Here is a 54675-nt window from a genome sequence, read left to right as displayed (position 1 = left end):
CGCTTAGCGCTGGCCTGGAAGCGGCCACCGGCAACGCGGTGATCTGCCTGGACGCCGATTTGCAGCATCCTCCCGCCCTGATCGAACAAATGCTTGCCCGCTGGGCCGCCGGCGCCGAGATGGTGTATGCCGTGCGCGAAACCCGTGAAGATGAGTCGTGGTTGAAGCGTTCTGGCGCCCGTTGGTTTTACAAGCTGCTGAGCAGCGCGCGTGGCGTCGATGTGCCCGCGCATGCTGGTGATTTCCGCCTGATGGACCGCAAGGTGGTGGACGCGCTGATCGCGTTGCCCGAACGCACCCGTTTCATGAAAGGCCTGTACGCATGGGTGGGCTTCAAAGGTGAAGCACTGCCCTATACCCCCGACGAACGCATGCACGGCAATAGCCGCTTCAGCGGGATGCGATTGTTCCGCCTGGCGCTGGACGGGCTGACGGCATTCACGACGTGGCCTCTGCGTCTGGTCAGCCTGGTGGGCGTGGCCTTTGCATTGGTGGCGATGTCGTACGCGGCCTATCTGGTGGGTGACTACCTGATGTCGGGCAACCCCGTTTCCGGCTGGACGACTATCGTCACCGCGGTGTTGTTCTTTGCGGGCGTGAACCTGATCTCGCTGGGCGTGGTGGGTGAATACGTCGCCCGTATCTTTGATGAAGTGAAGGGCCGGCCGTTGTACGTCGTGCGCCGCCGTCAAGGCAAGGCGTCGAACGCGGACTCGGCTACAGGCTGAGCATGGCCGTCGGCCCCGTGTCCGTGGCGCGCTTTGAATGGACCCCGCCCGCGGGCCGATTCCTGCTTGTCGTTGGCGTGTGGCTGGCATTGCTGGCTTGGATTCGGCCGTTGACGCTGCCTGACGAAGGCCGTTACGCAGGCGTGGCGTGGGACATGCTTCGCAGCGGTTCGCACGCCGTGCCGTTGCTGGACGGCATGCCTTACTTTCACAAGCCCCCGCTCTATTACTGGCTGACAGAGCTGTCGTTCACGGTATTCGGCGCGCATCCCTGGGTGGCGCGGGTGCCGTCATGGCTGGCCGCCTGGGCGTCATCGGCGGCGCTGTACGCCTTTGTGCGCCGCTATCGCAATCACGCGGCGGCCACGCTGACCGTCCTGATCCTGTGCACGATTCCGTTCTTCTATGGCGGCGCGCAGTTTGCAAATCTGGACATGCTGGTCGCCGGCATGATCACGCTGTGCGTGCTGGCCGCGGTGGACACCATTCTGCGGCAAGAGCGCGGGCAGCCCTATCGCGCCATGTCGTTGGCCGCCGCCGCGCTGGCCGCGTTGGCGGTGTTGGCCAAGGGCTTGATCGGATTGGTGTTGCCCGGCGTCATCCTGTTGATCTGGATGGCATGGCGCCGCCGTTGGGCAGGTCTGGCAGCGGTGATGTGGCCGCCAGCGCTGTTGCTCTTCGCCATCGTGGCGGTGCCGTGGTTCGTGCTGATGCAGCTGCGCTTTCCGGGCTTCTACCATTACTTTTTCGTCTATCAGCATTTTCAGCGCTTTGCGGCAAGCGGCTTCAACAATGCGCAGGCGTTCTGGTTCTACCTGCCGGTCGTGGCGGGCTTGAGCCTGCCGTGGTCGCTGTGGGGCGGCGGCATCATGCGCAAGGTGTTTTGGCAGGACGATGCCACGCGAGACTTGCGCCGTTTGGCGTTGGTCTGGTTTGCGGTGGTGATCGCATTTTTTTCCGTGCCGCAATCCAAGCTTGTCGGCTATGTGCTGCCGGCCTTGGCGCCGCTGGCGTTTTTGCTGGCCGAAGTCATCCTGGGCGCATGGCGCGAGGAAGGCGGCGACGCCACCGCGCCGCGTCTGGTCAAACTTAGCGCGGGCGTCGCGGCTGCGATCTGCGTCGTCGCCGTCGGGGTGGCCGCCCACAATGCGCGAGGCAGCGCCGGGCCCCTGGCCACGGTAGTGCGTGAGCACGCCCGCCCGGACGATATCTTTGTCGCCCTGCATACCTATCCCTTCGACCTGGCGCTCTACGCCCAAGCGCCGCGCCCGACGTGGGTGGTGGACGACTGGCTGGATCAGGACGTGCCGGTGCGCGATAACTGGCGCAAGGAACTCTACGATGCCGCAACGTTTGATCCCGCGCTAGGCAAGGAGCTGCTGGTCAGCTCCGCGGAATTCAGCTCGCGGCTGTGCGCCGCACCGGACGGCGCGCGCTATTGGGTCTGGGGCAGCCGATCTGACGGCCCGGTTTACGCGCCATTGCGGGGGCTGGACCCAATAGCAAGCGGCGTGAAGACCGTGATGTGGCGCGTGGACATTGACGACGCGTTCAGACAGCGGGCTTGTGGCGAAACGCCCAAAGCCGGCTAGCGATGAAGGTCGCAAACGCCAGCCCGATCAGAATCAGGGCTAGCAACAGGTCGTACGGAATGGCGGTGGTATGCAGCAACAGCGCGTAGGCGGATTCATTGATGGCGAAGCCCACGGCTGAAATCAGAAAGAAACGACGGACAGCTATTGTCCAGGGTGTTTGAGAATGTCTGAAGGTAAGCCGGTAGTGTCCGGCAAAAGAAACGACGAAGGCGATCAGCCAGCCGACCAGGTTGGCGGCCAGTGGTGCAAGGCCAAGCAGTTCGACACAGCCCACGGCAACGGCCCAATGGGTGGCGGCGGCGGCGCAACCCACTGCAATGAAAAGGCTGATCTGCTGAAGAAAGGCGCGCATGGGTGCCGTGGTGAAATGGGAATGCGAGGTGCAGCGATGAGCAAACGTATCGTGGTCTGCGGTGACGATTTTGGCATGAATGCCGATATCGATGAAGGCATGATCGCGCTGGCCGGCATGGGCCGTATCAGCGCGGTAAGCGGCTTGTCGTTGGGCCCCACATTTGCGCAGAATGCGGGCCGTCTGGCGGCGCAAAATGTGGACATCGGCCTGCACGTGAATTTCTCGGAAAACCTCAGCGCCGATGCTGCGCCGATGCCGTCGCTGCGCAAGCTGATCTTCAGCGCCTATGCCGGCCGGCTTGATCCGGCGTGGATCGATGCGCAGCTGAATCTTCAGTTTGACGCCTTCGAGGCCGCATTCGGCCGCGCGCCCGATTACGTGGATGGCCACCAACACGTGCATCAATTGCCCGGCATCCGTGAACAGGTGCTGGCGCAATTGAAGCGCCGTTATGGCGACGCCATGCCGTGGTTGCGCCAGACCGCGCCGGGCGCACTTTGCGGTATCCCCCTGAAAGAATCGATCAAGGCGCGCATCATCGGCGCCTTGGGTTCAGGCGCGTTGGCCCGCCAGGCGCAACAGGATGGGTTGCGCACCAATCGCCGGCTGCTGGGCGTGTATGGATTCGAAGGCGGCAAGCGCCGTTACGCTGACCTGTTGCAGAACTGGCTGTTCAACGCGCGCGACGGGGATTTGCTGATGTGCCACCCCGCGATGGATTGCAAGGACGGCAGCCCGATGTCGCGCCAGCGCCGCGCCGAGTTCGACGTGCTGGCCAGCCCCAAGCTGGGTGAGTGGATAAGCGCCAACGGCGTGCGCATCTCGCGCTTGCCGGCCACAGCGCGTTGATATCGTGCGTTGGTACGGGGCGTTGATACGGGGCGTTGGTATGGCGCGTTGATATGGCGCGGTGATATGGCGCCTTGATACGGCGCGGTGATACGGGGGCGGGCCGTTTAATGTCTAACCGCGAGCCAGGCTTTCCAGCAGCCACGCGCCTGCGGGGCCCAACGCGCGGCGGGTGGACCACACGGCGTCTACGCGGATGTGGCGGGGCCAGCCCGGCACCGTCAGTTCGACCAATTGGTCGCGCCCGAAACGTTGGATCATCCAACGCGGCAATTCCGTCCAGCCAAATCCCAGGCTGGCCATTTCCAGCAGCATCAGATAACCCGGCGCCGACCACGTTGCGTGCGGCGGCGCGGTGTCTTTATCGTTGAGTTCAAAAGTGCTCAGACGCAATTCGCGTTCGGTTCGCAGCTCATCGGTGGTCACGCACGGGCGGCCCGCCAGCGGATGGCTGCGCCCCACGCACAACACAATTTCGGATCGCTCGGCCAGCGTCGCGTATCCCACATCCGGCGGGTAGGTGTCTTGCGCGGCCATCAGGCCCAGATGCGCGCGGCCTTGCTGCACCAGCGCCACCACGTCTTCGTATTCGGCGATCAGGCATTCGAAGCGCAGCGCGGGGTAGCGCTGGTCGATCTGGCTGAGCATGTTCTCAAACGTTTTTGACTGGAAGGTGTCCGACAGCACTACGGTCAGGCGGGGCTCCAGCCCTTCGGCCAACTGGTTGGCGCTGCGGTTGAAGCGGTCGTTGGCCGCCAGCACCTGCAACGCCTGACCCAGCAACACCTGGCCGGCTTCGGTCAATGACGGCTGGCGCTGGCTGCGGTCAAACAGCGCCACGTTCAGGTCCACTTCCAGATTGGCGATGGTTTCGCTGATGGTGGACTGGCTTTTGCCCAGCTTGCGGGCGGCGGCTGAAAACGAGCCTTCAGAGGCCACTTGGGCAAAGGCCGCCAAGGATTCAAGCGAGTGGCGCATTGGTATCGGTTTTTCCGATGGATAGTATCTTTATCGTACCGGAAATATCGACGAAAATCGCTCCCACTTTATTGAAACGACCTCGGTGGGTCATGACGCAAGCCAAGAAAACCCTGAAAGAACGCTTTTTCCACGCATTTTTGTTTGAAATTCTCGCCATCGGTCTGTGCGCGCCTGCCGCAGCCTGGGCCATGGGCAAATCCCTGTTTGAAATGGGCGTCCTCACGGCCGTCATCGCCTGGATCGCGCTCGTCTGGAACATGATCTACAACGCCGGCTTCGACCGCGTTGAAAACCGGTTCGGCTTCAAGCGCACGATGCGCGTGCGCGTCGTTCACGCCTTCGGCTTTGAACTTGGCCTGATCCTGATTGTGATTCCGCTGGCGGCGTGGTGGCTCAGCATCAGCCTGTGGGAAGCCTTTGTGCTGGACATTGCGCTGGTGCTGTTCTATCTGCCCTACGCCTTCCTGTACAACCTGGCCTACGACCGTTCGCGCCCTCGCGTGATGGCGTGGCTGAAGCGGGGCCGCGCGGACGCCGTTGCGCCTGCGGCTGCCACCCTTGGCACGCCAGAGGTCGCACCGGCCGCTACGCGTCAATCACCTTGCGCGTAAACATCTCCAGGTAGTCCATTAACGAATCCGCGCCCTTGATGGCCGCGGATTCGTTGCCTGTGGCGATGCCCTGCGCCATCAGCATGTGGCGGCGGGCGCCTTCGGCGATATCGCCCTCGTGCTGGTAGGCGTACCAAAAGCGCCGGCACTGAATGATCAACGGTTCCACCGCGTTCACGGCGGACACATTGCGGCTGGCTTCATGGCAGACGTAGTCGAGCAGCTGGTCGGCATGCATGTAGTCGTCCAGGTTGCCGCCTTCGGAAGCCCGGATCATCTGCGCCGCGCAATCCACGATCTGGGTGCGTTGCGCGGGCGTGGCGCGGCGGGCGGCGCTGGCGGCAATCAACTGCTCCAGCGCGCGGCGGGTCTGGATCAAGTCCATGTGGTCCGCCAGCTGGATCATCGATACGCGCAGGCCGCGCCGGGGTTCCTGGCGGATCAAGCCGGCCGCGACCATGCGCAGCAGCGCCTCCCGCAGGGGCGTGCGCCCCAGGCCGGTTTTCTCCACCAGATCCGCTTCCACGACCGCACTGCCAGGCTGCAATTGCAACGTGGCGATCATGCTTTCGATCTGGTCGTACGCGACGTCCGCGGCGCGTCGTTTGGGTTCTGCTCCTGCCATCAATTATTGTTTTCCTTCGTTTTGCGCCACTGCGTGTAGGCCAGCCATTCGCCGACGAACCCGCGTCGGAAGAACGACACGCACAACACGAATATCAGCCCGATGACGATGGTGACGACATCGCCCAGGGTGGCAAGGTAGTTCTGCAAGCTGACGACCAGCGTCGCGCCGACCACCGGGCCCCACACGGTGCCGATGCCGCCCAACAGGGTCATCAGCAGCACTTCGGTGGAGGTAGCAAGGGACACATCATTCAGCGCTACCAGTTGCAGCACCAGCGCCTTCAGCGAGCCGGCAAGACCGGCGACCGAGGCCGACAGCACAAAGGCCAGCAGCTTGCACCGATCCGTATCGTAACCTAGCGAAATCGCGCGCGGCGCGTTGTCCCGGATGGTCTTGAGCACCTGGCCGAACGGCGAATGAATCACCCGGTAGACGAACAGAAAGCCCAGCACGAAGACGCCCAGCGCGAAGTAATACATGTTGGTGTCGATGCTCAGGTCCACCAGCCCCAGGAACTTGCCGCGCGGAATGCCCTGCATGCCGTCTTCACCGCGCGTCCAGCCCACCTGCACCGCCATGAAGTACGCCACCTGCGACAGCGCCAGCGTGATCATCGCGAAATAGATGCCCGTGCGCCGGATGGCCAGCCAGCCGATGGCATAGCCAATGGCGGCCGCCATCGCCACGCCGCAGAGGATGGCGATCTCGGGCGGCAGGCCGCGCGCGCCGAACAAGATCATCATTTCGCCCGCGGCGTAGCCTGCCCAGCCGAAAAACGCCGCGTGGCCGAACGACACCAGGCCGGTGAAGCCCGTGAGCAGGTTGAAGGCCAGCGCAAACAACGCGAAGCACAGCACCTTCATGACAAACACGGGGTAGATGATCTGGGGAAAGAACGGCACCAGCAGGGCAGGCACCAGCAGCAAGGCCAGGATGCGGATGGAAAATGGAATGCGCGACACCTTATTTCTCCTTGCCGAACAGGCCCGCGGGGCGCATCAGCAGCACAACGGCCATCACGATGAACACGACAACGGTGGACGCTTCCGGGTAGAACACCTTGGTCAGCCCTTCCAAGAGGCCCAGCGCCAGGCCCGTGACGATGGCGCCCATGATGGAACCCAGTCCGCCAATCACCACCACTGCGAACACGATGTTCAACAGGTTCGACCCCATCAGCGGGTTGATCTGCATGACGGGCGCGGCCAACACGCCCGCCACGCCCGCCAGCGCCACGCCGAAGCCATAGGTCAGCGTGATCATCACCGGCACGTTCACGCCAAACGCCTGCAGCAGCTTGGGGTTTTCAGTGCCTGCGCGCAGCATCGCGCCCAGCCGGGTGCGCTCGAACAGATACCAGGTGGCGATGCATAGCGTCAGCGACGCCACCACCACGAAGCCCCGATACGCGGGCAGGAACATGAAGCCCAGATCGAAACCCCCTTGCAGGATCTCGGGCGGCTCGTACCCCACGCCGGATATGCCGTAGAAGTAGCGAAAGCCGCCTTCCATCATCAGTGCAATGCCGAAGGTCAGCAGCAGCCCGTACAGGTGGTCCAGGTGATAGAGCCGTTTGAGCAGCGTCTTTTCGATCACGACGCCCACCGCGCCCACGACCAGCGGCGCAAGAATCAGCGCCGCCCAGAAGTTGATTTGCACGCCGGGGCCAAGCAGTTGCGGCAACTGCGTGAAGCCGATCCACGCCAGGAACGCCGCCATCATGAACTGCGCACCGTGCGTGAAGTTGACGATGTTGAGCAGGCCGAAAATGATGGCCAGGCCCATGCTCAGGATGGCGTAGAAGCAGCCGTTGATCAGCCCCACCAACAGTTGGGCCAGCAGCGCGGGAAGCGAGATGTCGAACATGATGGGCTTACGACTTGTTCAGCGGGCAGGCGGCCTGGGGCTTGGGGAATACCTCGTCGCCCTTGAGCACGGATTTCACGTTGTAGTAGTCCCACGGGGCCTTGGATTCGGCGGGCGTCTTCACCTGCAACAGCAGCATGTCGTGCACCAGCGCGCCGTCGGCGCGCAGCTTTCCGTTGCGGATCACGGCGTCGTTGATGGTCATTTCGCGCAGCTTGGCCATCACGGCGGGCGCGTCGTCAGTGCCGGCCGCTTCAATCGCCTTCAGGTAGGACAGCGTGGCCGAATACACACCGGCTTGCGAGGCCGTGGGCATCTTCTTGGCTTTCTCGAAGAACTTCTTGGCCCAGGCGCGCGAGGCGTCGTCGTAGTCCCAGTAGAACGCTTCGGTCAGGTACATGCCCTGCGCTTTGGGCAGGCCCATGCTGTGCACGTCCGAGATATAGGTCAACAGCGGCGCGACGATCTGCTTCTTGTTGATGCCGAACTCGTTGGCTTGCTTCACGGCGTTGACGGTGTCGTTGCCGGCGTTGGCCAGCGCAATCACGTCCGCCTTCGAGGCCTGCGCCTTCAGCAGGAACGACGAGAAATCGTTGCCGGGGAACGGGTGGCGCGACACGCCCACCACGGTGCCGCCATTTTCCTGGATGACTTCGGTGGCGTCCTTTTCCAGCGAGTGGCCAAAGGTGTAGTCAGCGGTGATGAAGTACCAGGTCTTCTTGCCCTCCTTCACCAGTGCGCGCGCCGTGCCGGCTGCCAGCGCATAGGTGTTGGTCGTCCATTGCGCATTCAACGGCGAACATTTTTCGCCCAGGATCGCGGTGGACAAGCCCGCCGACGGCATCGTCACGCGGTTCTTCTGCTTGGCAATTTCCATCACGGCCAGCGCGGTGGACGCGGTGGGGAAGTCGGTGATCATGTCGACCTTGCCCTGGTCGAACCATTCGCGCGCCAGGTTGGCGGCGACGTCGGGCTTGTTCTGGTGGTCGGCGGCAATCACTTCAACCGGCTTGCCCAGCACCTTGTTGCCCATCTCTTCGGCGGCCAGGCGCGCGGCTATCACCGAGCCGTTGCCGGCCAGGTCGGAATACACGCCGGACAGGTCGGTCAGCACGCCGACCTTGACGACGTCGTCGCTGATCTTGGCTTGCGCGTGCGCCGCGCCCGCAGGCACCGCGCCGGTGAAGCCCAGGACGAACAACGCTGCTGCGATTCGATTCAATTTCATCTGACTACGCTCCGTGGAGGAATGGGGGACTGCGGTCGGAAGGAGTACGGCGGAAATCTCAAATACCGAGCAAGGCGTTCAGCTTGTCTTGCGATTGCTGGACCTCGGCGCGGTCTATCACGGCTACCACCTGACCGTGCTCAATGACGTAATGGCGGTCGGCCAGGTGCTGGGCGAAGCGGAAATTCTGTTCGACCAGCACGGTGGTGTAGCCGCGCTCTTTCAGTTGCCGGATCACGCGGCCCAGCGATTGCACGATGACGGGCGCCAGGCCTTCGGTGATTTCATCCAGCAACAGCAAGCGGGCGCCGGTGCGCAGGATGCGCGCCATCGCCAGCATCTGCTGTTCGCCGCCTGATAGCCGCGTGCCGGGGCTGTGCGCACGCTCTTTCAGGTTGGGGAACATCGTGTAGATCTCTTCCACCGACATGCCGCCTGGCCCCACCGAGGGCAGCAGCATGAGGTTTTCCTCCGCGGTCAGCGACGCGTAGATGCCGCGCTCTTCCGGGCAATAACCGATGCCCCGGCGCGCGATCTTGTGAGTGGGCATGCCCACCGTTTCCTGGCCTTCGACCTTGATGGAGCCGCTGCGGCGGCCGACGAGGCCAAGGATGGATTTCAATGTTGAGCTGCGGCCCGCGCCGTTGCGGCCCAGCAGCGTGACGCATTCGCCGGGCTTCACGTCCAGATCGATGCCATGCAGGATGTGCGATTCGCCATACCAGGCGTGCAGGTTGCGGATTTCAAGCATGTTGCCGGACGCGCCGGCCAGGGCTTCATTCATCGTCGGCTCCCATGTAGGCTTCACGCACCGCCGGGTTCTCGGACACGGTCGCGTAGGGGCCTTCGGCCAGGATTTCGCCTCGCTGCAAGACGGTGATGGTGTCGGAGATGTCCGCCACCACTTTCATGTTGTGTTCCACCATCAGGATGGTGCGCCCCGCCGAGACCTGCTTGATCAGATGTTTGACGCGGTCCACGTCCTCGTGGCCCATGCCCTGCGTGGGTTCGTCCAGCAGCAGCAGCTCGGGCTCCAGCGCCAGCGTGGTGGCGATTTCCAAGGTGCGCTTGCGGCCATAGGGCAGGTCACCCGCCGCCACGTCCAGATGCGTGCGCAGGCCCACCTGGTCCAGCAATTCCTCAACGCGGTGATGCAGGCTTTCCAGCGTGCTTTCGGATCGCCAGAAGCAATAGTCCACGCCCAGTTTGCGCTGCAAGGCCACACGCACGTTTTCGCGCACGGACAGCTGGGGGAACACCGCCGAAATCTGGAACGACCGCACGATGCCGCGGCGCGCGGTTTGCGCGGGGCGCTCCTGCGTGATGTCCACGCCGTCGTACAGGATTTCGCCGCGCGTCGGAATGTGGAACTTGGTCAGCAGATTGAAGAACGTCGTCTTGCCGGCGCCATTGGGGCCGATCAGCGCATGGATGGCGCCGCGCCGCACGCTCAGGTCGACGTTGTTGACCGCCACGAATCCGCGGAATTCCTTGGTCAGGCCACGTGTCTGAAGGATGATGTCGCTTTGCATGGTGTCCGATAGGCGTGCGTGGGACAGGGCCTGGCGCGCGGCGGCTAAGCCGCGCGCCAACGCGTTCGTGCTGCGGTTGGCTCAGCCGGAGCCGGCCGCTTACGTCGATTGGTATTGCTTGGGGCGCTTGGCGATGGCGGCCTGGATGATGGCGGTGCAACGCTCGCGTTCGGCGCCGACCAGCGGCAGACGCGGACGGCGCACGTGTTCGTTGCCCACACCGGCCAGCGTTTCGGCCAGCTTGATGTTCTGCACCAGCTTGGTGGAAACATCCAGGTGCAAGAGCGGCGTGAACCATTGATACAGCGCCAGCGCCTCTTGCCACTGGCCGGCTTTCATCAGGTCATACAGCGCCACGGTTTCACGCGGGAAAGCGGTGACAAGGCCTGCCAGCAGGCCGTCTGCGCCCAACGCCAGCGCTTCGAACGACAGGTCGTCCACACCGATGAACAGCTGATAGCGGGTGCCCAGCGCATTGCGCAGATCGGTCACGCGGCGGATGTCGTCGCTGCTTTCCTTGATGGCGACAAGCCACGGGCAGTCGGCCAGTTCGACCATGTGCTCGGGCTTCAGGTCCACGCGGTAAGCGACCGGGTTGTTGTAGATCATGCAGGGCTTTTGCGCCGCTTTCGCCATGGTGCGGATGCTTTGCATGGCTTCACGCGCGTCGGCCACGTAGATCAGCGATGGCATCAGCATGAAGCCGTCCACGCCCAGCTCGACCGCGCCCTTGATGAAGCGCAGCGCTTCGCGGGTGCTGGTTTCGGACACGTTGGCCAGCACGGGAATACGGCCGGCGCTGACTTCGATGGCGCAGCGCGTGACCTCAAGCTTTTCTTCCAACGTCAGGGTGCTGGCTTCGCCCAGCGAGCCGCAGGTGACAAAGCCGTGAACGCCGTTGTCGATCAGGAAGGCGAAGTGCTTGCGCATCGCTTCGAAGTCGAGGGTTTCGTCGGCATGGAACTTACTGGTAACGGCAGGAAATACGCCCTGCCAACGCACGTTACTCAACTGGCTTCTCCTGAAGATGCCGTCGCTGCCAAAGCGGCGCGGCGAGCAGGAGCAAAGTCTAATATTCGTTAAATATATTTAGTAGATATTTTTATATAGGAGTTTCCCGAGAACGGGTTTTCCCGGCGGTCAGGGTAAGCGGGGGGAGAAGGCCGCGCCAGCGTTAGCCGGACTTGCGTTTGTAGGCGCGTGAGGCGTCTTGCATGAAGGTCTTCACGGCGGCGTCGTATTGCGGCCCGCTGCGGAAAGCGCCCGAGTGCGACGCGCCTTCGATCTTCACCAGCCGCTTCAGATCTGGCGCCACGTTGCGAGCGGCAGCGAAGAGTTCGTCGCTCATGGTGTGCGGCACCACGCGGTCAGCGGTGCCGTGCATGAACAACATGGGCGTGTGCATCTGGGCCAGCTTGTCGACGGAGGCAAATGGCTGCGTCACCAACAGGCTGGCGCCCGGCACCTTGCCCCAGCGCAGGGTGCCGAGCATGGCGCCGATGCTGGTGAAGCTGGATTCCACGATCAAACCCGCGAATTCCGGCTGTTCAGGCCGGGCGGCCAGATCGATGGCGATCGCCCCGCCCAGGCTGTGGCCGTAGATGAAGCGGCGTGCCGGGTCGGGTTGCAGGCGGGCCAGCTCCTTCAGCCCGGCCATCGCGTCTTCCAGCGCACTTTCTTCCGACGGCAGGCGCGGGGTGGATGCGCCAAAGCCGCGGTAATCGATGGCCAGCACCGAATAACCCATGCGGGCCCAGCCGTCGATGCGGAAGGCGCTGCCGTTCAGGTTCCAGCGCGCGCCATGCAGGTACAGCACCGTGGGTGCATCGGCCTTGGGGCTTTGCCAGTACCAGGCGCGCACCTTATCGCCGTTGGCTAGCGCCAGGTCGTAGACCTCGGTGCCGGCGGAGGGTTCGCGCCACCAGGTTTGGGGTTCGGATTGGGGCGAAAAGATGGTCTGGCGTTGCCAGGAGTCCAGGTGCGAGCAGCCGACGACGCTGGCGGCGGTGACGACAGCTACGGCAACGAGCCGGCGGATGGGGAGACGCCGGGCGGAAAGGCTGCGGGGGGAAGGGCGGGGCAGGGCGGGCATGAAAAATATGACCCGATCGGGCCGGCTGGGTTCCGCATCAGAATACTCCGGGATGCACCTCGCGCGTCAATGCCAGCCACGCCTGCGCCGCGTGCGACAGATAGCCGCCGCGCCGCCAGACCAGCACCATTTCCCAGTCCGTGCCCGGGTCGCGCAGGGGCACGCGGCACACGCCTGCGTGCAGTTCTTCGCGAGCCGTGATGCGCGGCAGGAACGCCACGCCCAAGCCGGCCGCCACCAGCGCCACGATGAAATCGATCTGGCCGCTGCGTGCGGCGATGGTGGGCGCAAAGCCCGCACGCTGGCAGGCTTCATGGATGATGCGGTTCAGCGCAAAGCCTGATTCGAACAGGATGAACGGCGATTCACGCAGCTCATGCAGGCCGACAGATGCCGCGTGCGCGTGCGGATGGTCGGCGGGCATCAGCGCCACCAGCGGTTCGCGCGCCACCGGCTGCCAGTCCACATGATCCGGCACGGGTTTCAACGAGGCCGCCAATTCGATCTCACCCGCCATCACCATTTCTTCCAGCCGGCGGCTGCCGTGTTCCACCAGGCTGATTTCGATGTGCGGATACCGGCTGCGGAACCGCGCAAACATCGGCGCGAAAAGCGAACTGCTGCCAAGCGGCGGCAGCCCCAGCCGCAGCACACCGCGTTTCAGGCCCTTGAGTTCGTCCAGCTCGGCGTACAGATCATCGCGTTCGGCCAACATCGTCAGCGCCCGCCGGTACACAATTTCGCCCGCTTCGGTCAGCCGCAGGGGCTGTGCGTGGCGATCCAGGAGCGGCATGCCCAGCTCGTCTTCAAGCTGGCGCACCGCCTTGCTGACGGTGGGCTGCGTGGCGTAGATCACTTTGGCTGCCTGGGAAAAGCCGCCCTGGCGGACCACTTCCACCAGAGCGCGCAAGGGGCGCAGGTCCATGGCTATGCCTATCTGGAATGGGGAGTATTCATCGAATTCATTTTATCTATGGGCAGGGCGGGCGTAAAACATCAGCTTGCCGCTGGTACCTGTCTGCCCCTCCATGTCTCGCCCTCGCCCTCGTCGCCTCCTTACTCCCGTCCGCATGCTGCGCGTTGCCCTGCGCCGCAGCCGCGTGCTGCAAATTGCGCTGATCGTCGTGTTTTCTTTGCTGGGCCAGGCCGTGGCCGACGCGCTGGGTTTGCCCGTTCCGGGCGGCGTCATCGGCATGGCGCTGGTGCTGTTGCTGCTGGCCACCCGCCGGCTGCGCGTGCGCAACGTCCATCGCGGCGCGAGCTGGCTGCTGGGCGAGATGCTGCTGTTCTTTGTGCCGGCCGTGATGTCGCTGTTGGACCACCGCGAATTTCTGGGGGTGCTGGGGCTGAAGCTGCTGGCCGTCATCCTGCTTGGCACCGCCTTGGTCATGACCGGCACGGCGTTGACGATCGACCTTTGCTATCGCTGGATGAACCGCCATGCCGTTTGAATTCAACCTGGTGTTCTGGCCGCTGGCGACGGTGCTGGCCTACGTGTGCGCGCGCCTGTTTTATCGCCGCTATGCGTACTGGTGGACGTCGACGCTGGTCGTAGCGCCGGCCTTGCTGCTGGGCTTGGCGATTGCGCTGCACACCGGATACCGCGACTACATGTCTGGCTCGCATTGGCTGATGGCCATGCTGGGGCCCGTGATCGTGGCGTTTGCGCTGCCGCTGTACGAGCAGCGCGCGCTGATCCGGCGCTACTGGCCGGTGCTGGTGGCGGGCGTGGCGGTGGGTAGTTTGATTGCGGGCGTCAGCGCCTGGATGCTGGGCAGCTTGCTGGATTTGCCGCCCGGCTTGCGCCTGAGCTTATTGCCGCGTTCAGTCGCCACGCCGTTCGCGCTGGCGGTGTCGTCCCATGTGGGCGGCGTGCCCGACCTGACCGCCGTGTTCGTGATCGTGACGGGTGTGTTCGGCGCGGCCATCGGCCAGTTGATGCGGCGCTGGTTGCCGCTGCGTTCGGCGCTGGCGCGCGGCGCCTTGTTTGGCATGGGCGCACACGGCGCCGGCACAGCAAAGGCCCGCGAACTCGCGGCCGACGAGGGCGCGGTGGCGGGCCTGGTGATGGTGATGGCGGGGCTGTTCAACGTCCTGGTGACGCCTGCCGTCGTCGTGGGATTGTTGGCCGCCTGACGCTGGCGATCAATGCACCAAGTCCAGCGCCACCGGATACAACGACGCCACCAATAGCAAGGCCATGCCCACATTGAAGGCCCGAATCGCCCAGGGCTTGTGCAGCACGCGGCGCAGCGCGGTGCCGAACGTCACCCACACGCCAATGCTGGGCAGGTTGACCACGCCGCAGACAATCGTGGCGATGACCAGGTTGGCGAAGAAGCCGTTTTGCGGCGTGTAGGTGGCCACCACCCCCACCGCCATCACCCACGCTTTCGGATTGACCCATTGAAAGGCCGCCGCTTGCAGGAACGTGAACGGTTTGCCACGCGCTTCGCCATCTTCCAGGCCGCCGGAGTTGGCGATCTTCCAGGCCAGATACAGCAGGTAGGCGGCGCCGGCGTATTTCAGGATGGTGTAGAGCTGCGGCACTTGCTGGAACACCGAGCCCAGCCCGATGCCCACCAAAAAAATCATCAGCGTAAAGCCCAGGTTCACGCCCAGCAGGTGCGGCATGCTGCGGCGAAAGCCGAAGTTCAGGCCAGAGGACGCCAGCATCACATTGTTGGGTCCCGGCGTAATCGAGCTGACCAGCGCGAACAGGGCCAGCGGGCCCAGCAGCGAGGCGGAAGCCAGGGGCACGTCGGCCCAGTTGGTCGGGAACAGATTCATTTTTTTGTCCTTACGATGGCACGGCGTCCGCCGGCAATAACGGCGATCACGGCGACGGCGAACACGAAGGTTGCCGGCTGAACGGATTCGCCAAATAACAATGCGGCCGCCACGACGGTCAGGAAAGGCTGCAACAACTGCACCTGCCCCACCCGGGCGATTCCGCCCACGGCCAGGCCGCGATACCAGGCAAAAAAGCCCAGAAACATGGAGCCGAACGCCAGGTAGGCGCAGGCTGAAACGACTGCGGCGCTGGGCCAGTGGGCGTGCGCGGCCATCCAGCCGACGGGCGCCACAACGACCGGGGCACTGATCGCCAGCGCCCAGCAAATGGTGCGCGAACCGCCCAGTGTGCGTGCGGCGCGTGCGCCTTCCGCATAGCCCATCCGCCCAACACCACCGCCACCAGCAGCCAGAGATAGCCGGTGGTCAAGACGCCGTCGCCTTGCCGCAGCGCGTAGGCCGTCACCAGCGCGGCGCCGGCCACGGCCCACCCCCAGAATACGGCGGACGGCCGTTCACCGCTACGCAGCGCGGCGAACGCGGCCGTCGATAGCGGCAGCAGCCCGTTGAACACGGCGCCGTTGGCAGACGGCACGGTCTGCATGGCCAGTGACGACGCCAGCGGCCAGCCCACCACGATGCCCAGCGCAGCCAGGATCACGCCAGGCCACTCTGTGCGCGTCGGCAGCCGGCTGCGCGTGATCCACAGCAACGCCACCGCGGGCACCGCAGCCACCAACGCGCGTCCCAGGCCCACCAGCAATGGGGCCAGTTCAGCCACGGCCAGGCGCGTCATGGGCAGCGTCAGCGAAAAGACCAGCACTCCCAGAAAACCATAGCCATAGCCTTCCCATACGGACGGCGGCGTGGCCGGTGCGGTCTGGGCCGAAGGGTAAAGCGATGAGCGCGTCATGATGGCTGCGAAAGAAAGAGTCGGGGCGGAAGAATCTGCTATTGCGGGCTTGCCGTATTGCTGTCACTCTACGCATAGTTATCGGTACAGTACCGATACACTTCTACATGTCACTTTAATCACTGGCCTGGTCCATTCCCCATGACAGTTGCTCCTTCCCCTGGGTCTACTCCCGCCCCTTCCCCCGCAGCGTCCTTGCCCTGGATGCCCGTGCGCCAAGCCGACGCCTCGCTTGTCAGCCAATTGGCCGACGGCCTGGCGCGCCGCATCGACGAACAAGGGTTGCGGCCCGGCACCCGCCTGCCGTCCATTCGCAAAATGGCCGAACAGTCTGGCGTCAGCCGCTTCACGGTGGTTGAGGCGTATGACCGGCTGGTGGCCCGGGGACTGGTGCAGTCCCGCCGCGGGGCAGGCTTTTTCGTCCGCGCGCGCAGTGGTCCGCTGGCGGCGGTGGCGACGGCCCCGTCGTCCCCCTTGTCGCCCACCGCGCGCGTAGACATCGCCTGGCTGCTGCGCAGCATGTTCCGCGAAACCACCGGCCCGGGCATGCCGGGTGGTGCGGGCTTGCTGCCGGCCGATTGGCTGGACCCCGACATGGTGGCCGCTGCCGTGCGCGCCGTGGGGCGCTCGGTGCGGGCGAACCTGGTCAGCTATGGCCATCCCCAAGGCTTTGCGCCGCTGCGCCAGCAGATCGCCGCGTCCTTGCAGAACGACGGCGTGCCGGCCCACCCCGAACTGAATCTGTTGACCACCAACGGCGTCACCCACGGCCTGGACCTGATCGCCCGCCACTTGGTGAAGCCCGGCGACACGGTGTTGGTGGAAGACCCGGCGTGGTTCGTTATCTTTGGCCGGCTGGCGGCATTTGGCGCGCGCCTGATCGGCGTGCCGCGTGGGCCGGATGGCCCCGACATCGCCCTGTTGGAACAGTTGGCGGCCCAGCACAAGCCCAAGCTTTTCATCATCAACAGCGCCGTGCATAACCCCACGGGCCATACGCTGTCGGCGGGTGTCGCCTACGACATCCTGCGCATCGCCGAGCGCCACGATTTCATGGTGGTCGAAGACGACACCTATGGTGAACTGCACCCCGGCGGCGCCATGAAGCTGGCGGTGCTGGACCGGCTGAACCGCGTCATCCTGGTCAGCGGCTATTCCAAGATGCTGGCCGCGAGCCTGCGTGTGGGCTATGTGGCCGCCAACCCCGAGATCCTGCAAAAGCTGGCCGACCTGAAAATGCTGGCGGGCCTGACCTCGCCCGAACTGGGCGAACGCGTTGTCCACCGGGTGCTGATGGAAGGGCAGTACCGCCGCCATATCGAACGCGTCCGGACGCGGGTGGACGCCGCGCGGGAGCGATGCCTGAAAGGGCTGCTGAAGCTGGGCCTGACCGTGCCGCACGAGCCGAATGCGGGCATGTTCGTCTGGGCCGATTGTGGCCGCGACACCGAAGTGCTGGCGCGCGTAGCGGCCGACCAGGGGGTGCTGCTGGCCCCGGGCACCTTGTTTTCACCGTCGCAGGCGCCGTCGACGATGCTGCGCTTTTCGGTTTCCATTGCTGATGACCGCGGAATCTGGACCCAATTGGAAAAACTCTTCGCGCAAAACGGCTCCTACAATCAATAATACGCAGCTGAATATTTGAAGGAACCGCCATGTCCGCACCGATCAAACCCCTGACCGAAAACTTCGCCGTCGCGCCGCAACTGGGCCCTGACGACATGGCCGATGTGGCCGCCGCCGGCTACAAGAGCGTCATCATCAACCGCCCCGACTTCGAAGGCGGCCCCGACCAGCCCACCGCCGCCGACGTATCCAAGGCCGCCGAAGCCGCTGGCCTGAAGATTGAATACCAGCCCGTGGTGGGCAGCGCCATGACCGTTTCGGACGTGGTGCGCTTCGCCGAACTGCTGAAGACCCTGCCGGGCCCCGTGCTGGCCTATTGCCGCACCGGCACCCGCTGCACCAATTTGTTCGCCGCCGCCCAGCAATTGGGCTGACGCGGCGTTTGACGCGCATCAAGCCCGCAGGGTTCGCTTGATGTGAACCTGACGGCTTTCCAGTAGCATAAAGATTCCTCTCAAACAGGAGCAGGCAAGATGTTCAAGAAGATCCTGATTCCCACCGACGGTTCGCCGCTGTCGGCACAAGCCGCCAACGCGGGCATTTCCTTTGCACGCTCGGTTGGCGCCGAAGTCGTCGCCCTCTACGTGACGCAACCCTTTGCGGCCACGATCGGTTTTGACGGCATGGCTGCCGCCTACGCCATCACCGACGAAGACTACGAAAAGGCATCGGCCGAACAAGCCGACAAGTACCTGAAACAGATTACCGACCGCGCCGACACCGGCGGAGTCAAATCCGAAGCGCGCGCCGTGTCCAACTTCAACGTGGCCGACGGTATCGTGCAAGCCGCCGCCGATTCCGGTTGCGACCTGATCTTCATCGGCAGCCACGGCCGCAGCGGCCTGTCGCGTCTGCTGCTGGGCAGCGTCACCGCCAAGGTGCTGTCGCTGGCCACCACCGCCGTGCTGGTGTATCGCGTGAAGGAAGAAAAGAAGTAAGCGTGCGGCCGCAGGCCAACGCAACAGCCCCTCTTCGGAGGGGCTTTTTTTATGCCGCGCGCCGGGCAGGGCATACCCCGGTATGACCTGGGCAAACCAATGACGCGCAGGTTCCCTCGTCAAAGGTAGTGGCAAAGCTTGTATCTTGACGCGCGGCGCGTAATATTTACGCATCAGTGCGGGCGCAGTGACGCTTCACCCCATCACGACACGCGGCATGGCGCCCGCCGCGGCAACGCCCGGTCGGGCTTGCCGTTTTGCATAGTGGTTCCCTGCAAGGAAGAGGCCATGACCCGCAAGACGCGTATCGAGCTTTACCGCAATATTGGCATCAGCGCCCATATCGACGCGGGCAAAACGACGACCACCGAGCGCATCCTCTTCTACACCGGTATCACCCACAAAATCGGCGAAGTCCATGACGGCGCCGCCGTGATGGACTGGATGGAGCAAGAGCAGGAACGCGGCATCACCATCACGTCGGCCGCCACCACCGCCTTCTGGAAAGGCATGGCGGGCAACTACCCCGAACACCGCATCAACATCATCGACACGCCGGGCCACGTGGACTTCACCATTGAAGTCGAACGGTCCATGCGCGTGCTGGATGGCGCTGTCATGGTGTACGACGCGGTGGGCGGCGTGCAGCCGCAGTCTGAAACCGTCTGGCGGCAGGCCAACAAATACAAGGTGCCGCGTCTGGCCTTCGTGAACAAGATGGACCGTGTCGGCGCTGATTTCTTGCGCGTGCAGCGCCAGATCGCCGAACGCTTGAAGGGCGACGCCGTGCCGATCCAGTTGCCTGTCGGCGCCGAAGATCATTTCGAAGGCGTGATCGACCTGGTCAAGATGAAGGCCATTCTGTGGGACGACGCCAGCCAGGGCGTGAAGTTCACGTATGTGGACATCCCTGAAAAATTGCAGGCCGAGGCGCAGAAATGGCACGACAAGATGGTCGAGAAAGCGGCCGAAGCCAACGAGACGCTGCTTGAAAAATACCTGTCTGGCGAAACCCTGACGGAAGACGAGATCAAGCTGGGGTTGCGCACGCGCACCATCGCCAACGAGATCGTGCCCATGCTGTGCGGCAGCGCGTTCAAGAACAAGGGCGTGCAGGCGATGCTGGACGCCGTCATTGATTACATGCCGTCGCCGGTGGACGTGCCGGCCATCAACGGCCACGACGAACGTGACCGCGAAATCGAGCGCCATCCCACCGACAACGAACCGTTCTCGGCGCTGGCCTTCAAGATCATGACGGACCCGTTTGTCGGGCAACTGGTGTTCTTCCGCGTGTACTCCGGCGTGGTGAAATCCGGCGACTCGGTCTACAACCCGATCAAGGGCAAGAAGGAACGGCTGGGCCGCATCCTGCAGATGCACGCCAACGAGCGGCGCGAAATTACCGAGGTGTATGCGGGTGATATCGCGGCGGCCGTCGGCATCAAGGACGTCACCACCGGCGACACGCTATCAGACCCGGCGCACATCATCATTCTTGAACGCATGGTCTTCCCCGAACCCGTGATCTCGCAGGCGGTGGAACCCAAGACCAAGGCCGACCAGGAAAAGATGGGTATCGCCTTGAACCGGCTGGCGCAGGAAGACCCGTCATTCCGCGTGCGTACCGACGAGGAATCGGGCCAGACCATTATCTCGGGCATGGGCGAGCTGCACCTGGAAATTCTGGTTGACCGCATGAAGCGCGAGTTCAACGTCGAAGCCACGGTGGGCAAGCCGCAGGTGGCGTATCGCGAAACCATCCGCAAGGCCTGCAACGAGGTCGAAGGCAAGTTCGTCAAGCAGTCGGGCGGGCGCGGCCAGTACGGCCACGTGGTGCTCAAGCTTGAGCCGCAAGAGCCGGGCAAGGGCTACGAGTTTGTTGACGCCATCAAGGGCGGCGTGGTGCCGCGCGAGTTCATTCCGGCGGTCGACAAGGGCATCCGCGAATCGCTGAACAATGGCGTGCTGGCGGGCTATCCGGTGGTGGATATCAAGGCGACCTTGTTCTTCGGTTCGTACCATGACGTGGACTCCAACGAAAACGCCTTCAAGATGGCGGGCTCGATGGCGTTCAAGGAAGGGATGCGGCGCGCGGACCCGGTGCTGCTTGAGCCGATGATGCAGGTTGAGGTGGAAACGCCGGAAGACTTCACCGGCAACGTCATGGGCGACTTGTCGTCACGGCGCGGCATGGTGCAGGGCATGGAAGACATCGCGGGCGGGGGCGGCAAGGTGGTACGCGCCGAAGTGCCGCTGGCCGAGATGTTCGGCTATTCGACATCGCTGCGGTCGCTGACCCAAGGGCGCGCGACCTACACGATGGAGTTCAAGCACTACGCCGAAGCGCCGCGACAAGTGGCGCAGGAAGTGATCGCGGCCCAAGGCTCGGGCCGCTGATCGGGCAGTGTCAGGCGCGGGCGGCGGCGGTGGCCGCCGTCGGCGCGATGGCCTCGTTTGCACGCATGCGCGACGAGGCCAGTTTTACGCCGATCAAGATCATCACGAAGCCATACGCATGGAACAACTGCGGGGCTTCACCCAGCAAGGGCCACGCGAGCAGCGCGGCGTAAACCGGCACCAGGAACATCGACAGCCCGGCGGTTGCCGGACCCGCCTGGCTGATCAGCCGCCCGTAGACGTAGTACGCGCCCAGGCTGGGCACCACCGCCAGGAACAGCAGCACGGCCGCCAGCCGGGGATCGGTCCACGGGGGCGTCGCGCCCGCCGCTGCTTCGATGCCAGCAAACGGCGCCAGCGCCAACACACCACCCAGCATCATCACCGCCAGCCGGGCGCTGGCCGGCACGGCCGGCAAGGGCAGCCGCTTTTGCAGCACGGTGTAGAACGCCCAGCCGGTGGCGGCCAGCAGCACCCACAAGTCACCCTGGCCGAACGCCAATCGGGCCAACGCCTGCGTATCGCCGCGTGACAGCACGACCAGCACGCCGCCCAAGGCCAACGCCAAGCCGGCCGCACGCAGCGCCGACAGCGGCTTGCGCCAGATCAGCGCTTCCAGCAGGGCCACCAGGATGGGGCTGCACGAAAAGATCAGGGCGATATTGGTGGCGCTGGTGGTCTGCGCGCCGATGTATTGCGGCGCCACGGCCACGCCCATGCCCAGCACGGCCAGCGGCAGCAGGGCGGGCAAGCCGCGCCACAACGCGCGGCGATGCGTGCGCAACGCGGGGGCGGCCAAGGGCAACAGGATCAGAAAGGCCAGCAGCCAACGGCCGAAGGCAAGGAAAACAGGGGGAAGGCTGGCGTCGTGCGCCCAGCGGGCGGCGACCATATTCGAGGCGAATAGCGCCGGGGCGGTCAAAAGCATGGCGGCGCCGGATAGGCCCAGACCGGTTCTTGCGGGGACTGCTGCTGCGTGAGACATGGTTTCCAGCCGCGCGGATCGGCGCGCGGGTTGCTGCGTGGGAACTGCCGGCGCTTCTGCCGGGTTGTGCCGCAGCGAAAGCGCCGAAATCCGACGGGCGGGATAGATGCCCGTCTTGCTGGAAAGTCTACGGCCAGGGAAACAAAATAGGTTTCCTGATTCACGCCAGTTTGGTGCTTTATGGAAAATATCTATCTTGTAGAATTGATTTTTACAGAGATATTCTCTTTGCAGGTGCGCCGCCCATGTCCACTCCTCCCAAAATCGACGATACCGACCGCAAGATCCTGCGCGCGCTGCGCTCGGATGGCCGGCTGACGAACCTGAAGCTGGCGGAGCAGGTGGGCTTGTCGCCCACACCCTGTTGGAACCGCGTGAAGGCGTTGGAAGAGGCGGGGGTGATTGAGGGCTACGCGGCCCTGCTGAACCAGAAAGCGTTGGGCTTGCCGGATACGGTGATGATCGAAGTGACGCTGGAGCACCACGACGACGAGACGCTGGCGCGGTTCGGCGAAGAAATCACCCGGCTGCCCGAAGTGGTCGAAGCCTTTCTTGTCACAGGCGAATATGACTACCTGATCAAGGTGGCCGTGGCCGGCACCGAAGGCTACGAGGAATTCCTGCGCAAGCGCCTGTACAAGCTGCGCGGCGTGCGCCACAGCCGGTCTACATTTGTGCTGCGCCGCTTGAAGCACACGCCTTCGGTCGAACCGTGAGCGCGGGGGCGTTCAGCCCCCCAGAAATTCCTGGATGGCGCCGTTGAAGGCGCGCGGGTTGCCCAGGTTCATGCCGTGCGACGACCCCACGACGGTGACCCGATGCGCGTGCGGCAGCCATTGCGACAGCGCATCCAGCACGGCAGGATAGGGCGCGGGGCTGAGCGCGCCGCCGATCAACAGGGTTGGTAACTTCAGCGTGGCGATCTGTTGCGGCGTCAGGGTTTCCGGCTTTTCGTCGGCCTGGCCAAAGAGCGTGCCCACGTTGTCGCGCACCATCTCTTTGAACCACGGCACCATGCGCTGCCAGGTGTCTGGCCCCGTCACGGTGTCCACGAACAACGCCAGGCCTTCCTCGATTTCGCCTTGCCGGATCAACGCCAAGGCGCGCTGGCGAAAGCCGCCCCGCGCATCATCGCCACCGGGCAAGGGCAGGCCGGGATCGGCCAGCGTCAGGCTGCGCAGCGCATCGGGCTGGCGCAAGGCCACTTCCAGCGCCACGCGGCCGCCGCGCGAATGGCCCACCAGATGGGCGGGGCCGCCTGCGACGGTATCAATGAATTCCAACACATCGTCTGCGTGCTGATCGATGGAAAACCCATCGCCTTCGCCGTCCCAGGATTCCGGCCAGTAGCGGCGCAGGCACACCGCCAGCACGCGGAACGATTTGCCCAGCGGCGCCATCTGCGACTTCCAGTAGCGGCAGTCAGACAGGGAACCGTGCACCAGCACCATGGGCGCGCCGCTGCCGTATTCGGTGTAGGACATGGCGTAGCCGCCGATCAGGGCGGTTTGCAGGGGCAAGACGGGTTCGGAACGCATGAGGGGCAGGAAGGGGAAAGCCAGGTCCGCATTCTAGCCCGGCACGGCGTGACGCCAGTGCGCGCCGCCGCTGATAAACTCGTTCGCAGTCTTACACGGAGCCCATCACGATGTCCCCTGAGTCTCTTGCCGCCTTGCCCGAATCGGCCCAACGCGTGGCCCGCCTGTTGCTGGAAATTGGTCACGACAAACCCGTCGTGGTCCTGCCGCAAACCGGCAAGACATCGGCGGAAGCCGCGGCAGGGCTAGGGTGCGAGGTGGCGCAGATTGCGAAGTCAATCATCTTCCGGCGCGCTGCCGACAATGCGCCGGTGCTCGTCATCGCCAGCGGCGCCAACCGCGTGGACGAGGCCAAGGTCGCCGAGCAGGTCGGCGCATTGGCCAAGGCCGATGCCAAGTTCGTGCGCGACAACACGGGTTACGCGATTGGCGGCGTCTGCCCCATCGGCCATGCCGTCAAACCGGTGATGCTGTTGGACGCTGACCTGTTCAATTACGACAGCCTGTGGGCCGCGGCCGGCCATCCGCACGCCGTGTTCAATCTGACCCCGCAGCAGTTGGCTGACATGACCGGCGCGCCGGTGGTGGATGTGGCTCAGCGCGCCTGAATTCAGTACTGGAGCCCTAGCAGCTGAGTTTCTGCGACTGAGCCAGCACGCGGGTCCCAGCGCCTGTGGGGCGCCTGCTTCAGCGCGGGTGCTCGTCCAGCCCGTCGATCAGCACTTGCCGCAAGCCTCGCGAGCAGGCCTCGACCCGCGCTTGCACGCCATACACGGCCGCAAGCGATGCAGGCGTGATGACGTCCGCCGGCTTGCCTTGCGCGTGCAGCCGGCCTGCCTGAATCATCACGGCGCGGTCGGCGTGCTGTAAGGCCACGTTCAAGTCGTGCAGCACGATGACGCTGATCAGCCCGTGTTCCTGCGTTTCCTGCTTCAGCAGGCGCATCACGTGGAATTGGTAATTCAAGTCCAGGGCAGACAGGGGTTCGTCCAGCAGCAGCACGCGCGGATGGCGGATCAGCGCTTGCGCCAGCCCGACCAACTGCTTCTGTCCGCCAGACAGCGCATCCAGGTAATGCATCGCCAAGTGCGCGATGCCCAGCCGATCCAGCAGCCGCTCGATAGCGGCCATGTCCACGGGGGGCGCCAACGCGTTGTGGCTGGCATTGGCCGCGACCAGCACCGATTCAAAGACGCGCAGGTGCACGGCGGCCGGCAGGCTCTGCGGCAGATAAACCATGTGCTGGGCGCGTTCACCGACGCCCAGCCGGTTCAAGTCTTGGCCGTTCAGCAAGACGCGCCCGTGGCGGGTACGAACGAGCCCGGCCAGCGCCTTGAGCAAGGTGGATTTGCCGCTGCCGTTCGGGCCGAGCAGGGCGGTGACTTCCCCCGCCGCCAAGGCCGGAATCGATAGCGCGTGCAACACGTCCTCGCGGCCATAGCCCGCGCTTAGTTGATCGATATCCAGGGGGGCTCCGCGCGTCATGGCAGTTGCCGGCGCAGCACCACCGCCACGAAAAAGGGAATGCCGACCAACGCCGTCACGATGCCCACTGGCACGACCACATCTGGCAGCAGATTTTTCGAGACGACGGAAGCCAGTGACAAAATCAGCGCGCCCACCAGCGCGCTGCCCGGCAGATAAAAACGATGGTCTTCACCGAACAGGCGGCGCGCAATGTGCGGGGCCACCAATCCGATGAAACCAATCGTGCCGACAAAAGCCACGGCCAGCGCCGACAGCAGGCTGACGCGCGCCAGCGCCGCGACACGCACCCGGCGCACGTCCACGCCGAAACTGGCGGCGCGGTCTTCGCCCAAGCGCAGCGCGGTCAGCTTCCAGGATTGGCGCATCGCCACCGGCAGCGTCAGCACGATTGCCGTCACCATCACGCCCACGCTCGTCCAGCTGGACCGCGCCAGGCTGCCCATGGTCCAGAACACCAGGCTCTGCAACGCTTCCGCGCTGGCCAGGAACTGCACCAGCGACACCAGTGCGTTGAACGTGAACACCATGGCAATGCCGAACAGCACGACGCCCGACGTGTTCATGCCGCTCCATCGGGCGACGGTGTCCAGCAACAATGCCGCCCCGATTGCAAAGACGAAGGCGTTGCCCCCGATCAGCCAACCGCTGGGCACGCCTGGAATGCCAAATTGCAAGACGATCGCCAGCGACGCGCCCAAGGCGGCGGCCGACGACACGCCCAGCGTGTAGGGGCTGGCCAGCGGGTTGTTCAGGATGGTCTGCATTTCGGCGCCTGCCAGCCCCAAGGCCATGCCGACCAGCGCGGCCATCAAGGCGGAAGGCAGTCGGATGTCCCACACGATGACGCGGTAGGTGGCGTCGGCGGCTTCCGGGGCGCTCAACGTTCGCCACAGCTCGCGCCAAGGCAGGCCCGTTGGGCCGATGGTGAAGTCGATCAGCAGCGCCATGAAAATCGCCGCCAGCAGCAGGGCGATAAGCCCTGCGCGGCGGCGCAGGATGTGCCGGTACGCGCTGACCGCGCTAGCGGCGTGGCGCATTACTGCAGCAGTTGCAGGCGGCTCTTGGCCGTGCTTGCCGCGGGCGAGTTCGGGTAGTCGCGAACGATGCGCTGCAGCGACGCCTTGGCGCCGGCGCGGTTGTTCAGTTCGATCTGGCCGCCGGCGATGATCAGCAGGGCGTCCGGCGCGCGCGCGTTGTCGGGCGACTTCTGCACCATGGCGGTCAGCTGTTCGATGGCGCCCTTGAAGTCCTTCATGCCGTAGCGGCTGCTGCCCAGGTAGAACTGCGCGCTGGGGGCCAGCTGGCTGTTCGGGTAGAGGGCGGTAAAGGCGGCCAGCGATTCGGCGGCGTCCTTGTACTGGCCTTTGCGGAACAGGTCCATGGCGCCGTCATAGGCGGCTTGTTCTTGCGGGTCGCCGGCAGCGGTGCCCGGCGGGTTCGTGCCGCTGGGTGCGCCCGGCTTGGCGCTGGGCTGTTGGCGGGACACCAGTTCCAGCTGGTCGCGCAATTGGGCGACTTCCTGTTGCAGGGATTGAATCTGGTCGGCCAATTGCAGCTTGGCGCGCTGGCTTTGCTCGTTCTGCTGCTGAACCTGCTGACGCAAATCCAGAATGGCCTTACGAGCCTCGTCATCGGAAAAAGCGTGAGCGGGCGCCGTCAGGGCCGCAAGCACCAGGCCAGTGGCCACCATCAGAGGACGCAGAGACAGAACGTTATCGCGCATGAATATTCCCGGGTATAAAAACAAACGTCGGGACGGCCGGCTGACCGTCCCGACGCGTGGTAGGGCTCTTGGACTAAGCGAAAAGCTTAACGCAGATAGTTGATATCGGCGCGGCGGTTTTCAGCAAAGTCGGCTTCCGACGTACCCGTCGACTTCGGCTTTTCTTTACCGAAGCTGATGGTTTCGATCTGGTTGTCGCTGACGCCCAGCAGGGTCATCATGCGACGCACGGCGTCTGCACGACGCTGGCCCAGGGCCAGGTTGTACTCAGCACCGCCGCGTTCGTCGGTGTTGCCTTCGATCTTGACCTTCTGCTGCTGGTGCGAAGCCAGGTAGCGGGCGTGGGTTTCGACCAAGCCGCGGTACTGGTCCGACACGGTGTAGCTGTCGAAATCAAAGTACACCGAGCGCTGTTGCGCCAGGATGCTTTGGGGGTTAAAGGGATCAAGGATTTGGCCAGAGGCCGAAGATCCTTGGCCAGCGCCTCCGCCCTGACCCGCTTTATCGTCGAGAGGGACGGAGCTGCAAGCTGCCAGCGTGGCAGCCAGAGCGGCAATGGTCAGGCTTTTGGCAATGCGCGACTTCATGATAGTTCCTTTGCAAAGAGAGTCACACGTGTTATCGGGTAAATGGGCCCCAAGTCGGTTCACGTATTTCCCCGTTCAGTACCGAAAGCGTCTGCCGTACGCGGCCATCGCTCGAGACACCCGCAAGTACGCTACGGCCATTTTGGATAGCGGCGTAAAGGACTTGCATGCCATTCGGCGCGAAACTTGGCGACTGATCGTCACGACCATCAGTGATCAAGGATTCGGAGCCTGAGGACAGGTTCAACGACGCGATTCGAAACGCGCCGTCGCGTCTTGCAACGTACAGCAGCGTCGATCCATCGGGGGAAATTCGGGGTGATATGTTGTAACCACCATTAAACGTGAGGCGGCGTGCGTCGCCACCTGTCGAGCCGGTCTGGTAGATTTGCGGCCCGCCGCTGCGGTCACTCGTAAAGATAATGGAAGCACCGTCTGGCGTAAAGGTCGGTTCGGTGTCAATCCCGGGAGAACGCGTAACTCGCGTGGGATTCGACCCGTCGGACGCGCCAACGATGTAAATTTGCGACAAACCATCACGCGTCAACGCCACGGCAAGCTTGGAGCCATCGGGCGACCAGGCGGGGGCGCTGTTGTTGCCCTTGAAGTTGGCAACGGGAACGCGGGCGCTGGTGGCCAATGTGTGCACGTAGACAACCGGCTTGCCGGACTCGAAGCTCACGTAGGCCAGCTTGGCGCCATCGGGCGACCAGGACGGCGAAATGATGGGCTCGCGCGAACGCAGGGCCACTTGCGGGTTTTGCCCGTCAGCGTCGGCCACTTGCAGTTCGTAGGTCGCGCCCTTCTTCAGCACGTAGGCGATGCGCGTCGAGAACACGCCGCGAACGCCGGTGATCTTCTCGTAGATGCGGTCAGCAATCTGGTGGGCAACGCGGCGCAGTTCTTGCTCGGTGCCAGAGAACGCCACGCCATCCAGTTGGCCCTTCTTGACCGTGTCGGCCAAGCGGTAGCGCACGTCGTAGCGGCCATCGGCGCCACGGGTGATGCTGCCGTAAGCCAGGAAGTCGGCGCCTTTACCGCGCCAATCGTCATGGGCGATGGGGGAGTCGACGTTCAGGCCGGAGCCGGCGGCGTTGATCAGGCGGAACTGGCCCGTGCGGGTCAAGTCAGCGCGGATCACTTCGGCCAGGGCGCGGCCGTGGGTGTCATCAACGGCGAAATCGGCGATGGCGACGGGATACTGCGTCGCGCCAGTGCCAGAAATATCAACACGCAATTGCGCATGGGCGGGTTTCACTGCCATCAGGCAGAGCGCGAGCATCAGCAAGCCGAGCCCATACGATCGCCAGAGAGCGAGGAGCGAACCTCGTCGGCTATAAGCGGGAGTCATATTCATCAATCTCCTGTCAATCATACATTTTGTGCACTACGTCAATGAACTTGTCGTAGCCGCCCGTGGAGGGCTTCGGGAAGGGGTTGCAACGGCGGATGCCGGTTTCGACCGCGCGGTCGAATGCCGGATTGCCCGACGATTCGGTCAGCGACACGCCGTTCACCTTCCCGTCAGTGCCTAACTGTACCCGGTATTGTGCCGTCGGATTGGTGCTGCCGGCCCGGGGCGGAGGCTGATATGCCACGCCCGGCAGGATGCAAGCGCGCACCTTTGCGGCATAGCCGTTATCGCGTCCACCGCCCGCCTGATTGCGGTCAGCCGTGCCGCCGGGGATGCCGGCTGCGCCCAGGGCGTCGTTGCGGAATGCGTCCTTCAACGCCTTGTCGGCAGCCGCCTTCTTCGCGGCAGCGGCCTTCTCGGCGGCCGCTTTTTCAGCAGCAGCCTTCTCCGCAGCGGCCTTCTCTGCCGCCGCCTTTTCGGTAGCCGCCTTTTCAGCGGCAGCCTTCTTGGCGGCGTCGTCCTTGGCCTTCTTTTCAGCAGCGGCCTTGTCGGCAGCGGCCTTCTCGGCGGCAGCCTTGTCAGCAGCGGCCTTTTCAGCCGCAGCCTTCTCGGCCGCTTTCTCGGCGGCAGCCTTTTCCGCAGCCTGGCGTTCTTGCTCCAGGCGCTTCTTCTCTTTCAGTTCAGCCTGCTTGCGTTCCTCTTCGAGGCGCGCCTTTTCCTTGGCTTCCGCTGCCTGGCGAGCCTTCTCTTCCTGCTCGCGCTTCTTCTTGGCTTCCTGAATGGCGATCTCGGGGTCCACTTCCTCGGTCTTCGGCTGAACCTGGGGTTCAGGCTTGGGCGGAGGAGGGGGAGGAGGCGGTGGCGGCGGCTCGGGCGCCTTTTCAGGCTCCGGCTGCGGCTCGGGCTTGGGTTGCGGCTTGGGCGGTTCGGGTTGGGGCGTGGGCGGCGGGGCGACGGGCGAATTGCCGTCAGCCCAGAGTTGGACCTCGACGGGGCCGGGGGCCTCCGTGCGCCAGTTCACGCCAAAGATCAAGGCGACCAGCAGCAGCAAGTGCACCGCCACAGCCAGAATGAGCGCATTCCGGTTGTCGTTGTTAGGCGGGGTGGCGGGTGGGCCGCTGCGGTGTCGAATTATGGGTGGCGTCATGGGCGTTGCGTGCCGGACATGCCGGCGGAAGGCGGCACGTTAGCGTTTTTTCGCGGATGCGGGCTGGGAGGAACCGGCGGCGGACTGATCCACCAGCAGGCCCAGGCGGGTGATGCCGTTGGTGCGCAGTTCGTCCATCACCTTCACGACCGTCTCGTAGGGCACCTTGCCGTCGGCGGCGATGACCACCGGCGTTTCCGCGGTAATACGCGAACGCACTTGCGCCACCAGTTCGGGGCGCGCGATGTCCTGCAGGGTTGCGCCGGGTTCGCGCATGCGCAGGGCGATCTTGCCATCTTCCGAAATCTGGACTTCCAGCGGCTTCACGGGCACGTCCGAGGCCGCCCCGACCGAGGGCAACTGGATCAGGCCCGGCGTGATCAGGGGCGCGGTCACCATGAAGATGACCAGCAGCACCAGCATCACGTCGATGTACGGCACCACATTGATGTCGGCCTTCATGCGGCGGCCGGACCTGCCGCGTGAGCTTACCGAGGGCATTAGCGCACCTGCCGTTGCAGAATGTTCAGGAATTCATCGACGAAGCTGTCGAAACGGATCGAGATGCGGTCGATGTCATTCGTGAAGCGGTTGTAGGCGACCACGGCGGGGATGGCGGCGAACAGGCCGATGGCGGTAGCGATCAGCGCTTCCGCGATACCGGGGGCCACCGAAGCCAGCGTGGCTTGCTGCATGTTCGACAGGCCGATGAAGGCGTGCATGATGCCCCAGACCGTACCCAGCAGGCCGATGTACGGCGACACCGAACCGGCCGAAGCCAGGAAGTTCAGGTGCGATTCCAGCGAATCCATTTCGCGCTGGTAGGCGGCGCGCATGGCGCGGCGCGGGCCGTCGAGCAGGGCGGTGGCGTCACCGGCGGAGTTACCGCGGCGGGCCTTCAGGAATTCGGTCATGCCGGCATCGAAGATGCGGGCGAGGGCGCCCTGTTCATCGCGGCGCGAGGCCACGGCCTGTTGCAGCATGGACAGGTCGCCGCCCGACCAGAAGTCGTCTTCAAAGCGGCGCGTCTGGGTATGCGCGCGCTTGATGGCCAGGCGTTTGGCGAAAATATAGGTCCAGGACATGATCGAAATGCCCAACAGCATCAGCATGATCAGCTGGACCGGCACGCTGGCGTGCGAAATCAGCGAAAGCAACGACATGTCGTTGGTGACTTGCATGGTTATTCCTGAATGAATTCCAGTTTTGCGCGAACGTCAGCCGGCAACTCCGCCGGCCGCATGTGAATGGCGTCGACACAGCAGACTTGGATGTTGCCTTCGGCAAGCAGTTCCCCGTCGCGTTCCGCGCGCTGCGCGAAGTGTATCGAAGCGCGGCCGAGTTTGGTGATTCGGCTGCGTATGGTAAGCAAATCGTCTAGCTTGGCCGGTTTCCGGTAAGACATGTCCAAGGAGCGGACAACAAATAAGCGTTGTTCGCTGGCGGCCAGGCTGGACTGGTTGACTCCCAGGTTGCGCAGCCACTCGGTGCGTGCGCGTTCCAGGAATTTCAAGTAGTTAGCGTAGAAAACCACCCCGCCCGCATCCGTGTCTTCGTAATAGACACGGACTTGCAGGAGGGATTCGGCAGACTTCGGATCGGTCACGGTACGGATAGGCAATGAAGCGGGGTCGGGACGCGGGAAGTCCGTAGCTACTATGGGGTTTAAAGGGTGTCGAGTTTCGTCAGCACCGCTTCAAGCGCGGACTCTACCGGAATCTTGGCCGCTTCGGTTTCCCGACGCGCTTGCAATTCCACCACACCATCGTTCAGGCCGCGTTCTCCAACTGTTACACGCAGCGGGGCGCCAATCAGTTCCCACTCGGCAAACATGACGCCGGGGCGGGCATCGCGGTCGTCCAGAATGACGTCCACGCCGCGCGCCAGCAGCGATTCATAGAGCTTCAGGGCAGTGTCACGCACCGTTTCACTTTTGCCCCAGCCCACCGGGCAAATTACCACTTCGAACGGGGCAATGGCGCGGGGCCAGATGATGCCGCGGGCGTCGTGGTTCTGCTCGATGGCGGCGCCCACGATACGGGTCACGCCGATGCCGTAGCAGCCCATTTCCAGTGTGGCCGGCTTGCCGGTTTCGTCCAGGAAGGTGGCTTTCAGGGCTTCGGAGTACTTCTTGCCCAGGTAGAAAACGTGTCCTACTTCGATGCCGCGCTGGATGGAAAGCGTGCCCTTGCCATCCGGCGACGGGTCGCCCGCGACCACGTTGCGCAGATCGGCCACGAGCTCGGGCTCGGGCAGGTCGCGGCCCCAGTTTACGCCCTGGATGTGGAAATCTTCTTTGTTCGCGCCGCAGACGAAATCAGCCATGTTGGCAACCGTACGGTCGGCAATCACGTGCACCGGCTTGGCCGTCTTGACCGGACCCAGGTAGCCGGGCTTGCAACCGAAATACTCGACGATCTCGCTTTCGGTGGCGAAGCGGAAGCCCGCCAGGCCCGGCAGCTTGCCCGTCTTGATCTCGTTCAGTTCGTGGTCGCCGCGCAAGAGCAGCAGCCAGATGTCGACTTTGCCCTTGTCGCCGTCGGTGGCCAGGACGATCGACTTGATCGTCTTTTCCAGCGGCAGGCCCAGCAGCTTGGCCACGTCTTCGCACTTGGCCGCGCCCGGGGTGGCGACCTCGGCCATGGCTTGGGTGGCGTCACCGCGGGTCGGGTACAGCGCCACGGCTTCGGCCAGCTCGATGTTGGCGGCGTAGTCGGTGTCGGCGTTGTAGACCAGCAGATCTTCGCCGGTGTCGGCGATAACCTGGAATTCATGGCTGCGCGTGCCGCCAATGGAGCCCGTATCGGCCGCAACGGCGCGGAATTCCAGGCCCAGACGGCTGAAAATCCGCATGTACGCGGCGTACATGTTGTCGTAGCTCTTGAGCGCGCCCGCTTCGTCACGGTCGAAGGAGTAGGCGTCCTTCATGGTGAATTCGCGGCCACGCATCAGGCCGAAGCGCGGACGGCGTTCGTCACGGAACTTGGTCTGAATGTGATAGAAATTCAGCGGCAGCTGGCGATAGCTGTGGATTTCGTTGCGCGCGATGTCCGTGATGACTTCCTCGGACGTGGGCTGCAGCACGAAGTCGCGCTGATGGCGGTCTTTGATGCGCAGCAGTTCAGCGCCGTACTGCTCCCAGCGGCCCGATTCCTGCCAGAGTTCGGCGGGTTGCACCACCGGCATCAGCAGCTCGATGGCGCCCGAGGCGTTCATTTCCTCGCGGACGATAGCCTCGACCTTGCGGATGATCTTCAGGCCCAGGGGCATGTAGGTGTAGATGCCGCCCGCGAGTTTGCGGATCATCCCGGCCCGGGTCATCAGCTGGTGGCTGGCGACTTCGGCTTCGGAAGGGGCTTCTTTGAGGGTGTTGATGTGGTAGTTGGATGCGCGCATGTTTAAAGGTGGCAGCAGATACGTATAATCGACTGTAATTGTATTGAATTCGGTGGGGGTGGCCCATGCTTGACCGCGAAGGCTACCGCCCCAATGTCGGCATCATTCTCGTCAACAGTCGAAACGAGGTCTTTTGGGGCAAGCGTATCAGGGAACATGCATGGCAGTTCCCCCAGGGCGGCATCAAATATGGCGAAAGCCCGGTGCAGGCCATGTATCGCGAACTCCATGAAGAGGTGGGCTTGAAGCCCGAGCATGTCCGTATTTTGGGGCGTACACGCGATTGGTTACGTTATAACGTGCCCGATCACTTCGTCCGGCGTGAGTGGCGTGGCCACTATAAAGGACAAAAACAGATTTGGTTCTTGTTGCGCCTGGTAGGACGTGACAGTGATGTGTGCTTGCGCGCGACGCAGCATCCGGAATTCGATGCCTGGCGCTGGAGCCAGTATTGGGTGCCCCTGGACGCCGTGATCGAGTTCAAGCGTGACGTCTATACCCAGGCGTTGAACGAGTTGTCGGCGATCCTCTTTCGGCGTCATCACGAAACCCGCTACCTGCGCCAGCGCGTGCATGGGCAGCGGGCAGCAGAGAATTTGCCCGAAGGAACGGACGGTCATGCGCATATTGTTGGTTGAAGACGAACGGGACATGGCGTCCTGGTTGATGCGCGCGCTCGCCCAGAGCGGGTTTGTGCCGGACCATGCGGCAGACGCCCGCACGGCCGAGGCATTCATGGCAGGCACGGAATATGACGCCATCGTCATGGACCTGCGCCTGCCCGACAAGCACGGGCTGGTCGTCTTGCGTGAAATGCGCAACCGCGACGACCGCACGCCCGTGCTGTTGTTGACGGCCCAGGGCGCATTGCAGGATCGGGTCCGTGGCCTGAATCTGGGCGCGGACGATTTCCTGACCAAGCCTTTCGCGTTGGAAGAACTGGAAGCGCGGCTGACCGCGTTGGTGCGCCGCAGCCGTGGCCGCCAGCATCCGCGCCTGCAATGCGGCTCGCTCTCGTACGACAGCGAAAGCCGCGCCTTCACGCTGGACGGTTCCTTGCTGTTCCTGACGCCCCGCGAGCATGCCGCGCTGGCAGCGTTGCTGACCCGCAGTGGCTATCCCGTGGACAAGTCACAATTGTTCGGCAAAGTCTTCACGCATGACAGCGAAGCCAACCCCGACGCCATCGAGGTCGTGCTGCACCGTCTGCGCAAGAAGCTCGCCGGCAGCGACGTGCGCATCGTTACCGTGCGCGGATTGGGCTACATGCTGGAAAGTGTCGCCAGCGAATCCGCCGAATCGGAATCCTAAGTGAGCCTGCGGATTCCGGGGCTGCCGCGCGTCGGCATCCGCGCGCTGCTGATCATCCTGCTGCTGCCCGGCGTGGTGGTATTGCTGGTCATCGACAGCCTGAACGACTACCGCACCCTGGCCGAAATCACCAACGAGGCGTATGACAGCGCCTTGGTGGAACCCGCGCGCGTGCTGGAAAGCAGCCTCGAATTCACGCCGGACGGCAACTTGCAAGTGGCCACGCCGCTGTATGCGCAGGTGATGCTGGAATCCCGCGCGGGCCTGCGCAAGTATTTCCGCATTGAACAGATTGATCCCCCGCTGCCGGACGGTTCGCCCGTGCCGACGGACCAGGGCAAGACGCTCTTGGGCATGCCCGAAATGCCGCGTCCCCCGACCTGGCCGCGTTCCAACGGCCAACCCATCTTCTACGACGGCGTTTATCGCAACGATCCGGTGCGCGTCGTGTCGGTGGTGCGCGATCTCTATTACCAGGGCCAGCATCGTCAGGTGCTGGTTGTGGTGGCGGAAAGCACGGGTAAGCGGATCGAAGCCGAGAACAATGCGCGGCGCCAGGAAATTCTGCGTGATGCGCGAATGCTGGCGCTGGTGGTGGTGCTGGTGTGGTGGGGCGTGTCGTGGGCGTTGAAACCGTTGCGCCGCCTGCGTGCTGATATCCGCAATCGCCGTCCCGACGATCTGACGCCGCTGGACGCCTCGCGCGTGCCTAGCGAGGTGTCGCCGCTGGTCGACGCCGTCAATCACCACATCGCCCGCTACCGCCGCGTGTTGGATGAGCAGTCGCATTTTCTGGCGGACGCGTCGCATCAGCTGCGCACGCCGCTGGCCATCATGTTGACGCAGGCGCAGTACGCGCTGCGTGAGCGCGACCCGGCGCGTACCCGCGAAGGGCTGCGCGCCATCGTGGACCAGTTGGGCCGCACGCGCCGCCTGACCGAACAGCTGCTGTCCTTGGCGCACGCCAACCAGGCGGATCAGTTGCCGCGCCAATTGCTCGACATGAATGCTGTGTCGCGCGAAGTCGTGCTTCAGTACTTGCCGCTGGCACACGAGAAGCAGCAGGATCTGGGTTGGGTGCAGGCTGTTTCGGAAGCGGGGCTTGAAGTGGCCGCGCCGGTATCGGGCAACGAGGCCGAGCTGCACGAAGCCCTGTCCAATCTAGTGCACAACGCCATTCATTACGCGCCGGTCGGCGCGCGCATCACCGTGTCGGTCAACCGGCTGGAGCATCGCGCCGAGGTCTCCGTGTCCGACAATGGCCCCGGCCTCGACCCCGACTTGCGCGGTCGCGCCTTCGCCCGTTTCGAACGCGTGGGCACGGATAAACCCGTCACCTCCAGCGGGTCTGGTCTGGGGTTGGCCATCGCGCGCGCCTATGCGCGCCGAAATGATGGCGACATTGAACTGCGCGATGGCGAGCCCAATGCGCAAGGCGGAGTCGGCCTGGCGTCGGTGCTGTGGCTGCCGCTGGCGCCCACCGTGTCACAGTACCCGCGGCCGCTTGATGTTGAGCTGAAAGGCGAGCAATAAAGCGAGCATCACAGCAGGCAACAAAGCAGGCAGCAGAGCAGGCATCGACGCAGGTCACAAAGCAGGCAACAAAGCAGGCATCAAAGCAGGTCACAAAGCAGGCATCAAAGCCGGCAACATCGCCGCTTTCACCCCCCGGCTTTCAAATTTTTTTCTCTTTTCCCCCTTTCTTACGCCGCATCCACTCAGGGATAACCCCTGAATTCAGGAATGCGACAGCGCATAGAAAGCGGATTAGCAGCTTCCCTCCGTAATCTGCGCTCCGGCTCGTTGTTAAAGGGCCGGGCGAGGCTCGTGTCGAGCGCCGCATCAAGGGCCGGCACGGTCCTGCACCAGGAAGGAGGATGGAAGTGCAAAAAAATATCAACAGAAAGGACTACTACGGCGGCGCGCTGATGGTCCTGATCGGGTTGGGGGCGATATACGGCGGCACCGACTATCACATCGGGTCGCTGAGCCACATGGGCCCGGGGTTTTTTCCCGCCGCACTTGGCGGCTTGCTGGCGCTGACGGGCGTGCTGATTGCGGTCTCTGCGCGGTCGGGCGAGCCTTCGGCGCCCGCACCGGCCGAAGGCCATCCGCACGGCTTGCCGGACATGCGCGGCAGCATCTGCATCTTGCTGGGCATTCTGGCCTTCTTGCTGCTGGGGCATTACGGCGGCCTGCTGCCGGCGACGTTCGCCATCGTGTTCATCTCGGCACTCGGTGACCGCAAGAACACCATCAAGCAAGCCATCCTGCTGTCGGTCGGAATGTCCGCGATTGCGGTCGTCGTTTTCTGGTGGGCGCTGCAACTGCAGCTGCCGCTGTTTCGTTGGGGTTGACGCGCCATGATCTCTCAATCTTTGATGGACCTTTGGTACGGCTTCGGTGTCGCGTTCCAGTGGCACAACCTGATGTGGTCGTTCTTTGGCGTGCTGGTGGGTAACCTCATTGGCGTGCTGCCCGGCATGGGCGCCTTGTCGGCGATTTCCATTCTGCTGCCGCTAACCTACGTCATGCAGCCCGTGCCTGCCATTCTGATGCTGGCCGGTATTTTCTACGGTTCGCAATACGGCGGCGCCATCGGCGCCATCCTGCTCAACCTGCCTTCGCATCCGCCGCACGCGGTCACCTGCCTTGATGGTTATCCATTGACCAAACAAGGCAAGGGCGGAACGGCGCTGGGCATCACGATGATCTGCTCGTTCTTCGCGGCATCGGTCGGCATCATCGTCATGATCTTCGCGTCGCCCTTGCTGGTCGAAGTGGCGTTCAAGTTCGGCCCGACCGAGATCTTCTCGATCATGTTGCTGGGCTTGCTGGCAGGCGCCACGATGTCGCGCGGCTCGCCGCTCAAGGGCGTGGCGATGACGCTCTTCGGCTTGATGTGCGGCGTGGTGGGCACGGACGTGAACACCGGCACCATCCGTTTCTCGTTCGGCCTGCTGGACTTGTCCGACGGCCTGGAGCTGGTGGCGATCTCGATGGGTCTGTTCGGCGTGGCCGACTTCCTGATGAGCGTGAACCGCATGACCATCATCGGCAGCGGCGCCAAGCTGCGCATTCGCGACATGCGGCCGACGAAGCAGGAATTGAAGACGGCGTTCTGGCCCATGGTGCGCGGCACCGCGGTTGGCACGTTGTTCGGCGCCATGCCCGGCACCGGCCCGACCATCACCACGTTCGTGGCCTACGCGTTGGAACGCAAGATCTCGAAGACGCCGGAAAAATTCGGCACCGGCATGATCGCAGGCGTGGCTTCGCCGGAAGCGTCGTCGCACTCGAAGACGCAGGTCGACTTCATCCCCACGATGAGCCTGGGCATCCCCGGCGACGCGGTGATGGCGCTGATTCTGGGCGCGCTGCTGATCCAGGGCATTCAGCCTGGCCCGCAGCTGATCACCGAGCATCCGGACATCTTCTGGGGTCTGATCGCCAGCTTCTGGGTGGGTAACGTGCTGCTGATGGTGCTGAACGTGCCGCTGATCGGCGTGTGGGTCAAGCTGCTGCAAGTGCCGTACCGCTATCTGTTCCCGTCCGCGTTGTTCTTTATCGCGGTGGGCGTGTACAGCACGCAGAACAGCCTCTTCCAGATTTGGGAAGTGCTGGCCTTCGGTGTGATCGGCGCCATCTTGATGACGCTGGAATTTTCGGTGGCCCCCATCTTGCTCGGCTTCGTGCTGGGGCCGATGGTGGAAGAGAACTTCCGCCGCGCATTGCTGCTGTCGCGTGGGGATCTGGCGGTGTTCGTGCAACGCCCGATCAGCGCCTGGTTCATCGCTGCCAGCGCCTTGCTGATCCTGCTGCAAGTGTGGGCGTTCCTGCGCCGCGGCAAGGGCAAAGGCAAGAACAAGCCTGAAGTGCCGCAAACGGTTTAAGCGGTACTTACCAAGCAGTACTTACGCTTGCGTGGCAACGGCCCGGCTTCATGCCGGGCCGTTTGATTTGTGAGTCGCCATCCTGCATGCTTGAGGTTTCCGAAAGCCCTGAACCCGACACCATGCACATTCTCTTTGCCTGCCCCCATCACGATCCCGACGTCTGGGTGCCGCGCCTGGAAGCCTCCATGCCCGGTTGCCGCATTTCGATATGGAACCCTGACGGCCCGCCTTCGGGCGCGGAAGTCGCCCTGGTCTGGCGTCCGCCGGCGGAGCTCTTCAAGCATGAGACGGGCATCACGACCCTGTTCAACCTTGGTGCGGGCGTTGATGCGTTGTTGAAGATGCCCGAGATCCCCGAGCACGTGCGCATCGTGCGCCTGGAAGACGCCGGCATGTCGGTGCAGATGGCCGAGTACGCCTTGTATGCGCTGTTGCGTGTGTCGCGCGATTTTGAAGCGTTCGATCAGGCGCAGGCCCGTCAGCATTGGGATACGCGTGAAGGCACGGCGCAATCGGATTGGCCCGTGGGCGTGCTGGGGCTGGGTCAGGTCGGCGCGCGTGTGGCGCAGACGCTGGCTGAATTCGGATATCCGGTTGCTGGGTGGTCGCGTTCGCCGCGCGATATTCCCGGCGTCGAATCCTTTGCTGGCGAAGCCGCGCTGCCGGAGTTCCTGGCGCGGACCCGCTTCCTGGTGAATGTGCTGCCGCTAACGCCCGATACGCGTGGCATTCTGAACCGCGACACGCTGTCCCAACTGCTGCCCAATGCGCACCTGGTCAACGTGGGCCGCGGCGAGCATCTGGTGGAAGACGATCTGGTGCAGATGCTGGAAGAAGGCGAGATCGCGGGCGCCACGCTTGATGTGTTCCACACCGAGCCCTTGCCCCAGGATCACCCGTTTTGGCGCGACCCGCGCGTCCACGTCACGCCGCATATTGCAGCGCGCACACTGCGTGACGAAAGCATCGCCCAGATCGCGGGCAAGGTTGCGCAGCTGATGCGCGGCGAAGCCATCACCGGTGTCGTCGAACGCACGCGGGGTTACTAACCGTTTACTGAGCGGCAGCTGCAACGGGGACCACTGCCTTTTCCAGCCGTTGGTACATCGACGGCAGCCGTTGCGACAGAAAATCCAGCAAGGTCCGGACGGCGGGCATCATGCCCCGCCGCGACGGATAAATGCAATGCACGATCCCCTCTGGTGATTGCCATTGCGGCAGCACTGGCACCAGCTGACCGCGGCGCAATTCCTCTTGCGTCGCAATTGACGGCAGCAGCGCAATGCCCCGGCCGCGTACCGCTGCTTCCGTCAGCACGATGAAGTCATTGCAGGACAGTTGTGGCTTGAGCTCAATCTGCACCTCTTCGCCCTTGTCGTTGCGCAAGGGCCAACGCACCTCGTTTTGCGGATCAGAAAAGCTCAGCGTCGTGTGCGACGCCAGATCTTGCGGCGTGTCGGGCGTGCCGTGACGTTGCAGATAACCGGGGCTGGCGACGAGCGTGCCACGCGCCGTGCCCAGATGACGCACGACCAGTTCTGCGTCGGTATCCAGCTTTGTGCGCACGCGCAGCGCCAGGTCGACGCCTTCGCGGATCAGGTCCACGCGCCGGTTCGTCACCAGCAACTGCACCGATATCGCTGGCCACGCATCCAGGAATTCCGGCAGCAGCGGCGCCAGCACGTCCTGCGCAATGGATACGGGGCAACTCACGATTACCGGGCCGGCGGGCTCTGACTGTAATTGCCGCATGGCATCGTCCGCAGCACGCGCGGAGGCCGCCATCTCGCGGCAGTAATGCAGATAACGTTCCCCCGCTGATGTCAGGCGCAGCCGGCGTGTCGTGCGTTGCAGCAGGCGCACGCCAAGGCTTTCCTCCAGATGAGAAATCCGGCGTGACAATCGGGATTTGGGAATATCCAGCGCGCGGGCCGCAGCGCTGAAGCCGCCTTGCTCGACGACTTGAGAGAAATAGTAGAGGTCGTTTAGATCTTGCATGATTGTTCTATTCCTGGAACGAACAGTTCATCATACCTGGGTTTATGCGAACAATGAACGGATCTACAGTGACGCCATGCATTCGGGATCTGCCAACGCCATTCGGCGTCAAGCCCTAGTCCAAAACGCTTTCAAGCATCGGGCGTGGCGCTGACAGATCCTGGCCGTCCGCCCAAGGCGGACCATCCCTGGAGAAATTTGCAATGAAAACCCTCGTTATCCTTTCCTCGATTCTCGGCGACCGTTCCAACAGCAAGCAATTGGCCGATCACCTGATTGCGCGCGTCAAAAACGCCAACCCGGCCGCGGCCGTGAAGGTGCGCGACATCGGCGCGCAACCCATTCCTTACTTCGATGGCAATACCGCTGGCGCCCTGTTCACGCCGGCCGATGCTCGCAGCGTTGAGCAACAGCGCATCGTTGAACTTAGCGATACGCTGGTCGCCGAAGTGATGGAAGCCGACCGCATTGTGTTTGCCGTGCCGGTCTACAACTTCAACCTGCCGGCCCAGTTCAAGAGCTATCTGGACTACCTGGCCCGCGCCGGCGTCACGTTCCGTTATACGCCCGAAGGCGTGCCGGAAGGCCTCGTCAAGGGTAAACAGGTGTTTGTGTTGACGGCACGCGGCGGCAAGGCTGAAGGCACGCCGTCGGACACGATGACGCCGTACCTGCGCCAGATGCTGAGCTTCCTGGGCATGAACGACGTCACGTTCATCGCCGCTGAAGGCATGGCGATGGGCGAAGTGGCCGCGCTGGAAGGCGTGACGCTGGCCAAGCAACGCATCGACGCGCTGCTGCTGGATGCCGCAGAAGCGGACTTGGCCGCGTAATCGGGTGCCGCGCAAGCAGCATTGCGCTGCCGACGTGCCAAAGTAAAAAGGCGAGCCGCAGGGCTCGCCTTTTTCATGGCCGCTGCTGCGCGGCTAAGGCTAAGAACACGCCGCGCGGCTTAGTCGCGCAAACGCTTGATCAGGCTGGACGTATCCCAGCGGCCGCCGCCCATCTTTTGGACGTCGCCATAAAACTGATCCACCAGCGCCGTCACCGGCACGCGCGCGCCGTTGTTGCGCGCCTCGGCCAGTACCAGGCCCAGGTCCTTGCGCATCCAATCCACCGCGAAGCCGAAGTCGAACTTGTCGTCGACCATGGTGCCGCCCCGGTTTTCCATCTGCCAGCTTTGTGCCGCGCCCTTGCTGATCACATCCAGCACGAGCTTCATGTCCAGATCCGCCGCCTGGCCAAAGGCCACGGCTTCGGACAAGCCCTGCACGAGGCCGGCGATGCAGATCTGGTTGACCATCTTGGCCAGCTGTCCGGCGCCCGATGCGCCCACCAGCGTGACCGCGCGGCCAAAGCTCTGCGCCACCGGCTTGATGGCGTCGAACACGGCTTGTTCACCGCCGCACATGATGGTCAGCGCGCCATTGACGGCGCCGGCCTGTCCGCCCGAGACGGGCGCGTCCACGAAATTCAGGCCCAGGCCCTTGGCTTGAGCGTAGAGTTCGCGCGCAACATCGGCGGACGCGGTGGTGTGGTCGACGAACACGGCGCCCGGCGCCATGCCAGCGAACGCGCCGTCGGGTCCCAGCACCACGCTGCGCAGGTCATCGTCATTGCCCACGCAGGCGAAGACGATTTGTGCGCCAGCAACGGCTTCACGCGGCGTCGCGGCATGGCGGCCACCGAACTCGGCGACCCAGGCTTGCGCTTTGGCGGGCGTGCGGTTGTAGACGGTCACGTCGTGCCCGGCGCGGGCCAGGTGGCCGGCCATGGGCAAGCCCATGACGCCCAAGCCGAGAAAAGCGACTTTCTGTGCTACGACCGCGTCGTAGCTCTTGGTACCGATCGTTGCCATGCAGGGGACTCCACGCTAGGTAGGTAAGGTCAGTCTGAGGACAGTAACCTTAACGCAATCAAAAGCCGGCGGCGAGTCCATCTCGACGGCTATCGCTGGCGCTGACATACCCGTCCACAGCGGGGTCGCCCAGCCGCCAGATGAATTGGCCCGATCCGAAGTCCATGTAGGGGTCGTCGATGCCTTCCAGCACATGGCCACGCGCGCGCAGCCCTTGGGCCACGGCAGGCGCAAGGCCGGCTTCGGCGTCTACGGCCAGCCCATGGTTCCATTTCCAGCGAGGCGCGTCGCAGGCGGCCTGCGGCTGCTGGCCATAGTCCAGCATGCGCACGAGCGTCTGCACCTGCCCCTGCGGCTGCATATTGCCGCCCATGACGCCAAAGCTCATCACCGGCGCCCCGTTACGCATCAGGAACCCGGGGATGATCGTGTGGAAGGGCCGCTTGCCGCCCGCCACCACATTGGGGTGATCGGGCTGGGTGCTGAAGCAGTGTCCACGGTTTTGCAGGCTGACACCCGTACCCGGCACCACCACGCCTGAGCCGAAGCCCATGTAGTTCGATTGGATGAAGCTCACCATCATGCCGCGCTTGTCGGCCGCGGTCAGGTAGACGGTACCGCCCTGCGGCGCATGGCCCGAGGCGAAGGCCTGAGCCACATTGGGGTCGATCAGCCCCGCGCGCTCGGCCAGATAATCGGGGCGCAGCATCTGCTCGGGCGTCATGCGCATGTGGCGCGCGTCGGCCACATGCGCGTAGACATCGGCGAATGCCAGTTTCATGGCTTCGATCAGCAGGTGCTGGGTGTCGGGGTGGTCGATCGGGCGGGCCGCCAGATCAAAGTTCTGCAAAATGCCCAGGGCAATCAGCGCTGCGATGCCCTGGCCGTTGGGCGGAATCTGATGCAGCGTGTGGCCGCGATACGGCTGGCTGATGGGGGCGACCCATTCCGGCGCGTAGTCCCGCAGGTCGGCCAGCGTCAGCGCGGCGTCGTGGGCTTGCGCGTGCGCCACGAGCTTATGCGCGGTTTCGCCTTCGTAGAAGTCACGTCCGCCGGTTGCGGCAATGCGCTTGAGGGTTGCCGCGGCGCCTTGCAGCACGAAATGTTCGCCGATGTGGGGCGGGCGGCCTCGGGGTAGAAAGTGATCCGCGAATCCGGGCTGGGGATGCAGCACGTCGGCCTGCGCCGCCCACTTTTCTTGCACCATGGGCGACACGGCGTAGCCGCGTTCAGCGTATTCGATGGCCGGCGCCAGCACGTCCGCGAACGCCAGCGAGCCCAACTTTTCATGCAATGCGGCCCATCCCGCCACGCAACCCGGCACGGTGACGCTGTCCCATCCCCGCATCGGGATCACGCCTTGATGCTTGCGGCGGAAGTAATCGACGTTCCAGGCGGCAGGGGCGGTGCCTGATGCGTTCAATCCATGCAGCTTCGAACCATCCCAGACGATGGCGAAGCAATCGGAACCCAGTCCGTTACTGACCGGTTCGGTCAATGCCAGCGTCGCGGCAGCGGCGATGGCGGCATCAACGGCATTACCGCCTTGAGCAAGCACTCGCAACCCGGCCTGGGCAGCCAAGGGTTGCGAAGTGGCGACCACGTTGCGGGCGAACACCGGAGTCCGGGTGGTGGAGTAGGGGTTGTGCCAGTCGAAATTCATGCCGAATCATCGCGTGGGGTAAACCCGTAGCTTACCGTAGATAAATCGCAATCAAACACAGTCAGTAGTAAATGGAATTTATTAGTAGCTTTTGGCGGGTGTGCATTTTGAGCGCGCAAAGAAAAACCCCCGGACGGTGCCGGGGGGTCTTTGAGAGCAGGACTGCCGCCGCAAGGACGGCAAATCGGGCTTTACTCTTCTTCGACGAAGGTCTCTTCGCGCTTCTTGCGAATGGCGGGCAGAGCCACCAGGATCACCAGGATCGCGGCCACGGCCAGCAGGGAAGCCGACAGAGGACGGGTCACGAAGGTGGTGAAATCGCCACGCGACAGCAGCAATGCACGGCGGAAGTTCTCTTCCATCATGGGGCCCAGAACCAGGCCCAGCAGCAGCGGTGCGCCTTCGCACTTCAGCTTCGACCACACGTAGCCGATCACACCGAAGATTGCCGTTGTGAAGATGTCGAACGAGTTGTAGTTCAACGAATACACACCGATCGTGCAGAACACCAAAATCGCCGGGAACAGGATGCGGTAAGGCACCTTCAGCAGCTTGACCCACAGGCCGATCAGCGGCAGGTTCAGCACCACCAGCATCAGGTTGCCGATCCACATCGAGGCGATCAGGCCCCAGAACAGCTCCGGGTGGCTCGTCATGACTTGCGGGCCGGGCTGGATGTTGTGAATCGTCATTGCGCCAACCATCAGCGCCATCACGGCGTTACCCGGGATACCGAGCGTCAGCAGCGGAATGAACGACGTCTGGGCTGCAGCGTTGTTTGCCGATTCCGGGCCTGCCAGGCCGGCCGGGTGGCCCTTGCCGAAGCGTTCCGGATTCCGCGAGATCTTCTTTTCCAGCGTGTAGGAAGCAAACGACGACAGCACGGCGCCACCGCCGGGCAAGATACCCAGGGCCGAACCCAGGGCGGTACCGCGCAGCACTGCCGGGTACGCTTCCTTGAATTCCTGCTTGTTCGGGTACAGCGAGCCGATCTTGTCGGTGATGTCGACGCGGTTTTCCTTCTGCTCGAGGTTGGTCATGATTTCGGCAAAGCCGAACACGCCCATGGCCACGATGGCGAAGTCGATACCGTCTTGCAGTTCGGGAATGCCGAAGTCGAAGCGGGCAACGCCAGAGTTGACGTCGGTGCCGACCATGCCGAGCAGCAGGCCCAGGATGATCATCGAGATCGCCTTGGGCAGCGAGCCCGAAGCCAGCACCACGGCGCCAACCAGGCCCAGGCACATCAGCGAGAAGTACTCGGCGGGGCCGAACTTGAAGGCGACTTCAGCCAGCGGGGGCGCAAACGCAGCCAACAGCAGCGTGGCGACGCAACCGGCGAAGAACGAACCCAGAGCGGCGATAGCCAGCGCGGCGCCAGCACGGCCATTACGGGCCATCTGGTGACCGTCCAGCACGGTCACCACCGCGGACGTTTCCCCTGGCAGCGCCACAAGAATTGCCGTGGTCGAACCGCCGTATTGCGCGCCGTAATAGATGCCTGCAAGCATGATCAAGCCGGCAATCGGGGGCAACACATACGTGATCGGAAGCAGCATCGCGATGGTCGGGACCGGGCCAATACCCGGCAACACGCCAATCAGCGTACCCAGGATGCAGCCCAGCAGTGCGTAGGCCAAGTTCTCGGGCGTAAACGCTACCGAAAAGCCCAACATCAGGTTGTCAAACAATTCCATGACCGGTTGCTCCTTAGTTCATGCCCAGAAAGGACGGCCACAGCGGGAAGATCAGCCCCAGCCCCTTGACGAATGCCAGATACGAGAACACCACCAGGAAGATCGCGTTGGCGACGGCGACCTTCAGGCTGAACTCATGGCTGGCCAGGCTGCTTACGACAACCAGGATGAATACCGAAAGGTAGATGCCCAGCGGCTTGAGGATGAAGCCGTACAACACCACCGAACCCACGACGAGAAAAACAATGCGCCAGTCGAACTTGTCGACATGCGTTTCGTGCGCTTTCTTGGAAAGCGAGCCAAGCAGCACGATGGCGCCCAGCAAAGCCAGAACAATGCCTAGCCAGAAAGGAAAGTACCCTGGGCCCATTCGGGCGGCAGTACCCATTTGGTAGCTGCTGGCTTGCCAGGCGAATCCCAGTCCAAGGGCGATGAACATCACCCCAGACCAGAAGTCCTGTCGATTGCGTAGCTGCATGATTGGTTGGCTCCTGTTTACAGCATGTAGATAAAAAAGTTTGTAGCCGGATGGGACCCGCCGAAAGGCGAGTGACAGGCACAAAAAAGGCACTTCGGGGTGCCATTAGTTATTCTGAAAGCGACGGCGTGGTTTCTTGAAAGGGCGAATGGTAATGGACGCCTGCCACGCTGCAAACCCTGTAAGCTCGGTGAAAGGCTGGGGTTTTCCCTAGAATTCGGGAACTCCCGACCCCCAGATGTAACCTCGCAGCGGGTTTGAGGGTTTTTTGAAAGCTAAGTGAAAGTTTATAGAAAGAAATGCGAAAGCCAGATCGGCCGGATGCGGGGAATTTGGAGGAGGGGGACTTTTCTTCAGGGGCCGGAATCGGTTAGCCTCGCGCCGCCCGAAATCACAACCGTATTTCCTACTGAATATTGCCGGGTTTCTCACCTTGCGTGAAGAGGCCCGGTTCAACTCAGGATGGTTTACGATAGCGCCCATGCTGCAAGATCTAGACCAACTCGCCGCCCGAATCGGGCAACTGGTGCAACGCACCCGCCAACTCCACGCAGAGCGTGACGCGTTGCGCCTCCGCCTGAATGACTTCGAAGCTGAGCAGCGCGTGCTCAAGCAGCGCGCCGCCGAGCGCGAGGCTGAAATCGTCACGCTGAAAAGCAAGCTTCAAGATCACGACGGCGCGGTCACCGCGATGCTCGAGCAGGCACAGCAGGCCGAAGTCGCCCTGCGTGAACAGCTCGCTCGCGAAGCCACTGAACGTCAATCGCTTGAATCGCGTTTCTCGGCACGAGAAACCGAGTTGCAGGGCAACCTGCAATCCCGCGACACCGAATTACAGCGCTTGCGCGTGGCCGCCGCCGCAGCCCGCGAGCGCATCGACGCCGTGCTGGCCCGTCTGCCGGGCGCACCGTCTGGAGAGCAACACTAATGGAACGCGTAGATGTCACCATCCTGGGGCGCGACTATTCCCTGGCCTGCTCCGCTGAAGAGAAGCCCACGCTGATGGCCGCCGTGCGCCACGTCGATCAACTGATGTTGCGCATTCAAGGCACCGGCAAGATTTCCAGCAACGAACGCATCGCCGTGATGGCTGCTTTGCAGGTCGCAGGCGAGCTTCTTGCCATGAAAGCACCCGACGGTCCGCTAGGCGGTTTGGCGGTCGGCGACTTCAAGCGTAGAATTGAGGACATGAACGCAGTACTCGATGACGCCTTGTCGGGTCAGGAAAAACTGCTCTGACCGTTCATAAGCTGTATTCAAGAATTTTCAGTTTGTCCCTGCCGTGTTCGTGACTAGGCCATACATTCTCTGAACCTATGCTTTCGGCATATGGTTGCGGGAGTGTGGAGCTGGAGTGATCGTCTCTCGTAGACGAACCCGACGCTCCGCGGAACGCGACCACCTCTTACCCTAGGGTTCGAGATGCCGGCCTTGACGGCACAGGCGGGGCATTTACCCAGCGGGCCTGCCATTAGCGCAGGTCCGCGCCGGGCACCTCATCTCTCCCTCCGCTCTTCCTCCCCCCTGGTTTTTTCCTTTAGTCCTCCCTCCTAGGACCAGTCCATGTTCAAACACCCTGTTTTTTCGCTGACGAAACTCGGCGCAGCGTGCGCAGCCGTGGCCGCCATTGCCGCCGTTCAACCCGTCTATGCGCAAACGCCGGCCACCGCGCCAGCCGCCACGGAATCGTCCACGAACCGCTCACCCGAAATGACGTTGCAGGCGACTGCGTCGTCCGAGGTCAAGCAGGACACCGTCCGTATTTCGCTGTCGGCGGAAGTCGAGGCGCCGGATCAGCCGGCCGCAGGCAAGAAGTTGACGGCCGCATTGGACGACGCCGTCAAGCGCGCGCGCGACACCAAGGGCGTGGAGGTTCGCACCGGCGGCTACAACGTCTGGCCGAACACCAATAGCAAGGGGAAGATCGGCTCCTGGCGTGGCCAGGGCGAAATCGTTCTGGAATCGAAGGACTTCGAAGCGGCCGCCGCGCTGGCGTCCAAGCTGTCGGACAAGACCGCCATTTCGAACATCAGCTTCTCGCTGTCGCGCGAAGCGCGCGAAGCCGAAGAACGCAAGCTGCTGAAAGAAGCCGCGCAGGCCTTCAAGGACCGCGCACTGGCCGCAGCCAATGCGTTCGGCTTTTCAGGCTACCGCTTGTCCAAATTGGAACTCGGCGGTTCGGGCGGCCCGATGCCGATGCCGCGCATGATGGGCGCCGCAGCCATGGCCAAGGACGCCTCTGGCGGCTACAGCCCGGACGTCCCGCTGGAAGCGGGAGACGTCACGGTCAGCATCGCCGTCAACGGGACGATCGTTTTGCAGTAAGACTGAACATGATGGCGCCCAAGGCGACCATCGGCAGGGACAGCCACTGTCCCATGCTCAAACCACCCGCGAGCAGACCCAGGAAGTTGTCGGGCTCGCGAGTGAATTCCACCAGGAAGCGGAACGTTCCGTATCCCATCAGGAAAAGCCCGCTCACTTGTCCCAGCGGACGCGGCTTGCTCGAAAACCACCAAAGCAGCACAAACAGCACAATGCCTTCCAGACCCAGCTCATACAGCTGAGACGGATGGCGCGCGAGCCCGTCGCCGCTGTCCGGGAACACCATCGCCCACGGCACGTCGGTGGGGCGGCCCCACAGTTCACCGTTGATGAAGTTGCCCAGGCGGCCGAATCCCAAGCCCAGCGGAATCAGCGGCGCAATGAAATCGCTGATTGCAAAAAAGGGCAGCTTCTTCTTGCGTGCGAACAGCAGCATGACGACGATCACGCCGATCAGGCCGCCATGGAACGACATCCCGCCTTGCCACAAATACGCGACTTCCAGCGGATGGGCCAGGTAATACGACGGCTTGTAGAACAGCACATAGCCCAGCCGGCCGCCCAACACCACGCCCAGCACGCTATAGAAGATCAGGTCTTCAAGATCCTTCACATTTAGTGAAGTGGTGTGGCCGCTGGTGATGCGACGGCGGCCCAGCACGTACACCAGGGCGAATCCCGCCAGATACATCAGCCCGTACCAGTGGATGGCCAGCGGCCCGATCTGCAAGGCTACGGGGTCGAATTTTGGATATTGCAGCATGTTCTGCCCGACACAATAAAGTTGAATGATAATAACCGGCGAGCACTGAAGATTCGCATGCATGCAAGCGAGCCAGCTTCCCGGGTGCGTTCGCCATGTCCGCGCCCCGACGGCCGACAGGAGAGACAGACCATGCCGAACAACGAACGTTCCCGCCACATCACCCACGGCGTCGCGCGCGCGCCCAACCGCGCCATGTACTACGCGCTGGGCTATAAGGAAGCCGACTTCGACAACCCGATGATCGGCGTGGCCAATGGCCATTCCACCATCACCCCGTGCAACAGCGGCTTGCAGCGTCTGGCCGACGCCGCCATCGACGCCATCCGAGCGTCCAGCGCCAACCCTCAGGTGTTCGGCACGCCGACTATCTCGGACGGTATGTCCATGGGCACCGAGGGCATGAAATATTCGCTGGTCTCGCGCGAAGTCATTGCGGACTGTATTGAAACCGCCGCGCAGGGCCAGTGGATGGACGGCGTGGTGGTGATCGGCGGCTGCGACAAAAACATGCCCGGCGGCATGATCGCGCTGGCCCGCACCAATGTGCCGGGCATCTACGTCTATGGCGGCACCATCAAGCCTGGACATTACAAAGGCAATGACCTGACCATCGTTTCGGTGTTCGAAGCCGTGGGCGAATACACGATGGGCCGCATGCCCGAAGCCGACTTCAAGCAGATCGAGAAATGCGCGATCCCGGGCTCCGGTTCCTGTGGCGGCATGTACACCGCCAACACCATGAGCTCCGCCTTCGAGGCCATGGGCATGAGCTTGCCGTACTCCAGCACGATGGCCAACGAAGACGACGAGAAAGTCGTGTCCGCCGCGGAATCGGCACGCGTGCTGGTCGACGCGGTCAGGCGCAACTTGCGGCCGCGCGACATCATCACGCGCGAGTCCATCGAGAACGCCGTGTCCGTCATCATGGCCACGGGCGGCTCCACCAATGCCGTGCTGCACTTCCTGGCGATCGCGCATGCAGCCGAAGTGCCGTGGACGATTGATGACTTCGAACGCATCCGCAAACGCGTGCCGGTGTTGTGCAATTTGAAGCCCTCGGGCAAGTATGTGGCCACCGATCTGCATCGCGCGGGCGGGATTCCCCAGGTCATGAAGCTGTTGCTCAACGCAGGGCTGCTGCACGGCGACTGCATCACCATCAGCGGCAAGACCATTGCTGAAACCCTGGCACACGTGCCGGACGCACCGCGCGCGGATCAGGACGTCATCATGCCGATCGACCGCGCGCTGTATCCGCAAGGGCACCTGGCCATCCTTAAGGGGAATCTGTCGCCCGAAGGCTGTGTGGCTAAGATTACCGGGCTGAAGAACCCCGTCATGACCGGCCCCGCGCGCGTCTTTGATTCCGAAGACGACGCGATGACTGCCATCATGGCCCAGCAGATCAAGGATGGCGATGTGGTGGTCATCCGCTATGAAGGCCCCAAGGGCGGACCCGGCATGCGCGAAATGCTGGCGCCCACGTCCGCGTTGGTGGGGCAGGGCTTGGGCGAAACCGTTGGGCTCATCACCGACGGCCGCTTTTCCGGCGGCACGTGGGGCATGGTGGTGGGTCACGTCGCACCCGAGGCATTTGTTGGCGGCCCGATCGCTCTGATTCAAGAGGGCGATTCGGTTACCATCGATGCCCACAAGCTGTTGTTGCAGCTCAATATTAGCGACGAAGACCTGGCGGCTCGTCGACAGGCCTGGGTCCCGCCCAAGCCGCGCTATACACGCGGTGTGCTCGCCAAATTCGGCAAGCTCGCCAGCACCGCGAGCCGTGGGGCAGTAACCGATGCATTTGAAGATTAGTGTGTGGCTGGCCGTGGCCGGCGTCATGAGCGCTGGCGCGGTCCATGCGCAAACCACTGGCCTGGATCTGGCCAAGAGCAAAGCCTGTATGGCCTGCCACCAAGTGGAAATCAAGCGCGTGGGTCCGCCGTTGAAGGGCGTGGCGGAACGTTATGCAGGGCAGGGCGACGCCATGGTGGACTACCTGGCGGGCAAAATCCGAGGGGGCGGCCGGGGCGCGTGGGGCGCCGTGCCCATGCCCGCCCAGACGCACGTCAGCCAGGAAGACGCCCGGCTGTTAGCCGAATGGATCTTGTCGCTGGCACCGCCCAAGCAGTAGCCTTATTCTCTATGCCCCGTGCATGAAGCCGGGGCGCCGGCCGCAGGTAGCGGCCGACTACAAGAAAGGAATCGTCATGGCAGAACAACCCTCTCCGGGCAACGAAGTCGCCGTTCTTGGCGGCGGCTGCTTCTGGTGCGTTGAAGCGGTCTTCACTGATCTGCGGGGCGTCAAAAGCGTGCTGCCCGGCTATAGCGGCGGGCACGTCGACAATCCCAGCTACGAACAGGTGTGCGGCAAGGACACCGGCCACATCGAAGTCGCCCGTGTGGAATTCGATCCTGCCGAGTTGTCGTTCAGCGATCTGCTGCGCGTCTTCTTCGCCACGCACGACCCCACCACGCCGGGTCGTCAAGGCAATGACATCGGCCCGCAGTACGAGTCGGCGATCTTCTGGCAGAACGAGTCGCAGCGCGAGCAAGCGGAAGCCGTCATTGCCGAGGTCGAGGCGCAACAGGTTTACGACGCGCCGATCGTCACGAAGCTGCTGGCGCCCGCCAAGTTCTGGCAGGCCGAGGACTATCACAGCAACTACTTCGCGCTGCATCCCGAGCAGGGCTATTGCCAGTTCGTGATCGCGCCCAAGGTCGCCAAGTTTCGCAAGCAATTCCAGGACCGCCTGACGCGTTGAGTCCGGTTTGCTCGTTCGGTTTCGAGCGGGCAAAAAAAACCTCACCACCAGGTGAGGTATCAAAGCCAGCGCCGATGCCCGAGCACCGAGCGCTGGCGGGGGAAGTCCTTACTCGACTGTCTTCACGACGCCGCGGCGCATCTGGTCCAGTTCGATCGACTCGAACAGCGCCTTGAAGTTACCTTCACCAAAGCCGTCGTTGCCCTTGCGCTGGATGATCTCAAAGAAGATCGGCCCGATTTGATTTTCAGTGAAGATCTGCAAGAGCAGTCCGCCGCCGGGGGCGCCATCCAGCAGGATGCGGTTCTTCTGCAAGCGCGCCACGTCTTCGCCATGGTTGGGCAAGCGGCGATCCAGCAGCTCGTAGTACGTTTCCGGCGTGTCCAGGAACACCACGCCTGATTCGCGCAGGGCTTCAATCGTGCTGTAGATGTCATCCGTTGCCATGGCGATGTGCTGAATGCCCTCGCCGCGGTACAGGTCCAGATACTCCTGGATCTGGCCTTTCTCTTCCGTGCCTTCTTCGTTGATCGGAATGCGGATGTTGCCGCACGGCGAGGTCATGGCCTTCGACTTGACGCCCGTTACCTTGCCTTCGATATCGAAATAGCGCACTTCGCGGAAATTGAACAGGCGTTCGTAGAACTCCGACCACTCGGCCATGCGGCCCTTGTGGACGTTGTGCGTCAAGTGGTCCACGAGCGTCAAGCCGGCGCCGCGATGGTTCAGGTCAGCTTGCGCGTTGCCCGGGTCCACCGGCACGAAGTCGACGTCATAGATACTGATATCGCCGATACCGCCGTGGCCTTCCTTGCCTGTCCAGCGATCAACCAGATAGATCAGCGAATCGCCAATGCCCTTGATGGCGGGAATGTTCAGCTCCATCGGGCCGCTATGCGAGTCGAAACCCCAGGCGCCCAGTTCGAGCGCGCGCTTATACGCGGCATTGGCGTCTTGCACGCGAAAGCCAATCGCACAGATCGACGGGCCATGCAGGCGCGCGAAGCGTTGAGCGAAAGAATCCGGTTCGGCATTGATCAGGAAGTTGACACCGCCTTGGCGGTATAGCGTCACATCCTTGTGGCGATGCTTGGCGATGGCTTTGAAGCCCAGCAGCTCGAACACCTTGCGCAGCGCGGCGGGGTCCGGCGCGGCGTACTCGATGAATTCGAACCCGGCGGTGCCCATCGGGTTGTCCCAGGGTTGGAAAGCGCTGCTCATAGGTCTGCTCCCTTGCATCATTTTTCAGGACGACTTGTTCTTCAAGTCTAGACGGAGATTGTAGGAAGGAAGCGCAGGCAGACAATTGCAAAGATGGCTCAATACATGCGCCATTGAGCAATAATATTGCCGTCAATAAATAATTTGGGGCTAAAAATGTCTGACATCGAGCTGGATCGGACAGATCTAAGGATTTTGGCTGAGCTGCAGAGGGATGGCAGGCTCAGTAACCAGGAGCTGGCTGACCGGGTTTCGCTCTCGCCCAGCCCTTGTCTGCGCCGGGTTCGCCGCCTGGAAGAGAAAGGCTTCATCAAGAAGTACGTGGCTCTGATCGACGCAGAAAAGGTCGGGCTGGGGTTGCTTGCCTACGTGAACATCCGATTGAACAAACATAGCGGCTCCAGCCATGCGCCCATGAGCGACTTTGCCCGCGACGTGCAGCTTTGGCCGGAAGTGGTTGAGTGCTATGCCATGTCGGGGGATATGGACTACCTGCTGCGCATTCAGGTGGCTGACTTGGCGCATTTCTCCAAATTCGCGATGGACACGTTGATGCGCCACCCTGCGGTCATCGACATGCGCTCTTTCTTCGCGCTGCAGCAGATCAAGGAGACCACCGAGCTCAGGCTGTGAAAGGTTTTTGCCATCTCTATATATAGAGGGTCTATAAGGCGGGCCTAACGGATGCGTTTCGGCAGGGGAGTAGCCCTAACTGGCAGGGGGAGTAGCCCTAACTTTTAGTGCGCGCCTACCTAGCGCCTACTTAATTGGCACCCTCCTATATATAGAGTGGAGAAGAACCCCCCGGCAAACGTGGGCGTGCCCTGTGGGAAGGGCCTGCTGAGGCAATGCGGCTGGGATTGCGGGTACTGGCTTCGGTGCGTCCCCTAAAAACTTCATCTTTCTGCAAAAAGGGTGTCATCTTGGGCGCACACGGAAAATTTCCGTGCTATAGTCTCGCTCCTTCGCAGTTCAGACAGTTTTGAACCGCGAAGGCAAGGCAAGCGCAACAGGCCGAACGAGGGTCTCCAAAAGGGGAAACGAGCCAGGTCTGCCGCGAAGCGATCAGAAATGAGAGTCAAGCGGTTATTGCAAGGATTGCAGCAAATTAGGCAAAAGCCAGTTGCACAATCCGCAAAAATCGTGCTATAGTCTTGGGCTTGGCTGGTGATGTTGATCAAGGGTTTACCCGGATCAAATTGCTAGCCACCTGAGCAGTAACCAGCCCCTGAGTTCAGGGCCAAAGCTAGCGCGAAAGCAAAAGCGGCGGGGTTGCAAGATAGGATGCAAATTAGGCAAAAGCCGGTTGCATAATCTGCAAAAGTTGTGTTATAGTTTCAGGCT

Annotated in this window: 57 protein-coding genes, 1 other RNA gene and 1 pseudogene (1 of these 59 only partly in view); 27 read left to right on the top strand and 32 right to left on the bottom strand. The window is 63.1% G+C overall.

What is annotated here, in order from left to right:
• Positions 1–728, top strand: the 3' portion of a protein-coding gene (locus HV765_RS27850) for a glycosyltransferase family 2 protein (protein WP_054427325.1). 325 nt of this gene lie to the left of the window's left edge; 728 of the gene's 1053 nt are visible here — the last part of the coding sequence; the start codon falls outside the window, past its left edge; it ends in the stop codon at positions 726–728.
• A 2-nt stretch (positions 729–730) separates the two neighbouring features.
• Positions 731–2320, top strand: a complete 1590-nt coding sequence (locus HV765_RS27845) for an ArnT family glycosyltransferase (RefSeq protein WP_175171636.1) — start codon at positions 731–733, stop codon at positions 2318–2320.
• On the opposite strand, the gene HV765_RS27840 is transcribed toward HV765_RS27845, so the two are convergent.
• Complete coding sequence (locus HV765_RS27840) at positions 2280–2675, bottom strand: GtrA family protein (RefSeq protein ID WP_175171635.1); 396 nt, start codon at positions 2673–2675, stop codon at positions 2280–2282. The genes HV765_RS27845 and HV765_RS27840 overlap by 41 nt on opposite strands.
• A 36-nt stretch (positions 2676–2711) precedes the next feature.
• On the opposite strand from HV765_RS27840, the gene HV765_RS27835 reads away from it, so the two are divergent.
• Positions 2712–3527 (top strand): ChbG/HpnK family deacetylase, encoded by an 816-nt coding sequence (locus tag HV765_RS27835; RefSeq protein WP_175171634.1) that lies wholly within the window; start codon positions 2712–2714, stop codon positions 3525–3527.
• Between the two features lie 114 nt (positions 3528–3641).
• Here the strand turns inward: HV765_RS27835 and HV765_RS27830 are convergent, their stop codons facing one another.
• Complete coding sequence (locus HV765_RS27830) at positions 3642–4505, bottom strand: LysR family transcriptional regulator (protein ID WP_054427327.1); 864 nt, start codon at positions 4503–4505, stop codon at positions 3642–3644.
• Between the two features lie 92 nt (positions 4506–4597).
• Between HV765_RS27830 and HV765_RS27825 the strand changes: the two genes are divergently transcribed.
• Entirely contained in the window at positions 4598–5119 is a 522-nt protein-coding gene (locus HV765_RS27825; RefSeq protein WP_054427328.1) for a multidrug/biocide efflux PACE transporter, read from the top strand.
• Here the strand turns inward: HV765_RS27825 and HV765_RS27820 are convergent.
• The 9 genes from HV765_RS27820 to HV765_RS27780 all read right to left on the bottom strand — a co-directional run bounded on the left by HV765_RS27820 (position 5094) and on the right by HV765_RS27780 (position 13390).
• Positions 5094–5744, bottom strand: coding sequence for a GntR family transcriptional regulator (locus HV765_RS27820; protein ID WP_054427329.1), 651 nt, complete (start codon positions 5742–5744; stop codon positions 5094–5096). The two genes, HV765_RS27825 and HV765_RS27820, sit on opposite strands and share 26 nt — an antisense overlap.
• Positions 5744–6709 carry a branched-chain amino acid ABC transporter permease gene (locus tag HV765_RS27815; RefSeq protein ID WP_175171633.1) on the bottom strand — a complete coding sequence of 322 codons (966 nt, stop codon included), beginning with the start codon at positions 6707–6709 and terminating at the stop codon, positions 5744–5746. The genes HV765_RS27820 and HV765_RS27815 overlap by 1 nt, the downstream gene beginning before the upstream one ends.
• 1 nt (position 6710) lies before the next feature.
• Positions 6711–7613 carry a branched-chain amino acid ABC transporter permease gene (locus tag HV765_RS27810; RefSeq protein WP_054427331.1) on the bottom strand — a complete coding sequence of 301 codons (903 nt, stop codon included), beginning with the start codon at positions 7611–7613 and terminating at the stop codon, positions 6711–6713.
• Positions 7614–7620: 7 nt separating this feature from the next.
• On the bottom strand, positions 7621–8841 hold the full coding sequence (locus HV765_RS27805) for an ABC transporter substrate-binding protein (RefSeq protein ID WP_054427332.1): 1221 nt from the start codon (positions 8839–8841) through the stop codon (positions 7621–7623).
• A 58-nt stretch (positions 8842–8899) separates the two neighbouring features.
• Positions 8900–9625 carry an ABC transporter ATP-binding protein gene (locus HV765_RS27800; RefSeq protein WP_054427333.1) on the bottom strand — a complete coding sequence of 242 codons (726 nt, stop codon included), beginning with the start codon at positions 9623–9625 and terminating at the stop codon, positions 8900–8902.
• Positions 9618–10373 carry an ABC transporter ATP-binding protein gene (locus tag HV765_RS27795; RefSeq protein ID WP_054427379.1) on the bottom strand — a complete coding sequence of 252 codons (756 nt, stop codon included), beginning with the start codon at positions 10371–10373 and terminating at the stop codon, positions 9618–9620. The genes HV765_RS27800 and HV765_RS27795 overlap by 8 nt, the downstream gene beginning before the upstream one ends.
• A gap of 99 nt (positions 10374–10472) precedes the next feature.
• Complete coding sequence (locus HV765_RS27790; protein WP_175171632.1) at positions 10473–11384, bottom strand: dihydrodipicolinate synthase family protein; 912 nt, start codon at positions 11382–11384, stop codon at positions 10473–10475.
• Between the two features lie 163 nt (positions 11385–11547).
• The gene (locus HV765_RS27785; RefSeq protein ID WP_175171631.1) at positions 11548–12465 is read right to left on the bottom strand and encodes an alpha/beta hydrolase; all 918 of its coding nucleotides are present in this window, start codon (positions 12463–12465) and stop codon (positions 11548–11550) included.
• 37 nt (positions 12466–12502) lie between these two features.
• Positions 12503–13390 carry a LysR family transcriptional regulator gene (locus HV765_RS27780; RefSeq protein WP_175171630.1) on the bottom strand — a complete coding sequence of 296 codons (888 nt, stop codon included), beginning with the start codon at positions 13388–13390 and terminating at the stop codon, positions 12503–12505.
• A gap of 103 nt (positions 13391–13493) precedes the next feature.
• Between HV765_RS27780 and HV765_RS27775 the strand changes: the two genes are divergently transcribed.
• Positions 13494–13916 carry a CidA/LrgA family protein gene (locus HV765_RS27775; RefSeq protein WP_175171629.1) on the top strand — a complete coding sequence of 141 codons (423 nt, stop codon included), beginning with the start codon at positions 13494–13496 and terminating at the stop codon, positions 13914–13916.
• A complete protein-coding gene (locus tag HV765_RS27770) occupies positions 13906–14601 on the top strand; it encodes an LrgB family protein (protein ID WP_175171628.1) in 696 nt (231 codons plus the stop codon). Before HV765_RS27775 ends, HV765_RS27770 begins: the two co-directional genes overlap by 11 nt.
• 9 nt (positions 14602–14610) lie before the next feature.
• Here the strand turns inward: HV765_RS27770 and HV765_RS27765 are convergent, their stop codons facing one another.
• Both HV765_RS27765 and HV765_RS27760 read right to left on the bottom strand, forming a co-directional pair.
• Complete coding sequence (locus HV765_RS27765; protein ID WP_054427339.1) at positions 14611–15255, bottom strand: LysE family translocator; 645 nt, start codon at positions 15253–15255, stop codon at positions 14611–14613.
• Positions 15252–16171 (bottom strand): annotated as a pseudogene (locus HV765_RS27760) (DMT family transporter). The gene HV765_RS27765 and the pseudogene HV765_RS27760 overlap by 4 nt, the downstream one beginning before the upstream one ends.
• A 210-nt stretch (positions 16172–16381) precedes the next feature.
• On the opposite strand from HV765_RS27760, the gene HV765_RS27755 reads away from it, so the two are divergent.
• From HV765_RS27755 to fusA, 4 genes are all read left to right on the top strand, one after another.
• Positions 16382–17797 (top strand): aminotransferase-like domain-containing protein, encoded by a 1416-nt coding sequence (locus tag HV765_RS27755; RefSeq protein WP_156337011.1) that lies wholly within the window; start codon positions 16382–16384, stop codon positions 17795–17797.
• Positions 17798–17826: 29 nt separating this feature from the next.
• Entirely contained in the window at positions 17827–18171 is a 345-nt protein-coding gene (locus tag HV765_RS27750; protein WP_054427342.1) for a protein tyrosine phosphatase family protein, read from the top strand.
• Positions 18172–18270: 99 nt separating this feature from the next.
• On the top strand, positions 18271–18735 hold the full coding sequence (locus tag HV765_RS27745) for a universal stress protein (RefSeq protein ID WP_054427343.1): 465 nt from the start codon (positions 18271–18273) through the stop codon (positions 18733–18735).
• Positions 18736–19023: 288 nt separating this feature from the next.
• The gene (gene fusA, locus HV765_RS27740) at positions 19024–21135 is read left to right on the top strand and encodes an elongation factor G (protein WP_054427344.1); all 2112 of its coding nucleotides are present in this window, start codon (positions 19024–19026) and stop codon (positions 21133–21135) included.
• Between the two features lie 10 nt (positions 21136–21145).
• Here fusA and HV765_RS27735 read toward each other — a convergent pair whose 3' ends face one another.
• On the bottom strand, positions 21146–22063 hold the full coding sequence (locus HV765_RS27735; RefSeq protein ID WP_175171627.1) for a DMT family transporter: 918 nt from the start codon (positions 22061–22063) through the stop codon (positions 21146–21148).
• Between the two features lie 302 nt (positions 22064–22365).
• On the opposite strand from HV765_RS27735, the gene HV765_RS27730 reads away from it, so the two are divergent.
• On the top strand, positions 22366–22836 hold the full coding sequence (locus HV765_RS27730; RefSeq protein WP_175171626.1) for an Lrp/AsnC family transcriptional regulator: 471 nt from the start codon (positions 22366–22368) through the stop codon (positions 22834–22836).
• A gap of 12 nt (positions 22837–22848) precedes the next feature.
• Here HV765_RS27730 and HV765_RS27725 read toward each other — a convergent pair whose 3' ends face one another.
• Positions 22849–23658 carry an alpha/beta fold hydrolase gene (locus HV765_RS27725; RefSeq protein ID WP_054427347.1) on the bottom strand — a complete coding sequence of 270 codons (810 nt, stop codon included), beginning with the start codon at positions 23656–23658 and terminating at the stop codon, positions 22849–22851.
• A 110-nt stretch (positions 23659–23768) separates the two neighbouring features.
• Here HV765_RS27725 and HV765_RS27720 point away from each other — a divergent pair, with 110 nt between their 5' ends.
• Positions 23769–24266 (top strand): YbaK/EbsC family protein, encoded by a 498-nt coding sequence (locus HV765_RS27720; RefSeq protein ID WP_054427380.1) that lies wholly within the window; start codon positions 23769–23771, stop codon positions 24264–24266.
• A gap of 79 nt (positions 24267–24345) precedes the next feature.
• On the opposite strand, the gene HV765_RS27715 is transcribed toward HV765_RS27720, so the two are convergent.
• The 10 genes from HV765_RS27715 to HV765_RS27670 form a co-directional block, all read right to left on the bottom strand.
• A complete protein-coding gene (locus HV765_RS27715; RefSeq protein ID WP_175171625.1) occupies positions 24346–25143 on the bottom strand; it encodes an ABC transporter ATP-binding protein in 798 nt (265 codons plus the stop codon).
• A complete protein-coding gene (locus tag HV765_RS27710; protein WP_054427349.1) occupies positions 25140–26183 on the bottom strand; it encodes a FecCD family ABC transporter permease in 1044 nt (347 codons plus the stop codon). Before HV765_RS27710 ends, HV765_RS27715 begins: the two co-directional genes overlap by 4 nt.
• Positions 26183–26869: a tol-pal system protein YbgF gene (gene ybgF / locus HV765_RS27705; protein ID WP_054427350.1), complete on the bottom strand. Its 687-nt coding sequence runs from the start codon at positions 26867–26869 to the stop codon at positions 26183–26185. Before ybgF ends, HV765_RS27710 begins: the two co-directional genes overlap by 1 nt.
• A gap of 86 nt (positions 26870–26955) precedes the next feature.
• Positions 26956–27456, bottom strand: a complete 501-nt coding sequence (gene pal / locus HV765_RS27700) for a peptidoglycan-associated lipoprotein Pal (RefSeq protein WP_006217420.1) — start codon at positions 27454–27456, stop codon at positions 26956–26958.
• Positions 27457–27487: 31 nt separating this feature from the next.
• Positions 27488–28807, bottom strand: a complete 1320-nt coding sequence (gene tolB, locus HV765_RS27695; protein ID WP_054427381.1) for a Tol-Pal system beta propeller repeat protein TolB — start codon at positions 28805–28807, stop codon at positions 27488–27490.
• A gap of 16 nt (positions 28808–28823) precedes the next feature.
• On the bottom strand, positions 28824–29957 hold the full coding sequence (gene tolA, locus HV765_RS27690; protein ID WP_054427351.1) for a cell envelope integrity protein TolA: 1134 nt from the start codon (positions 29955–29957) through the stop codon (positions 28824–28826).
• Between the two features lie 39 nt (positions 29958–29996).
• Positions 29997–30458: an ExbD/TolR family protein gene (locus HV765_RS27685; protein ID WP_054427352.1), complete on the bottom strand. Its 462-nt coding sequence runs from the start codon at positions 30456–30458 to the stop codon at positions 29997–29999.
• Entirely contained in the window at positions 30458–31138 is a 681-nt protein-coding gene (tolQ, locus tag HV765_RS27680) for a protein TolQ (RefSeq protein ID WP_054427353.1), read from the bottom strand. The genes HV765_RS27685 and tolQ overlap by 1 nt, the downstream gene beginning before the upstream one ends.
• A 2-nt stretch (positions 31139–31140) precedes the next feature.
• Complete coding sequence (gene ybgC, locus HV765_RS27675; RefSeq protein WP_054427354.1) at positions 31141–31563, bottom strand: tol-pal system-associated acyl-CoA thioesterase; 423 nt, start codon at positions 31561–31563, stop codon at positions 31141–31143.
• Between the two features lie 59 nt (positions 31564–31622).
• Positions 31623–33353 (bottom strand): proline--tRNA ligase, encoded by a 1731-nt coding sequence (locus HV765_RS27670; protein WP_175171624.1) that lies wholly within the window; start codon positions 33351–33353, stop codon positions 31623–31625.
• A gap of 65 nt (positions 33354–33418) precedes the next feature.
• Here HV765_RS27670 and HV765_RS27665 point away from each other — a divergent pair, with 65 nt between their 5' ends.
• From HV765_RS27665 to HV765_RS27640, 6 genes are all read left to right on the top strand, one after another.
• On the top strand, positions 33419–33991 hold the full coding sequence (locus HV765_RS27665) for an RNA pyrophosphohydrolase (protein WP_006217428.1): 573 nt from the start codon (positions 33419–33421) through the stop codon (positions 33989–33991).
• Positions 33972–34664, top strand: coding sequence for a response regulator (locus HV765_RS27660; RefSeq protein WP_054427356.1), 693 nt, complete (start codon positions 33972–33974; stop codon positions 34662–34664). Before HV765_RS27665 ends, HV765_RS27660 begins: the two co-directional genes overlap by 20 nt.
• Positions 34665–36197, top strand: a complete 1533-nt coding sequence (locus tag HV765_RS27655; RefSeq protein ID WP_245636468.1) for a sensor histidine kinase — start codon at positions 34665–34667, stop codon at positions 36195–36197.
• A gap of 344 nt (positions 36198–36541) precedes the next feature.
• Entirely contained in the window at positions 36542–37021 is a 480-nt protein-coding gene (locus HV765_RS27650; RefSeq protein ID WP_175171623.1) for a tripartite tricarboxylate transporter TctB family protein, read from the top strand.
• 6 nt (positions 37022–37027) lie between these two features.
• Positions 37028–38557 (top strand): tripartite tricarboxylate transporter permease, encoded by a 1530-nt coding sequence (locus tag HV765_RS27645; protein ID WP_175171622.1) that lies wholly within the window; start codon positions 37028–37030, stop codon positions 38555–38557.
• A 122-nt stretch (positions 38558–38679) separates the two neighbouring features.
• Positions 38680–39609 (top strand): 2-hydroxyacid dehydrogenase, encoded by a 930-nt coding sequence (locus HV765_RS27640; protein WP_175171666.1) that lies wholly within the window; start codon positions 38680–38682, stop codon positions 39607–39609.
• Positions 39610–39613: 4 nt separating this feature from the next.
• Here HV765_RS27640 and HV765_RS27635 read toward each other — a convergent pair whose 3' ends face one another.
• Positions 39614–40558, bottom strand: a complete 945-nt coding sequence (locus HV765_RS27635) for a LysR family transcriptional regulator (RefSeq protein WP_054427358.1) — start codon at positions 40556–40558, stop codon at positions 39614–39616.
• 203 nt (positions 40559–40761) lie between these two features.
• Here HV765_RS27635 and HV765_RS27630 point away from each other — a divergent pair, with 203 nt between their 5' ends.
• Complete coding sequence (locus tag HV765_RS27630) at positions 40762–41391, top strand: FMN-dependent NADH-azoreductase (RefSeq protein WP_175171621.1); 630 nt, start codon at positions 40762–40764, stop codon at positions 41389–41391.
• 119 nt (positions 41392–41510) lie between these two features.
• On the opposite strand, the gene HV765_RS27625 is transcribed toward HV765_RS27630, so the two are convergent.
• The 4 genes from HV765_RS27625 to HV765_RS27610 all read right to left on the bottom strand — a co-directional run bounded on the left by HV765_RS27625 (position 41511) and on the right by HV765_RS27610 (position 46254).
• Positions 41511–42416, bottom strand: a complete 906-nt coding sequence (locus tag HV765_RS27625) for an NAD(P)-dependent oxidoreductase (RefSeq protein ID WP_054427360.1) — start codon at positions 42414–42416, stop codon at positions 41511–41513.
• 58 nt (positions 42417–42474) lie between these two features.
• Positions 42475–44079: a gamma-glutamyltransferase family protein gene (locus HV765_RS27620; protein ID WP_175171620.1), complete on the bottom strand. Its 1605-nt coding sequence runs from the start codon at positions 44077–44079 to the stop codon at positions 42475–42477.
• A 191-nt stretch (positions 44080–44270) separates the two neighbouring features.
• Complete coding sequence (locus HV765_RS27615) at positions 44271–45776, bottom strand: tripartite tricarboxylate transporter permease (protein WP_054427362.1); 1506 nt, start codon at positions 45774–45776, stop codon at positions 44271–44273.
• A gap of 13 nt (positions 45777–45789) precedes the next feature.
• Positions 45790–46254 carry a tripartite tricarboxylate transporter TctB family protein gene (locus tag HV765_RS27610; protein ID WP_054427363.1) on the bottom strand — a complete coding sequence of 155 codons (465 nt, stop codon included), beginning with the start codon at positions 46252–46254 and terminating at the stop codon, positions 45790–45792.
• Between the two features lie 481 nt (positions 46255–46735).
• Here HV765_RS27610 and HV765_RS27605 point away from each other — a divergent pair, with 481 nt between their 5' ends.
• From HV765_RS27605 to HV765_RS27590, 4 genes are all read left to right on the top strand, one after another.
• Complete coding sequence (locus HV765_RS27605; RefSeq protein WP_054427364.1) at positions 46736–47182, top strand: hypothetical protein; 447 nt, start codon at positions 46736–46738, stop codon at positions 47180–47182.
• Complete coding sequence (locus HV765_RS27600; RefSeq protein ID WP_006217444.1) at positions 47182–47493, top strand: cell division protein ZapA; 312 nt, start codon at positions 47182–47184, stop codon at positions 47491–47493. The genes HV765_RS27605 and HV765_RS27600 overlap by 1 nt, the downstream gene beginning before the upstream one ends.
• A 32-nt stretch (positions 47494–47525) precedes the next feature.
• Positions 47526–47708: non-coding RNA, 6S RNA (gene ssrS, locus HV765_RS27595), on the top strand.
• A 109-nt stretch (positions 47709–47817) separates the two neighbouring features.
• The gene (locus tag HV765_RS27590; protein ID WP_175171619.1) at positions 47818–48579 is read left to right on the top strand and encodes an SIMPL domain-containing protein; all 762 of its coding nucleotides are present in this window, start codon (positions 47818–47820) and stop codon (positions 48577–48579) included.
• Here the strand turns inward: HV765_RS27590 and lgt are convergent.
• Complete coding sequence (gene lgt / locus HV765_RS27585; protein ID WP_054427366.1) at positions 48554–49342, bottom strand: prolipoprotein diacylglyceryl transferase; 789 nt, start codon at positions 49340–49342, stop codon at positions 48554–48556. The two genes, HV765_RS27590 and lgt, sit on opposite strands and share 26 nt — an antisense overlap.
• 132 nt (positions 49343–49474) lie before the next feature.
• Here lgt and ilvD point away from each other — a divergent pair, with 132 nt between their 5' ends.
• The 3 genes from ilvD (at position 49475) to msrA (ending at position 52110) form a co-directional block, all read left to right on the top strand.
• Positions 49475–51160, top strand: coding sequence for a dihydroxy-acid dehydratase (gene ilvD / locus HV765_RS27580; protein WP_054427367.1), 1686 nt, complete (start codon positions 49475–49477; stop codon positions 51158–51160).
• On the top strand, positions 51144–51479 hold the full coding sequence (locus HV765_RS27575) for a c-type cytochrome (RefSeq protein WP_175171618.1): 336 nt from the start codon (positions 51144–51146) through the stop codon (positions 51477–51479). The genes ilvD and HV765_RS27575 overlap by 17 nt, the downstream gene beginning before the upstream one ends.
• Positions 51480–51555: 76 nt before the next feature.
• Positions 51556–52110, top strand: a complete 555-nt coding sequence (msrA, locus tag HV765_RS27570; RefSeq protein ID WP_054427368.1) for a peptide-methionine (S)-S-oxide reductase MsrA — start codon at positions 51556–51558, stop codon at positions 52108–52110.
• A gap of 108 nt (positions 52111–52218) precedes the next feature.
• On the opposite strand, the gene hppD is transcribed toward msrA, so the two are convergent.
• Entirely contained in the window at positions 52219–53331 is a 1113-nt protein-coding gene (gene hppD / locus HV765_RS27565) for a 4-hydroxyphenylpyruvate dioxygenase (protein WP_175171617.1), read from the bottom strand.
• A gap of 156 nt (positions 53332–53487) precedes the next feature.
• Between hppD and HV765_RS27560 the strand changes: the two genes are divergently transcribed.
• The gene (locus HV765_RS27560) at positions 53488–53964 is read left to right on the top strand and encodes an Lrp/AsnC family transcriptional regulator (RefSeq protein ID WP_054427370.1); all 477 of its coding nucleotides are present in this window, start codon (positions 53488–53490) and stop codon (positions 53962–53964) included.
• The last annotated feature ends 711 nt before the right edge of the window (positions 53965–54675 follow it).

The organism is Achromobacter kerstersii, from assembly GCF_902859595.1.
GTDB lineage: Bacteria > Pseudomonadota > Gammaproteobacteria > Burkholderiales > Burkholderiaceae_B > Achromobacter > Achromobacter kerstersii.
This window is presented reverse-complemented; position numbering and strand designations above follow the sequence as displayed.

What these genes read in the sequence shown, in the direction of transcription:
- ilvD (WP_054427367.1), top strand. Translation starts at nt 49,475, where the DNA reads ATGCCGAACAACGAACGTTCCCGCCACATCACCCACGGCGTCGCGCGC.
- HV765_RS27845 (WP_175171636.1), top strand. Translation starts at nt 731, where the DNA reads ATGGCCGTCGGCCCCGTGTCCGTGGCGCGCTTTGAATGGACCCCGCCC.
- HV765_RS27645 (WP_175171622.1), top strand. Translation starts at nt 37,028, where the DNA reads ATGATCTCTCAATCTTTGATGGACCTTTGGTACGGCTTCGGTGTCGCG.
- HV765_RS27830 (WP_054427327.1), bottom strand. Translation starts at nt 4,505, where the DNA reads ATGCGCCACTCGCTTGAATCCTTGGCGGCCTTTGCCCAAGTGGCCTCT.
- HV765_RS27825 (WP_054427328.1), top strand. Translation starts at nt 4,598, where the DNA reads ATGACGCAAGCCAAGAAAACCCTGAAAGAACGCTTTTTCCACGCATTT.
- HV765_RS27835 (WP_175171634.1), top strand. Translation starts at nt 2,712, where the DNA reads ATGAGCAAACGTATCGTGGTCTGCGGTGACGATTTTGGCATGAATGCC.
- HV765_RS27610 (WP_054427363.1), bottom strand. Translation starts at nt 46,254, where the DNA reads ATGCAGCTACGCAATCGACAGGACTTCTGGTCTGGGGTGATGTTCATC.
- HV765_RS27725 (WP_054427347.1), bottom strand. Translation starts at nt 23,658, where the DNA reads ATGCGTTCCGAACCCGTCTTGCCCCTGCAAACCGCCCTGATCGGCGGC.
- ybgF (WP_054427350.1), bottom strand. Translation starts at nt 26,869, where the DNA reads ATGCGCGATAACGTTCTGTCTCTGCGTCCTCTGATGGTGGCCACTGGC.
- tolA (WP_054427351.1), bottom strand. Translation starts at nt 29,957, where the DNA reads ATGACGCCACCCATAATTCGACACCGCAGCGGCCCACCCGCCACCCCG.
- HV765_RS27710 (WP_054427349.1), bottom strand. Translation starts at nt 26,183, where the DNA reads ATGCGCCACGCCGCTAGCGCGGTCAGCGCGTACCGGCACATCCTGCGC.
- HV765_RS27820 (WP_054427329.1), bottom strand. Translation starts at nt 5,744, where the DNA reads ATGGCAGGAGCAGAACCCAAACGACGCGCCGCGGACGTCGCGTACGAC.
- HV765_RS27780 (WP_175171630.1), bottom strand. Translation starts at nt 13,390, where the DNA reads ATGGACCTGCGCCCCTTGCGCGCTCTGGTGGAAGTGGTCCGCCAGGGC.
- HV765_RS27670 (WP_175171624.1), bottom strand. Translation starts at nt 33,353, where the DNA reads ATGCGCGCATCCAACTACCACATCAACACCCTCAAAGAAGCCCCTTCC.
- HV765_RS27800 (WP_054427333.1), bottom strand. Translation starts at nt 9,625, where the DNA reads ATGAATGAAGCCCTGGCCGGCGCGTCCGGCAACATGCTTGAAATCCGC.
- HV765_RS27590 (WP_175171619.1), top strand. Translation starts at nt 47,818, where the DNA reads ATGTTCAAACACCCTGTTTTTTCGCTGACGAAACTCGGCGCAGCGTGC.
- HV765_RS27660 (WP_054427356.1), top strand. Translation starts at nt 33,972, where the DNA reads ATGCGCATATTGTTGGTTGAAGACGAACGGGACATGGCGTCCTGGTTG.
- HV765_RS27720 (WP_054427380.1), top strand. Translation starts at nt 23,769, where the DNA reads ATGTCCCCTGAGTCTCTTGCCGCCTTGCCCGAATCGGCCCAACGCGTG.
- HV765_RS27575 (WP_175171618.1), top strand. Translation starts at nt 51,144, where the DNA reads ATGCATTTGAAGATTAGTGTGTGGCTGGCCGTGGCCGGCGTCATGAGC.
- HV765_RS27620 (WP_175171620.1), bottom strand. Translation starts at nt 44,079, where the DNA reads ATGAATTTCGACTGGCACAACCCCTACTCCACCACCCGGACTCCGGTG.
- tolB (WP_054427381.1), bottom strand. Translation starts at nt 28,807, where the DNA reads ATGACTCCCGCTTATAGCCGACGAGGTTCGCTCCTCGCTCTCTGGCGA.
- HV765_RS27665 (WP_006217428.1), top strand. Translation starts at nt 33,419, where the DNA reads ATGCTTGACCGCGAAGGCTACCGCCCCAATGTCGGCATCATTCTCGTC.
- lgt (WP_054427366.1), bottom strand. Translation starts at nt 49,342, where the DNA reads ATGCTGCAATATCCAAAATTCGACCCCGTAGCCTTGCAGATCGGGCCG.
- HV765_RS27635 (WP_054427358.1), bottom strand. Translation starts at nt 40,558, where the DNA reads ATGCAAGATCTAAACGACCTCTACTATTTCTCTCAAGTCGTCGAGCAA.
- HV765_RS27840 (WP_175171635.1), bottom strand. Translation starts at nt 2,675, where the DNA reads ATGCGCGCCTTTCTTCAGCAGATCAGCCTTTTCATTGCAGTGGGTTGC.
- HV765_RS27625 (WP_054427360.1), bottom strand. Translation starts at nt 42,416, where the DNA reads ATGGCAACGATCGGTACCAAGAGCTACGACGCGGTCGTAGCACAGAAA.
- fusA (WP_054427344.1), top strand. Translation starts at nt 19,024, where the DNA reads ATGACCCGCAAGACGCGTATCGAGCTTTACCGCAATATTGGCATCAGC.
- HV765_RS27715 (WP_175171625.1), bottom strand. Translation starts at nt 25,143, where the DNA reads ATGACGCGCGGAGCCCCCCTGGATATCGATCAACTAAGCGCGGGCTAT.
- HV765_RS27810 (WP_054427331.1), bottom strand. Translation starts at nt 7,613, where the DNA reads ATGTTCGACATCTCGCTTCCCGCGCTGCTGGCCCAACTGTTGGTGGGG.
- HV765_RS27805 (WP_054427332.1), bottom strand. Translation starts at nt 8,841, where the DNA reads ATGAAATTGAATCGAATCGCAGCAGCGTTGTTCGTCCTGGGCTTCACC.
- HV765_RS27650 (WP_175171623.1), top strand. Translation starts at nt 36,542, where the DNA reads ATGGAAGTGCAAAAAAATATCAACAGAAAGGACTACTACGGCGGCGCG.
- HV765_RS27795 (WP_054427379.1), bottom strand. Translation starts at nt 10,373, where the DNA reads ATGCAAAGCGACATCATCCTTCAGACACGTGGCCTGACCAAGGAATTC.
- HV765_RS27730 (WP_175171626.1), top strand. Translation starts at nt 22,366, where the DNA reads ATGTCCACTCCTCCCAAAATCGACGATACCGACCGCAAGATCCTGCGC.
- HV765_RS27765 (WP_054427339.1), bottom strand. Translation starts at nt 15,255, where the DNA reads ATGAATCTGTTCCCGACCAACTGGGCCGACGTGCCCCTGGCTTCCGCC.
- HV765_RS27600 (WP_006217444.1), top strand. Translation starts at nt 47,182, where the DNA reads ATGGAACGCGTAGATGTCACCATCCTGGGGCGCGACTATTCCCTGGCC.
- HV765_RS27750 (WP_054427342.1), top strand. Translation starts at nt 17,827, where the DNA reads ATGTCCGCACCGATCAAACCCCTGACCGAAAACTTCGCCGTCGCGCCG.
- msrA (WP_054427368.1), top strand. Translation starts at nt 51,556, where the DNA reads ATGGCAGAACAACCCTCTCCGGGCAACGAAGTCGCCGTTCTTGGCGGC.
- HV765_RS27685 (WP_054427352.1), bottom strand. Translation starts at nt 30,458, where the DNA reads ATGCCCTCGGTAAGCTCACGCGGCAGGTCCGGCCGCCGCATGAAGGCC.
- HV765_RS27605 (WP_054427364.1), top strand. Translation starts at nt 46,736, where the DNA reads ATGCTGCAAGATCTAGACCAACTCGCCGCCCGAATCGGGCAACTGGTG.
- HV765_RS27775 (WP_175171629.1), top strand. Translation starts at nt 13,494, where the DNA reads ATGTCTCGCCCTCGCCCTCGTCGCCTCCTTACTCCCGTCCGCATGCTG.
- HV765_RS27745 (WP_054427343.1), top strand. Translation starts at nt 18,271, where the DNA reads ATGTTCAAGAAGATCCTGATTCCCACCGACGGTTCGCCGCTGTCGGCA.
- pal (WP_006217420.1), bottom strand. Translation starts at nt 27,456, where the DNA reads ATGAAGTCGCGCATTGCCAAAAGCCTGACCATTGCCGCTCTGGCTGCC.
- HV765_RS27640 (WP_175171666.1), top strand. Translation starts at nt 38,680, where the DNA reads ATGCACATTCTCTTTGCCTGCCCCCATCACGATCCCGACGTCTGGGTG.
- tolQ (WP_054427353.1), bottom strand. Translation starts at nt 31,138, where the DNA reads ATGCAAGTCACCAACGACATGTCGTTGCTTTCGCTGATTTCGCACGCC.
- HV765_RS27735 (WP_175171627.1), bottom strand. Translation starts at nt 22,063, where the DNA reads ATGCTTTTGACCGCCCCGGCGCTATTCGCCTCGAATATGGTCGCCGCC.
- HV765_RS27615 (WP_054427362.1), bottom strand. Translation starts at nt 45,776, where the DNA reads ATGGAATTGTTTGACAACCTGATGTTGGGCTTTTCGGTAGCGTTTACG.
- hppD (WP_175171617.1), bottom strand. Translation starts at nt 53,331, where the DNA reads ATGAGCAGCGCTTTCCAACCCTGGGACAACCCGATGGGCACCGCCGGG.
- HV765_RS27785 (WP_175171631.1), bottom strand. Translation starts at nt 12,465, where the DNA reads ATGCCCGCCCTGCCCCGCCCTTCCCCCCGCAGCCTTTCCGCCCGGCGT.
- HV765_RS27630 (WP_175171621.1), top strand. Translation starts at nt 40,762, where the DNA reads ATGAAAACCCTCGTTATCCTTTCCTCGATTCTCGGCGACCGTTCCAAC.
- HV765_RS27560 (WP_054427370.1), top strand. Translation starts at nt 53,488, where the DNA reads ATGTCTGACATCGAGCTGGATCGGACAGATCTAAGGATTTTGGCTGAG.
- HV765_RS27770 (WP_175171628.1), top strand. Translation starts at nt 13,906, where the DNA reads ATGCCGTTTGAATTCAACCTGGTGTTCTGGCCGCTGGCGACGGTGCTG.